This window comes from Rhodanobacter hydrolyticus (genome assembly GCF_044904645.1).
Genome location: NZ_JADIKK010000008.1, coordinates 400,641 through 458,311 on the forward strand (window position 1 = coordinate 400,641; position 57,671 = coordinate 458,311).

Below are 57,671 nucleotides of genomic sequence, written 5' to 3' on the forward strand. Positions count from 1 at the left end.
ATCTCGACGAGGTGGATCGCGTGTTCGCCAACCGTTGGCTGTGGTCGAACGGGCGCCGCAACCTCGCTGAATTCCGTCGCAGCGACTACCTCGGCGCGGCCTGGATGCCGCTGGCCGATGCGGTTCGCCAATGCGTGCAGCAGGCGGTGGGCCGTCGCCCGGCCGGGCCGATCCGCCTGCTCACGCATCTGCGCTACGGCGGTATCGTCTTCAACCCGGTGAGTTTCTACTACTGCTACGGCGAGGACGGTTGCACGCTGGAGTGCATCGTCGCCGAAATCACCAACACGCCATGGCGCGAACGCCATGCCTATGTGCTGCCGCGCGACACCGCACGAGACCACGGGAGCCTGCTGCGCTGGGATTTCCCCAAAACCTTCCACGTCTCGCCGTTCATGCCCATGGACCGCGAATACGACTGGCGCTTCAGCGTGCCCGGCGACGACCTGCAGGTGCATATGAACGTGCTGCGCGACGGCGAACCCCAGTTCTGCGCGCACCTGCGCATGCAGCGTCTGCCGCTCACCGGCGCTTCGCTGGCGCGCGTGCTGTGGCGCTACCCGCTGATGACGGCGCAGGTGGTGGGCGCGATCTACTGGAACGCGCTGCGCCTGTGGCTGAAACGAAACCCCTTCCACGACCATCCGCAACTTCCGCGAGGCGCGCCATGAATGCCGTCGTCCATCACGATTCCCGTGCCTCCATCGGCGGTCTCGACCGTTTCCTGCGCGAGCGCCTGCTCAGGCAATTGGCAGGTTTTGGCCATGGCCGGCTGACCTTGCGCGATGCGCTGGGCACCGTGCTCATCGGCACGCCGGCTGGCGAGCCCGCGGATCTGTCGGTGCCGATCGACGTGCTCGATCCGGGCTTCTATCGCACCGTTGCGACCAACGGCAGCGTGGGCGCCGGCGAGGCCTGGATGGACGGCCACTGGCACTGCAGCGACCTGGTCGGCCTGATCCGCCTGTTGCTGCGCAACCGCGACCTGCTCGACGGCATGGAAACCGGGTTGGCGCGCTTCGGCGGCATGGCGATGCGCGCGGTGCACGCCTTGCGGCGCAACACGCGCGACGGCAGCCGCCGCAATATTTCCGCGCATTACGACCTGGGCAACGACTTCTTCGGACTGTTCCTGTCGGGCGACCTGATGTACTCCTCCGCCTACTGGGCAGGCTCCGACGACACGCTGGAAGCCGCATCCGCTCGCAAGCTGGATCTGATCTGCCGCAAGCTCGACCTCAAGCCCGGCGATCGCGTGGTGGAGATCGGCACCGGCTGGGGCGGCTTCGCGTTGCATGCGGCGAAGCACTACGGTTGCCACGTCACCACCACCACGATCTCGCGGGAGCAACATGCGCTGGCGCGCGAACGGATTGCGGCGGCAGGCCTGAGCGACCAAGTCCACGTGCTGCTGCAGGATTACCGTGACCTCGACGGCCAGTTCGACAAATTGGTGTCCATCGAGATGATCGAGGCCATCGGGGCCGAATACCTGGACGCGTACTTCCATCAGCTCGGACGCCTTCTCAAGCCCGACGGCGTGGCCCTGCTGCAGGCAATCACCATCGAAGACCACCGCTACGCGCAGGCATTGAAGTCGGTGGACTTCATCAAACGCCACGTGTTTCCCGGCAGCTTTATCCCCTCGCTGAGTGCGATGCTCGCAGCCAAGGCACGCAGCAGCGACCTCGGCCTGATCGCGCAGGAGGATTTCGGCGACTCCTACGCGCGCACACTGCACGCCTGGCGCGAACGCTTCATGGCGAAATTGCCCGAGGTGCGCGCACAAGGCTTCGATGAACGCTTCATCCGGATGTGGGAGTTCTACCTCGCCTACTGCGAGGGCGGCTTCCGCGAACGGTCGATCGGCGTGTCGCACCTGCTCATGGCGCGTCCGCGCTGGCGGTGGGATGGCTCTTGCACGGAGCGCGGCGCGGCATGAGTTTCTGGCTCATCCTGATCGCCTACGAAGCGGTATGGTTCGTCGCCGTGATCGGCGCTGGGCACGGGCAATGGTGGCCGGGCGTGCTGGGTGCGCTCGCCTTCGCGGTTTGGCGGCTGCGGGCATCGGTGCACCGGCGCACGGAATGCCGGTTGGTTGCGACGGCACTCCTGCTCGGCCTGATCCTGGAAAACCTGTGGGTGCGTGCCGGGCTGGTGGGCTACGCCACGCCATGGCCGTGGGCCGAGTCACCGGCGTGGCTGATGTCGCTGTGGCTGGCCTTTGCACTGACCATTGTGCCGTTGTTCGGTTATCTGCATACGCGGCCCCTGCTGGCCGCCGTGTTCGGCGCAATCGGCGGACCGCTGGCCTACCTGGGTGCCGCACGCGGTTGGCATGCGGTGTTGCTGCCCGCGCCGATCTGGCCGAGCTTGCTGGCTCTTGCCTCGGGTTGGGCCGTCGCGTTGCCGTTGCTCACCACGCTCGCGCGACGCTGGCTGCAGGCTGACGTCGTACGGGACGCGGCATGAACGCGTGGCTGATCCTGCTGCTGGTGTGGGTGCTGGCCGCACCGATGATGGCGCTGGGCTGGCACTGGCAGCGGCGGCATACCAACACGGGCGTCGTCGACGTGTTGTGGGCCACCGGCCTATGCGGCGCCGCGGCGCTGCTGGCCTGGTTCGGTCCCGGTGCGACGGCGCCGCGTCTGCTGCTCGGCCTGCTGAGCGGCTTGTGGGGCTTGCGATTGGCGCTGCACCTGTGGCGGCGCGTGGGCCACGAACCGGAGGATGGCCGCTATCGCACCATGCGCGAGCATTGGCGCGGCGACCAGCGCATACTGTTCGCGTTCTTCCAGTTCCAGGCGATGCTGATTCCGCTGTTCGCCCTGCCCTTCGTGGCGGTGGCGACGAACGCAGCCGTCCGTCGCCCATGGCTGATCGCTGGCGTAGTGATCTGGATCGCCGGCGTGCTCGGCGAAGCCGTCGCCGATGCCCAGCTCGCGCGCTTTCGCGGCCAGCCGCAACATCGCGGCCGGACCTGTCGCTGCGGGCTATGGCGCTATTCGCGCCATCCGAACTACTTCTTCGAATGGCTGCACTGGTTCGCCTACGTCGCGCTCGCGGTCGGCTCGCCGCTGGCCTGGCTTGCGTGGAGCGGACCGGTGCTGATGTTTCTCTTCCTGCGCTTCATCAGCGGCATCCCGTTCACCGAGGCGCAGGCGTTGCGTACCCGCGGTGAGGACTACCGCGCCTACCAGCGCAGCACGCCGATGCTTTTCCCGTGGTTCCCAAAACGCTCCACCGGCCTGAGGACCGAATGATGCATACCGTTGCCCAGGACACCCTGGAACTGTCGGCCGAGCACGCGGCAGCCGGCGTGCTCGGCTTGGCCGAACGCGGTCTGTTGCCCGACGCGCTGCTGCGCCTCGGCATCCGTCGCATGTGCGCCGGGCGCCTGCGCGAGGAACGCGCCGGCGGCCTTTCCGCGCAGGCAGAGCGGCAGTCGCGGCTGATCGACATGCTCAAGCGCAGCCCGCTGGCCATCGAAACGGCGGCGGCCAATGCGCAGCACTACGAATTGCCGTCGGCGTTCTTCGAACGTTGCCTCGGCCCGCGCCTGAAGTACTCGTGCTGCTACTACCCGCGCGGCAACGAGACGCTGGCCGAGGCAGAGGATGCGATGCTGGCACTGTACGGCGAACGCGCCGAGCTGGCCGACGGGCAGCGCATCCTTGAGCTCGGCTGCGGCTGGGGCTCGTTCACCTTGTGGATGGCCGCACGCTATCCCAACGCGCACATCACCGCTGTCTCCAACTCGCACCGCCAGCGTCGCCACATCGAGATGCAATGCCGGCTGCGCGGCCTGAGCAACGTCCACGTATTGACCCAGGACGTGAACACGCTCGCCATGGCGGAGGAGCAGTTCGACCGCTGCGTCTCCATCGAGATGTTCGAGCACATGCGCAACTACCAGGTGCTGATGCAGCGCATCGCCAGCTGGCTGGTGCCCGGCGGCAAACTGTTCGTGCACATCTTCGCGCACCGTGAGCTGGCGTATCCGTTCGAGACGGCGGGTGCGGACAACTGGATGGGTCGGCACTTCTTCACCGGCGGCCTGATGCCCGCCGGCGACACCTTGCTGCATTTCCAGCAGGCGCTCGCCATCGAACAGCGCTGGTCGGTGGATGGCACGCACTACGAGAAGACCGCCAACCACTGGCTGCAGCGTCAGGATAGCCAGCGCGAGGCGGTGATGGCCGTGCTGCGCGAGGCCTACGGCGAACACGCTTCGTTGTGGTTCCAGCGCTGGCGCATGTTCTGGATGGCCTGCGCCGAATTGTTCGGCTATGCCAACGGCCAGGAATGGCTGGTAGCGCATTACCGCTTCATTCGGCCATGAGGCCTGGCTGCGTCGTGCGAACCTTCCGCGCGCTTGTACTAGGAATGGCTTTGTTTTCCAGCGTCGCCTCCGCGGGCACGCTGCCGCCGATCCAGCCCGTGCCGCACGTGGACCTTCCGCGTTTCATGGGCACCTGGTACATGATCGCCGCCATACCCACTGTATTCGAACGCAATGCGTGGAACGCGGTGGAAACCTACACGTTGCAGCCCGACGGCAATGTCATTACCACGCTCTGCTTCAACAAAGGCGCCGCCGACGGGCCGCTGAAACAGATCCATTCCACCGCCTACGTGCGGCCCAATACCGGCAGCAGCGTGTGGGGAGTTCAGGTGTTCTGGCCGATCAAGGCACAGTATGTCGTGGCGTGGCTCAAGCCCGATTACAGCGAAATGATCGTCGCACGCGATGCGCGCGACTACACATGGGTGTTCGCGCGCACGCCCACCGTGACGGCGGCGGACTGGGCATCGCTGCGGACGCAGGTCGCGGCGATGGGCTACGACACATCAGCGCTCCGAAGGATCCCCCAATCATGGGTGGCTACGCCTGACAGCGCGCTGCACTCTGGACAGAGCAGGCAAATCACCCTGCCCCAGCGATAACCCGGTTCAAACGGAAAGTGATTAACCGTCCTTGCACCGACTGATAGTAGCCACTGCAACTTTAGCCATGAGCAGACCGTTGCCGCGTTCCACATGCTCGTGCGCAAGGTAGACGTCGGGAATCATCGACCTGATCGAAAGCCTCTAGCTCGACCAGAGCCATGGCGCACAAATCACGGATCCTTGATCCATCGATCCACCCCTATGGGTTCCCTTCGAAGACCAGAAGTCCAAGCTGCCCTATTCAGATAACACGGACTAATCGCCCTGTCCGAGGCCCCTCTTTCGGCCAGAAGCAGACATCGCTGCGGCGATTCGCAACCATGAAGGCGTTTAGGGAGGAAGGGCACCAAAGCCCCTGCGAGGCGGGCATTCAAGCCTTCATTGGGCCAGGTAGAAATCCATCGGGATAAGCTCGACGGCCCAACCGCCTGCTTCGCCCAGCATGGCAGCCGGATGCATGGATGCGATACGCAGCGCCTCGTCGTGGCTGTCCGCCTCGATGATGAACAGGCCGCCAACCACTTCCTTCGATTCGGTGTAAGGCCCGTCACTGACGTGCGTCTTGCCGTTGCGCGGGCGAAGCGTCCTCCAGTTGTCCAGATCGCCCAGCGACGCGGAAACCAACACCTTGCCGGTAGCGCGCATCTTCTCGTCCAGTGCAGGGCATTGGCTTACCAGTTCCTTGACGTCGTCTGACGCCATTGCGGCGAATTTTTCGGGAGTGAAGTAGGCCAGGCCGAGGTATTTCATGGGAGATCCTTTGAGTGGAGGTGCCCTGGCGACGAAGCTGCTGATCGGAATTCGACAACGCTCGGAAAACTTGTAGCGGGTCTCTGCCTGCCCGTCTTGGGTCATGCAGGCTTCGGCCCATCCCCGGCAATCCCATCCGTTCGCATTGCCCGGATCACGGCGAATAAAGCGACGTGCACTTTCCGCAAAGACCGCTCCGCCTCCTGTGTGATGGTCATTCTGGCTCTCAAACGCCCACAAACGCACACAGGTCGGCGTGCAACTGCTCTGCATGCGTATACATGAGACCGTGCGGCGCGCCTTCGTAGACCTTGAACGTGCAGTGTGGGATCAAGGCCGCCGTGGGAGGCCCTGCCAGGTCAATCGGGATGGATACATCCTTAGTCCCGTGAATGAGCAAGGTCGGAACCTCGATCCTGGAAAGTTCTGCGCGAAAGTCCGTGCCCGTGACGGCGCGGTTGCACTCGATCGCCACGGGCAACGGCGTTTCCAGCAAGAGTTTCGCGCCCCATTCCATCATCTGCTCCGAGGTCTCGGGCGAGAAAAAAGCTGGCGTATTGTCGACGACCCATCGGGGAAAATCCGTCCGCCAAAGGGCCCGGACCATCTCGAATTTTTCTTCCGGAACGCCTGCAGGGTTGTCGGCGCTCTTCGTCAGGTACGGCAATACCGGCGCAAGGAGCACGATACGCTTTACCCGACTGCTGCCGTGGCGTGTGAGGTAGCGAATGATTTCCGAACCGCCCATCGAGTGACCGACCAGCGTCAGTTCCCGGAGATCCAACGCACTGATGACATCCGCCATATCGTCTGCAAGCGTGTCGTAATCGTATCCGCCGGGAGGGCAATCGGAGCGACCGTGCCCTCTGCGGTCGAAAGCGATGCACCTCATCCTGTCGCCGAGCGACGCGAACTGGTAATCCCACATCCGGCTCTGCAGCGCCCAGGAGTGCACGAAGAGCACGGGCGCTCCCTGCCCCCATTCCCGCCAATACAGGGAAACACCATCGCGCGTCTCGATCTGCGAACTCGGCTTGCTCATATCTTCTCCTTACCGTGGCATCAGGTGGTTGGCTGGATGGGAGTGAGGCTAGCAAGCGGTACTGACAGGTTCTGTCAGCAGAGTCGAGGCACATTTGGATGCACGGGTTCCGGCACGGCGTCGTCCTGTCGATGACTTGCCTGGGCATTGAATCCGCTGCGCTCCCTCACTAGTCACTAGCGAGATTCGCACACCTTGGCATCCGCCCCCGATCGCCCTGCACTACTGCCCGTTTCATCGTCCCTCGCAGCCACCCGATTTCCCGACCATGGCCAGCGATGCAGCTGAAACAAGCAACAGTTTCCATACCGTCTTCTTGCCGTGAATGCCCCCTGCAGCATGCGTGACTTTGAGCATTGGTGGCTTACTCTCAGCGGGGAATAAATTGGAGCAGGCGACCTGAAAATCGGATTCGACATCTCGATCGGCAAAGCGAATGTGACGATCCCGGCCGGAGCTGGCCACGCTTCGATCGCGAAACTCTACGGAACTATCCCGTGCCCCCCATTGAAACCGAGCGGCTCCGCATCGAACGATTCACCCTCGACGACGCTGGCTTCGTTCTCGAGCTGCTCAACGAGCCCGATTTCATCGAGAACATCGCCGACAAGGGAGTACGTGACATCGCCGGTGCCGAGGCGTATCTGCGCGACGGGCCTATGGCGATGTATGCCAGTCACGGGCATGGCCTCTGCATGGTGCGCTTGAAGCAAGACGGAGAACCGGTGGGGATGTGCGGCTTGATCCGCCGTGACACGCTCGACTATCCGGATATCGGCTACGCCTTCCTGAAACGCCACCATGGCCGTGGTTATGCCAGCGAATCCTGCGCCGCCGTGCTCGAACATGCGAGAAGGCAGTTGGATATGGCGCGCATCGTGGCGATTACCGCGCCACGGAATGCCGCATCGATCCGCGTGCTCGAAAAGCTCGGATTCCGCTTCGAAGCGGAGATGAGCATTCCCGGGTACAGCGAACCGAGCCGGTATTTCATCAGCGACCCATGAAAGCCGAGCCTGCCATGCAACTCGTCTCGAGGAAGCCGATGCCTGCCGGACAGACCGATGGCAAGCGACCGTCGGCGCAGCATGCTCCGCTGCGGCAGGTCGAGCACGGGGTCGAGGTACTCGACAATCTGCGACGAGCGCGTCATCGCCATCTGGACGCGTATGCGACCGTGGTCGTCAGCGGAACCTTCGAGGAATCCAGCTATGCCGGCCGCATCCGCGCGACCGCCGGCGACGTGCTCGTGCATCCGCAGCTCGACGCCCACGAAAACCACCACGTCTCATCCACCGTCAAGCTGATCCGGTTGCCGTGGATCGATCGCTGCGGAACCGGCGGGTTGTACAGGCTGAAGGACTTGGACGAATTGGCGCGCGTCGCCGAAACCGACGTGCCCGAAGCAAGCGAGCGCCTCGCCCATGCCGTTCTCCATGGACTCTCGATCCCCTGCGGACTGCGCAACGACTGGCCGGACCAGCTTGCTGCAGACCTGGCGAACGACGTGTCAATGTCGCTTGGCCATTGGGCGAGCAGGAACGGTTTGGCACCCGAAACGGTGTCGCGCGGCTTTTCAAAGGCCTACGGCACCACGCCCGAAGTGTTCCGGGCCGAATTGAAGGCAAAGGCGGCCTGGTTTCGCATCACGCATGCAGACGATCGTCTCGGCGAGATCGCCGCCGAAGCGGGGTTCGCCGACCAGGCACACATGACACGATGGATCCATCGGCTTACCGGCCTTTCGCCCACGACATGGCGCGGGCTCGCAACCGGGCGTCGCTACCTCAGTTGAGTCTTTTCCAGACAAGGTCTTCGTTGTTGCGACGCTCGACATAGGCAACCACCTTGCCCTGGCCGTCGTATTTGAAGAGCTCGCGGCCTTCCACACCTTTGCTGAAGAAAATGTCCGCCGCTTCGGGGATCAGTTGCCGTTTCTGCTTGCCGATTTCCTGCGCATAAAGACTGGACCCCTCCCGGGAGATCGTGAGAGTCACACCCGGACCAAGCTGGTATTGACCGACATAGCGCGGGTACCTGCCCATGTCCGGCACTCCCGGGTTCGGATCGGCGTAATAGCGAAACGTCTGCTCGGCGATGATCTGCCATTTCCCGTTGCGCCTTATCCACGTATCCGTCCCGTGATAGCGCGCCGTGTTGAGCTGGCCGAAGATGGTTTCCGTCTCGTTGAGGTCGTAGCCGAGCACGATGGTGTCCCCGACCGTGCGGCTGACCGGGTTCACCAGATCGAGTGTTCCGACATCCCCTTTCGACAGCGGCGTGATCTCCTTCAACAAGCGCGCCTTGTCCATGCTGCGCCCGCGCTCATCGAAGACCAGCGCATCGTCGGCGAACTGCTCGTCGAACGGCTTGGGGTTTCCGGCATCGACGGCATGCATGCGCTCCTGTGTCAGGCGCACCAACTCTTCCTGGGTCATCGTGCCCGAATCCTGTGCGTAACAGGCCAGGCATGCTGCCATCAGCAGCGGCATGGACATCAGCGAAAGCTTGGTCACGGGCGACGCTCCCTTGGCTTGGCAATGGAAAACACTTGAGATGACGATCGAGGCCGGACGACGCCGGTATGCCTTGCACTGGCGGTGGTCACTTCTTGTCCAGGCCCTCAAGCACGTGCTGCGCGTCCACGCGGTCGTCCATGATCACGGCCCTCCTGGCATCGCGCTCAACTTCCGGCCTGAACTGCCTGAGCCCGAAGGTGCCGACCAGCTGTACGCCGATTTCGTGTATCTCCAGGAAGGAGTCCTCGATGGCATCACCGACGAGCTGAGTCACCGCTTGCCTGTCGTCGGGAGGCAATGAGTCCTTCAACGTCTGCAGGTGCGTCAGAGCGACTAGGCGGACGCGTTTCGGAGGTCCAGGCTTCGCATAGGTGAAGACGACGTGCGTGGCCTGCGGCGTCTTCATCGCAGCCAGCCCGTTCAATGCACCGATCGTCACGTTGATATCCCGGGTGGAAGCCAACACTGCCCGCAGTGCATCAAACGCCCTGGGACTGCCGGAGCGGCCGATCTGCTCGGCCGCCGCGGCCTGCACCGCATAGCTTGGGTCGTCCCGCATCGCCTTCAGCAACGCCTGCCGCACGCCCGGGTCGCCGAGGAAATGGCCCATCGCGCCGACCACCGCGGTGCGCACCTGGCTATTGTCTTGTCCCAGTGCGGATAACAACGCCCGCTTTGCCTGTTCGGCATGGCTCTGCCCCAGGCTGGATGCTGCTTCGATGCGGACCCCGTAGAACGTGTCGTTGTTCAACACGCTGTCGATGGCCTGCACGCAACAGTCCTTGTCTGCCGCGGCATGCTCGCCCAACTGCTTGACCGCCCACAGGCGACTCATCATGTGCGGATCGTGCAACGCCTGTACGCCGAGCTCTTCGTCCGGCTTGGGAAATGCGACCGTCTTGAAGAGTACGTCGTCAGGATCGAAATCGACCCACTTGGGCTTGAAGACCAACGGAATGTCGAACTCCTGGTTCGCGGCATCATCTCGCACCTGCCTGTCGACCTGCCGGTTGTTGTCGCCGAAGAAGGCGAGATGGATCGGCATATCGAAGATCGGCGTGTTCGCATTCACCTCCCGTGTCTGCGCCACTTTCACGATTTCCATCCGACGTGCCGGGTCGTAGCTCGCCGAGACGCGATAGGCAGGGTGGCCACCCTTGAACACCCACTCGTAGAAGAACCAAGAGAGGTCCTGCCCGCTGCTGGACCGGATGCTGCTGATGAGATCAGCCGTATCGGCAGTCTGGGCATGATGCGCGGCAAGGTAATCGTTGAGCGCGTGGAACATGATTTCGTTCTGCGACGCCGGGATCGTCATGGCGCTCTCGCCGTCCAGCACGTAGCGCATCATGTCCAGCACGGAAGCGCCTTTCTCGTGGGTGATCTGCTCGAGCATGTCCATCGGATCGACATATTTGCGATAGACGATCGGACGGTTGTTCTCCGTCGCATCGGCATGAAGGGCGGCTTTCTGGTCGCCGTAGATTTCGTAGCGGTATGCGTCGTTGCTCTCGTGGTACTGCGTATACAGCGCGGTCAGGTACGTGGCGAAACCCTCGTTGAGCCAGATATTGGCCCAGTCCCGGCCTTGCACGTAATCACCGAACCAGTGCTGACCGAGCTCGTGCGCGACAAGGATGGTGCTGGGATAGTCTGCTTCGGCTCTCGCATCGTGCAGCGCCTCGTCGACCAGGGTCGTGGCGCTGACATTTTCCTGACCGCCGAAAATGAAGTCGTGCACGGTCACCTGATCGTATTTCTCGTAGGGATATCCAATGCCCGTGGCGCGCGAGAAGAATCCGATCATGTCGGGCGTGAGATGGAAGGTGCGTAACGCCGTCGCGTCGTCGACGCGCCGATCGACGAAGTAATCCACCGGCTTGCCGTCGTAGCTGTCATGCAATTGCTTCCATGGACCGATCGCCAGGGACAGCAGATATGCGCTATGCGGAACATGCTCCACCCAGTCGTACGTCACCTGGCCGCCTGCATGCTTCACGCTCTCCAGGGTGCCATTGGAAACGACGACTTGCCCTTCGGGTACGGTGGTGATCGTTTCGCTGGTGGCCATGTCGTTGGGATAGTCCCAGCACGGAAACCAGTGGTGGTTGAACTCGGGCTCCCCCTGCGTGTAGATCTGCGGCGGCACACCCGGGTCGTCCTTGCCAGGATTGACGAAGTAAAGTCCGGCGCTGGGAACGCCGTGATAGACGATGCGGATACCCAGTGAGTCCGACGGACCGTAAGCGCGCTGCAAGCTGATCCAGAGACAGCTGTTGTCCGTGTCGTGCGGCAGTGCCTCGACAGCACCGTCGGTGCGAACGAGCGCCACGGACTCGATCGTCATGTCTTCGCTGTTGATGCAAAACCGGTCGAACCCGGCAGCAAAGGGCCGGATGGTGACAATCTCGTCACCGAATACTTCCCGTCTGGCCTGGTCGAAGTGGAGCCGCAGCTTGTAGTTCTCGACGTGGTAGCTCCGGCTCGGTGCCCAACGCATGGCCGCAGGACTGTCCGCGTCCGGCGCGGCGTGGAGCACTCCGGTAAAAAGCAGCGCCAGGAGCAGACCCATGCGCCGGAATCCGGTGCGCCACCATGAACTGCGCACCACAGGTGTTCCCCGTACTCGGAAGTCGCAGCGCAACCGGGAGGGGCTCGGAGCAAGCGGCATGGCATCGTTGGCAAGGAAGGATATGTTCATTGCGCCGTAAGTTGCCTGCCGGAACCGTCGGTGTCTTGAACGCATTTGACGCTCACCGGCGAATGGCGCTTTCGCGGGCCGATGACCCATGCACGGCGGTACGAAAGCGAGGCGGTAAGCTTCGGCATCCCGCCCTGGCCGACCTCCGATGCGCAGACCGCGATGGCGTCCCGGATATCGCCCGGTCTTCCTCAACATTCTTCGGCCGGCGACAGCTTCCCATAGCAGGCGAGGCGCTCTTCCAGCGTCCCCGTATGCAGTTCAAAAAGATGGTTGTCGAAGTCGTAGAAATAAAGCGACTCCCCTTCCCCATCCTTCCTGGGTCGCGGAGGAAGGATGTCCAGGCCCATTGCCTCGATCTTCGGAATACAGGCTGCAAGATCCTCGCGGTTAACGCGGAAGGCAACATGCTCATAAGACCTGCGCTCGCGCGAATCGCCTTCCATCACGGCAATCCACAAGCCATTCAACAGGAAGAACTTCTCGCGCGAAAGAGAAAAATTGCGTTCGATGCTGTCGTAGATTTCGCGTGCCCCGAGCACCTCGCACAAGACCGCCTTCATGCGATCCAGGTCGCGCGCCATGAAGGTGATGTGGCTGATGGCATGCATGCATCTTACCCATGTCGAAGCTGGCAACCCCGCGGCATCCCCCCGACAAGGTCCAACGATCAGGCGCGAACAGTGTCGATGGCCAAGGCTACACGAGTTTCAACAACCAGAGTGGAAGCTAGATTTTTCAAGTGATAACAGCACAAGAATTTTTGAATATCTCAGTTGCCACAGGTTGGGTTCCAGAATTGAGCGGAAGGCTACTTTCTTGAGGGCGAGAGTTGGCGCTACGAGTGGCGAGGACAGCCGTTATGCGGCCGGAGGCTGGAAAGGTCTTTTTGTTGGCTTTGGTTCTGGCTTGGCTACTGGGACAATTAACGCATGACGAAACTGCAGACCGAGTGACGGATGCGATATTAAGCGCCACGGCCGTGTCAAATAATCTCCTTGGGATTGCGTTAGATCTAAATTCGGCTAACGCTACATTTAGCCATCAAGGCGCATCATTAACGAATGGACAATCTTCAAGAGTTGGTATAACCTACCAGCAATATATTACGTAAAAATAGTTGATTGCTTTCTATTCACTACAAGGATCGAAGATATGGTGTTTAAATTTTTGAATTTTCCATCCCTATCTCTCGGGGCTATTGTGATTTTTTTATATACACATGCGTGACGGTAGCGGTGACGGTGAGTGCTGGTTTTGGTCAGGGCGCCCTTGCCGTCTTAGGTCTATTTCCCCTTTTGGCCATTGTCTGGTATTCAGCGTTTATTATGGAATCAGATCTTGTTATCGATGATACTGGCATTTCCAAGGTATTTAAGGGTAAGACGCTCCAGTCGCTTGACTGGGAAAACATTAAATCATTTAAGAATTTAACCATTGTGGCGCCCGGTGGAAAGGTGAGCAGATTTTTTCATGTACACCCAATAAAAAAATCAAAGATTCACATCTTAAGCGGCGGGAGAGTGGTCTTCTCTAGTCGTATGTACAATTTTGAAGAATTTGTGAAATTAATAAACGGATATATTAAATTTTATAGAATAAGAGTTGACGTGGTTAATAATGGAGAATGCATTTCACGTAATGAAATATTTGTCTATAATTTGATATGACGCGGGTATATTGAATTACATTCAGAGGCAACATGACTTGCATGGGACACCGCGCCTTCCGACAGGGTGGGTACGATCCGCGCTCAGGCGGGGGCCTGCGCTGCGACCTGTTTGAAGTAGGCTGGCGGGCCCACTCTCTCCATGCGTCGGAAGGTGCTTAGCTTTTCCGATCCATGCTTGATGGGACCGGTAATGAATGGCATCCGACGACTCGGCGTCTGGATGCCACCCCTCCGATCTCATAGGGGCCGGGCATTCGCTTTCTGCCGCCTTATCCAACCATCAGGACATGCAGCCATGGGCAACACACAAACAGCACAAGGCATTGCGCAGATCCGTTCGGCACACGATGTGCCTACCACGCTCCGACGTCTGGAAGACATCTTCAAGGCCCATGGCCTCACCGTATTCGCGCGGATCGACTTCAGCGGCGATGCCACGCGTGCGGGACTGTCGATGCGGCAGGAAGAGATGCTCATCTTCGGCAACCCCAAGGCCGGCACTCCCCTATTGCAGGCATCGCCCTCGGTCGGCCTGGATCTCCCGCTCAAAGCCCTGGTCTGGCAGGACGAGCAGGATGCGGTGTGGATCGCCTATAACGACGCTGCTTATGTGCTCCAGCGGCATGGCCTATCCTCTTCCCTCGCAGCCAACATCGCAGGCGCAGCAGCGCTGTTGGCGCAGGCAGCCCAGTAAAAGTCACCCGCCTGAGCTTGGAGCGGCGCGCTGCCCATGTAGTGGGGCTGGTGCTGCGCCGGATACGGCGCGCCCGTATTCGCTGACCGTTTTCGTCTTGAGCTTCACGTTCAACGGAGCCAGTTTGACCGACCGCTTCCTCTCACTGTCGATGACTTGCCTGGTCACCTTCCGTATTCATGGCACTCTCGAGGCAGTACGCCCTCCAGTGGAACGCCCAGTTGTGCATAGGCATCCAGCACATCGGCCAGTCGCTGGCGCCGCTCATGCAGCGACAATGGAGATGCTTCGTCGCGCATCAGTTGGATGGTCCATTCGTAAAGCTTCTCGCGTTCAGCGCACAGCCGCGCCTGCCACCACGACCGTGCCGGCCGGTGCACGGTACGCCCTTCTCTCTCGTCGGTCTCAACTTGCGCGAGCACCATCTCGTAAGCGCCGCGATACCACTCCCTCTTGCCGGCAGCAGCCCGTGGCACCGTGATCGGCTGCATCGCGTTCCATTCGCGCAGCAGGCGATGCAGCGCCGTCTCGCGTGCCTGTGCCTGCTTGCGGGAATCGAACTCGACCAGCACGCTGCGCGAAAGGTCGAAGAACTCGTAGTAGCGGTGTGAGAACGCGAGCGCCCGCGCGAACGGATCGTGCGAGATCCCGACCTTGAGGATGTCCTCATAGGCCAGGGGCAGCACGTAGAGGTAGCAGATGCTCACCGCCGGTCCGGCTTCATGCGTCCCGCGAGATGGGCCAGGAGGCGTGCGCCACCGGTGCGGTCCTTACGCGGAAGGCCGCGCTGATCCGCGCCGGCTGTTCGCGCCGGGTCTTCGGGATGCCGTGCTCGTGGGTGAGCTGGGAGGCATGGCTCATGCACAGCAGGCTGCCTGGCGCGAGGTCGACCGCGAGCGTCTCGCGACGGCCGCCGATGGCACGGATCAGCATGCGGCGGGTCGACCCCAGCGACACCAGCGTGATCGGTTGGCCGACCGCCAATGAGTGCAACTTGTCGTGATGCATCGCCACGCTGTCGCGGCCATCGCGGTAGAAGTTCATGCCGACATGGCTGTACGGCGCGGGCACGAACGCTTGCACGCGCGCCAGCATGTCGGCCAAAGGCAGCGTGTCGGGCAGCGCGTCGAGTGGGTAAGCGGCGAGCAGTCGCGGCACGTCGACGACGCGGTCGTACATGGGGCGCTGCAGCGAAGACCACTCGGCATTCGCCCGTAGGCGTTCGAACCACAACGTGGCCGTGCCCATGTCGACAAAACGTGGCCAATAGCGGATGCCGCCTTCGGCATCCGATACCAGTGGCTGCATGGATGGCGCGAACAGGTCGTCCGTCAGGGCGGAGAGCGCGCGCATGGTCAGTGGAAATCACGCGAAGTGGTGCGCAGCTCGCCGAGCAGCTGACTCAGGTCGTGCAGGTCCCAGGCGATGAGATGCCGTACTCCGTCCACCTGCTCCCAGCGCCCGCGCACGAGCATCAGGCGCGCGCCCACCAGGGTCTTGCGCCGGCGCAGTGCCACGTCCGGCCAGACCACGATATTGACCATGCCGTGCTCGTCTTCCAGCGTGACGAAGACCGTGCCTTTGGCGGTGCCCGGGCGCTGCCGCTGGGTAACGATACCTGCCACCTGGACGATGCGGCCGTGTGGCAAGCCACGTAGCTGATTGGAATCGAGCACGCGCTGCTGGCGAAGCCGATGGCGCAACAGCGAAAGCGGATGCGCCTGCAGAGTCAGACCGGTGATGCGGTAGTCCGACAGCACATCCTCGCCCGTTGTCGGTGCGGACAAGATCACTTCGTCCTCGTCAGGGCTGCCTGGCAACAGCGGGCGACGCTGCTCGATGCCGGCCACCGCCCAGCGTGCTGCATGACGGTGCCCGGCCAGCGTCTGCAGCGCACCCGCCTCCGCCAGTACCCGGCGTGCCTTCTCGTCCAGTCCGGCGCGCTGGCACAGATCGCGCACATCGCGGAATGCTCCTTGCGCACGCGCCGCGACAATCGCCTGCGCCATCGTCTCCGACAGTCCTGCCACCTGCCGCATGCCCAGCCGCAACGCGGGCTGCCCATCGTCGTCCATGCCTTGTCGCGCGTGGCCGCCTTCCAGCGTGTTGTCCCAGGCGCTGCGGGTCACGTCGACCGGACGGATCTCCACGGGAGGTCGCGCCCCTGCGCTGCGGCGCGCGTCCTGCACGATCTGGCTGGGCGAGTAGAAACCCATCGGTTGCGCGTTGAGCAGTGCACACGCGAACGCGGCCGGCTCGTGCCGCTTCAGCCAGCAGCTGATGTAGACCAGCTTGGCAAACGAGGCCGCGTGCGACTGCGGGAAACCATAGGAACCGAAGCCCTTGATCTGCTCGAAGATCTGATCGATGAAGGCGGACGAATAGCCCTTGCCCTCCATCAGTTGACGGATACGCACGCGATGGGGCTCCATGTCGCCACCGTGCCCCCAGGCCGCCATCGAACGGCGCAGGCCATCGGCCTCTTCCGCCGAGTAGCCGGCGTGGATCACCAGCTCCATCACCTGTTCCTGGAACAGCGGCACGCCCAGGGTGGGCTTGAGGATGTCCTCGATCTCCGTGGAGGGGTATACCACCGGCTCCTTGCCTTGCCGGCGTCGCAAGTAGGGATGCACCATGCCGCCCTGGATCGGGCCGGGCCGCACGATGGCGACCTCGACCACCAGGTCGTAGAAGGTCTTTGGCTTCAGGCGCGGCAGCATGCTCATCTGCGCGCGCGATTCGATCTGGAACACGCCGATGGTGTCGGCGGCCTGGATCAGCGCGTAAGTCGCCGGATCGCCAGGCGGCAGCCGTGCCAGGTCGATGCGGTAGCCGCGATGCCGCTCGACCAGCTCGACTGCCTTGCGGATGCAGGTCAGCATGCCGAGCGCCAGGCAGTCGACCTTGAGCAGGCGCATCGTCTCCAGGTCGTCCTTGTCCCACTGGATGATGGTGCGCTCGGCCATTGCCGCGTTCTCCACCGGCACCACGGTCGACAGCGACGCATCGCTGATGATGAAGCCGCCCACGTGCTGCGACAGGTGCCGCGGATGACCGCGCAGTTGGGCCGTCACCGCCAGCACGCGCGCAATCAGCGGATTGTCCGGATCGAAGCCGGCATCGCGCAGGCGCTGCTCCATCGGTGTCTCACCGTTGCCCCAGCCATAGCATTCGGCGAGCAGTCCCAACTGGTCCGGCGGCAACCCGAAGGCCCTGGCAACGTCACGCACCGCGCTCTTGCCGCGGTAGCGAATCACGGTTGCAGCCAGCGCCGCACGCGCACGGCCGTACTTCGCATAGACGTACTGCAACACTTCCTCGCGCCGTTCGTGCTCGAAATCCACGTCGATGTCGGGCGGCTCGTTGCGCGCGCGCGACAGGAAGCGCGCCATCAGCAATCGGCTCTCGGCGGGGTTGACCACCGTGATGCCCAACGCATAGCACACCGCCGAATTGGCGGAGGAGCCGCGGCCCTGGCACAGGATGGCGCGCGAGCGGGCGAAGCGAACGATGTCCTCGACGGTGAGGAAGAACGCCTCGTACTTGAGTTCCGCGATCAGCGCCAGTTCGTCCTCGATCTGTGCCGCGACCGCGGGCGGCGCGCCTTCCGGCCAGCGCGCGCGCAGGCCCGCTTCGGTCAGGGCGCGCAGCCAGCTCGTCGGCGTGTGGCCGTCAGGCACCAGCTCGGCTGGATAGGCATAGCGCACCTCGTCCATGCGGAAGGTGCAACGTCGCGCCAGCTTCACGGCCGCATCGAGCAAGGCGTGTGGATAGATGTTGCACAGCGCACGCCGCGTGCGCAGATGGCGCTCGCCGTTGCGGAACAGATGCTCGCCGCAGTCCGCCAGCGACGTGTTGTGGCGAATCGCGGTCATCGTGTCCTGCAGTACGCGTCGGCGTCGCACGTCCATGTGCACGTCGCCGGCAGCCACCGGCGTCATGGCCAGCCGCGATGCCAGGCCGAGCAACTGGCGCAGGCGCGCGGCATCGTCCTGTTCGCGGTGCAGCTCCACGGCAAGGTGAGCGCGCTCGCCCAGCTGTTCCTGCAGCCAGCGTCCCTGCGCCTCGTCAGGTTCCGCCGCCGGCAGCCATAGCGCGAATAACCCGCAGCCGGCCCCGTCCTTCGGATTTGCCGCCAGGACACTCGCCACGTTCTCGCGCGTCAGCTGGTACTCGCCCTTGCGCGCCGCACGCCGCGCGAGGGTGATCAGCTCGCACAGTCGGGTGTAGCCGGCCAGCGTCTCGACCAGCAGCACGAAGCGGAGCCCGCAAGCCAGCGTGAACTCGCTGCCGACAATCAGCGTGAGTCCGGTGGCGCGTGCGGCCTCCAGCCCACGCACGATGCCGGCCAGCGAACACTCGTCGGTGATCGCCAGCGCCTCGTAGCCGCATTGCGTTGCGCGCGAAAACAGTTCTTCCGCGTTGGCCGCGCCACGCAGGAACGAGAAATCCGACAGGCAGTGCAATTCCGCGTAGGCCGGGAAGCTGTCCGCCTGCACATCGTCGTTGGCCGCCGTCCGATGCAGCCGCTGCGCCACCGTCCACGCGCGCGGTGGGCGGCCACCCGGCGTATCGGGTGCCACACCGTTCACCAGCTCGTCCCCGCTCACGCAAACCACCCGTGCAGCATCCAGCCGCCCTGCTCGCCCGGCGGTGCGAACGCCCAGGCCCGCTGCCCCTGCGAAGTCTCCAGGATGTAGTAGTCGCGGCGCGCCTCGTCGCCGTCCCACCAGCCGCTTTCCAGGCGTTCCGGGCCCGCAACGATGCGCAGGCGCGCATCGCGCAGCGGAATGGGCTTGGGTAGCAGCCATAGCGGCCGCGACGGGCGGACCGGCGCCTGGCCGATGCATGCCGCCGCTCCTTCCACGCGTCGCCAGGCGCGCTCCGGGCGCGGGTCGCTGGTCGGTGCCACACGGTGCACGGCCGTGTCGCCAAGGCGGGCACGCAGGCGCTCGCGCAGTTGCGGCCACGGCAGTGCCTGGTGCGTGCGCACCTCGAAGAGATCCCGTGTCGCCGGCACGAACGGCGGCAGTTCCCGCGCGAGCAGCCGCATCGCCACCACGGGGCGGCCGAGCTGCACCCGCTCCAGCCGACCGCGGGTCAGCTCGAACAGCATCGCCGGCTCGCGTTCGGCGGCCAGCAGGCCGACCTCCACGTCGGTGTGCGTTCCCTCGTGCTCCAACCGCAGTACGAAGCGCTGCACGCCACCGTCCCGGATCGACAGGCAGGTGCACAGGTCGCCGATCATCCGGCGCAGCGGGAACAGCAGCGCGGTGTGGCTCTCCACCTCACACTCCAGCTCGATCCGGCTGTCGAAGCGGTCGGGTGGCGCGTAGTAAGCCAGCGGATCATCCGCATTGCCGTACAACCGATCGAGGTGCTGGAGCAGGAGCAGGCCGAATCGGCGGCGCACACTATCGGCGGGCAGCGCCCGCACGGCGCGCAGCTCGCGCAGGCCCATCCGATGAAGCCGCTCGCCCGCGTCATCGGGCAAGAGCGCACGACGCACCGGCACGCGATCCAGCAAGTCATGCAGGGCGGCGGGATCGACAACCGCCAATCCATCGCGGAGGCCGGCCAGCACGCGCGCAGCACGTGGCGTCGGTGCCATGGCGATGCGATGCGTGAAACCCAGCGCGCCGAGTTCCTCGCGCAATCGCGCCTCGATCCGCGGCCAGGGTCCGAGCAGGCCGAAGCTCGCGCGCACCTCCAGCACGATGCAGCCCGGCCACTGCGCACTGACCTGCGAACTGTGGCGATAGGCCCAGGCGGCGAGGAATCGTTGCCAGCATGCCTCGGCCTGCGGATCGTAGTCGACCATCGCGACATCAGGCAGCAAGGCGTGGGCCGCAGTCAGACGCATGCCCGCGCGCAGGCCGGCCGCGGCCGCGGCCGGATTGACCGCGTGCAGCGTACGCAGCTGTGCCGGCCCACCGATCAGCGCCAGCGGCGCGGAAGGATCAGGCAGACGGCGAAGGACAGCGTCCAGCGCCAGCTGCGGCAACAGTATGCAGGCCCACAACATGCGCGCGCCTCACCACGCCCCCGCGGCGAAGGCCTGCGCCGGCACCGGGCCGCCGCGGCACTTGCGCACATGCCAGGCACCGGTGCGCTGACCGTCGCGGCTGTATTCCAGGCGCAGTGCCGCAGGCGACGGGTTGTCCGCATGCGAGCGATCGCGCAGTGCGAAGCCCACGCAGCCACCGCTGTCGGCCGCCACCTGCAGGCGGCGCAGCGCCGCGGCGTCGGCCTGCAGCGGCCAGCCGACGACCGCTGCACAAGCGCCACTGCGCAGGCATTGCTCGAACGCCCATAGCGCATCGCGCGGTGTCGCATCGATCACTTCCAGTTGCAGCAGGTCCACACCGGCGGCCTGCCAAGCCGGGGCATAGGGCAGATACGGCGGCGCGACCAGGACGACTGTGGCGCCGGCCCGGGTGAAGCGCGCCAGCGTGGGCAGCAGCAGCGACAGCTCGCCGACGCCGTCGGCCGGCAGCAGCAACTCGGTGAGCGCGCGCCGCGGCCACCCGCGTTGCGGCAACAGCACGTCGAGATTCGCATGGCCGGTAGACTCGCCACCCGCGGTGCCGGCCGTGGCGCGACCGGCATGCCACAGGGTCTGCGTGGCCAACAGGGATTCGAGCGCGGCAATACCCGCCATGTCAGCCCCGACGCACCAGGCCGCAGTAGATGCCTTCGATCGCGAAGTCCTGGCTGGGCGAGACCACGATGGGTGCATAGGCCGGGTTGCGCGGCAACAGCCGGATACCGTCGCGCTTGCGCTGCAGGCGCTTGATCGTCATTTCGCCATCGACGCGGGCGACGACGACCTGCCCGTCCCGGGCTTCCGGCGTGCGGTGCACGCCGACGAGGTCGCCATCGAAGATGCCATCGTCGATCATCGAATCACCCTGCACCCGAAGCAGGTAATCCGGGCGACGGGCGAACAGGCGTCCATCCAGCCAGAGTTCCTGGTCTTGGCCGAGGTCCGGTCCGATCGGGGCACCCGCGGCGACGCGGCCCAGGATCGGCAGTGCCACCACGTCCGGCCGCCCCGCCCCAGGCAGGCGGATACCGCGCTTCTGATTCGGCACCAGCTCGATCAATCCGGCTTCGGCCAGCGCCAGCACGTGTTTCTGCGCGGCGTTGCGCGAGGCGAATCCGAACGTTTCGGCGATCTCCGCGAGGCTGGGCGGCTGCCCGGCAGCGATCCGGCGCTGGATAAAGGCGAGGATCTGATGGCGTCTGGAGGGTTCGGGGGACATGGTGTACATTTGTACACCTCGCCGTGACGAATTGCGAGTCCCCTTCCGCCCACGTCCACCTCATTCCACGTCGACACCGGATGGTTACGGTATCCCGTTGACCTCCTTGATCCCGAGGTGGCGCTGTCGGACAAGAACGGATGACAGCTCGCCAGGCTGTTCCGCAAAAGGTATCCGTCCGTCCCGATTCTCTTCGTGACCGGACATGCGAATGCTCGTCCAGGATGGGTGACTTGGATGGGTGACTTGGCGTTTGGACGTCCATCCCATCGCCTGGCAAACGGCAGGCGCCCTATAACCAATGGCTATATGAACGACCCGAATCTTCATGCCATCCGGTCTTTAAACCGATTCAAAGATGCGATTACATCGACATCCAGCCCGGCACCTCGCGACGTGACGCGAGGCAAGCCGGCAGGCCGCCAGGAACGGCTCCCTCCCCTCTTCCTGGCATGGGGTCATGCATTGCCAATCCCAGCCTGCACCCTGCGCATGGATGCGCCGGGCGGCCCCCACGTCCCGTCCCCTCGAGAGAAATCAGCCCTTGAATCGCTCCAGCCTTCCCCGACTTCGTCTTGGCGCCCTTGCCGTGGCCACCCTGCTCGCGCTCAATGCCGCGCCCGTACTGGGCCAGTCCACCACCGGCAGCATCTTCGGCCAGGTGCCCGATGCCCGCGGCGACAGCGTCCTGATCAAGAGCAGCACCGGCATCAGCCGCACCGTGACGGTGGACAGCCATGGCCATTACAACGCGACGGAACTCCCCCTGGGCACCTATGCGGTGTCGCTGCTGCGTGGCGGCAACGTCGTGGACACGCGCAATGACATTTCACTGCGCGTGGGTGCAGGCACCGATGTTTCGTTCGAGGCGGCCAAGAACCTCGGCGCGGTCAACGTCACGGCCAATGCCACGCCCGCCATCGACGTGACCACCGTGGACTCGCGCACCGTCATCACATCGCAGGAACTGGCCAGCCTGCCGCTGGCCCGTTCGGCCGAGGCCATCGCCCTGCTGGCGCCCGGCGTGGTCAACAACAGCGGCGGCTACACCGGCCCCACCGGCCAGTCGCTGGCGACCTTCGGCGGCTCGTCGGCCAGCGAGAACGCGTATTACATCAACGGCTTCAACACCACCGAACCGCAACGCGGGCTGGGCGGCCTCACCCTGCCCTACGGCGCCATCGAACAACAGGAGATCTATACCGGCGGCTATAGCGCGCAGTACGGGCGGTCGGACGGCGGCGTGATCAACGTGGTCGGCAAGCGCGGCACCGACGAGTGGCATTTCGGCGCGCAGGTGCTGTGGCAGCCGGAGTTCGCCCAGGCCAATGGCACCAACACCTACTACACCAACGGCCTGCCCGCCTCGCCCATCGCCGGCAGCCTGTACGACCCGAACAGCAAGAACCGCGAATGGACCACCACCTACGACGCCTACCTCGGCGGCCCGTTGATCAAGGACAAGCTGTTCCTGTTCCTGGCCGCCGAAGCATCGAGGCAGGAAGGCGACACGGTGAACAACGTGAGCAGCGCCTCGCCCTACGTGAGCTACCACTACGATCTGCCGAAGTGGTACGCCAAGCTGGACTGGAACCTCACCGACAGCAACATCCTGGAAGTGACCGCCGCGTCCAACAAGGACGAGACCTCCGGCAGCATCTACAACTACGACTACAGCACGCTGGCGCGCGGCAGCTTCATCAACGACGCGGACAACACCAAGACCGGCGGCAACCTGTACACCGCCAAGTTCACCAGCTACGTCACCGACGACCTCACCTTTTCGGCGCTGTACGGCAAGATGAACCTGGCCAACTACGACGTGCCGGGCAACTACGACAGCGACCTCACCTACGTCACCGGCACGCAGAACCAGAACCCGGCCTACCTCGGCGGTGGATCGCCCATCGGCAACAGCCAGGTCACTTCCTCGCTGTACAACCCGAACCGCCACGACACCACCAATAACCTGCGCATCGACCTGAGCTACCAGTTGGGCCCGCATACGCTGTCGGTCGGCATCGACAACCAAAACTCGCGCGCCATCGACCAGGGCAGCCAGACCTCCGGGCCCGGCTATTACTGGGACTACGCCTACACCACGACACCCACCGTCGCGCTGATCCCCAATCTCGGCGTGGGCGCGCCGGCCAATTACCCGGGCGGTGCGTCGGGCTATTACGCCATCAAGTATGTCGACAGCTCCATCGCCAGCGTGCGCTCGGCACAGCGCGCGCAGTACATCGAGGACAAGTGGCAGCTCAACGACCGCTGGCTGCTCTCGCTGGGCCTGCGCAACGACCAGTTCACCGACTACAACGCCGATGGCCAGCCCTACATCCGCCAGCGCAGCGCGCAATGGGCGCCGCGCCTGGGCTTCAGCTGGGACGTGAACGGCGATGCCAGCTTCAAGGTCTACGGCAACGCCGGCCGCTACTACCTGGGGCTACCGCTCAATCCCGCGTTGAACGCCGCGGGCGCCTATGTGGCGACCCAGCAATACTTCACCTACAGCGGCATCGCCGCCGACGGAACGCCCACCGGCGTCACCGCGTTCTCCAATCCGGTGTCGCCCAACAACACCTACGGCGTGCTGCCCGACCCGAAGACGGTGACGGCGCAGAACATCAAGTCGGAGTACCAGGACGAATTCATCCTCGGCTTCAACAAGACCCTCGGCGAGGCGTGGACCTACGGTGCCAAGCTCACCCGGCGCGTGCTGCGCAACGGCATCGACGACTACTGCGACGTGGCCACCATCGAGGCCAAGGCCGCGGCGCTGGGCTACGACGTCAGCGCCACCAACAGCTGCTATCTGATCAACCCGGGGCGCGCCAATACCTTCACCGTGGTGGATACCAGCGGCGCCTATCGCAGCGTCACGCTGTCCAATGCCGAGTTCGGCTTCCCGCAGCTCAAGCGCCAGTACGACGCACTGGAAACCTTCCTGGAGCATCCGTTCGACGGCCACTGGTACGGCAAGATCGACTACGTGCTCTCGCACAGCTACGGCGACACCGAGGGCCAACTGCGCTCGGACATCCAGCAGACCGCGGCGTCCACCAGCATCGACTGGGATTTCCCGGAACTGATGTCCTACAGCAACGGCGCGCAGAGCAACGACCACAGGCACCAGATCAAGCTGTTCGGCTACTACCAGTTCACGCCGGAATGGCTGGTGTCGGGCAACCTGTCGCTGGTGTCGGGCAACCCGCGCAACTGCCTGGGCTTCTACGGCCCGAACCAGACCGACCCGGACGGCTACGGCAGCTATTACCACTGGTGCGGCGGCCAGCCCTCGCCGCCGGGTACGCACCGCCTGCCGTGGAACAAGCAGGTGGACGTGGGGGTCACGTATCGCCCGGCCTTCGCCGACCACAAGCTCAGCCTGTCGCTGAGCGTGTTCAACCTGTTCAATTCGCAGGCCATACTCAACGCCTATCCGTACTACCAGATTTCGCCGAACACCCCTGACCCGCTGTATGGTTCGGCCGTGGTACGCCAGCAGCCCCGCTTCGCACGCCTGAGCGCCACCTATGATTTCTGACGCCACCACCCGCAAGGCCATTCCCATGCGCTTCCCAAGCTTGCTCCGCCAGGCGACGCTGGCGTTCTCCTTCGTACTGCTGGCTCCGGTGCTGGCCCACGCGGCCGACGAACAAGCGCCCGCCACCGTCGCCGAGGCACTCAAGGAAGCCGCGCAGCAGCATCGTCCGGTCCTGGTCGATTTCTCCGCGGTGTGGTGCTACTCCTGCTACTACATGGCCAGTCACGTGCTGACCGGGCCGGAATGGAATGCGGTGAAGCACAAAGCCATCGTGGTGGAATCCGATGCCGATTCGCCTGATGCGCAACTCTGGATGAAGAAGCTCAACATCAGCTTCCTGCCCAGCTACGTGGTGCTCGATGCCAACGGCAACGAGCTTGGCCGCATCGCGGCAGAACAGCCGCGCGACAAGTTCTACGCACGCATCGACGCCATCCTTGCGCACGGCGATACGCTGCAGGACTTCGAGAAGCAGGCCAGGCAGGGTTCCGTCGATGACGTCGCCAACGCACTGGAGGCTTACCAGGCCCGCAACGACGGCGTGGCAGGCCTGGGCTGGTTCGCCAGCCTGCCGGCCGCCACGCAAAAAGCCGCGCGCAAGCAGCCCCGCGTCACGCTGGCGCTCGACCAGCTCACCCTGCTCAAGGCAAGCGACGCCAACAACGACCCGGCCGTGATACGCAGCGCGCAGAAAGTGCTGGCGCAGAATATCGGCTGCCAGCGTCCCTATGTGCTGGACAACCTGCTCGAAGCCAGCGCCAAGCTCCCCGAGGCCAGGCGCAAGGCGCTGTTGGCACCGCAGCGCGCGGCACTGGACGATTACGTCAACACCCAGGTGCTGGTCCCTTCACCCGCCTGCGCCGACCAGCGCAGCGCCGTGCTCACCAGCGCCGACGTCGACAAGCTGCTGGGCGACAGCGCCGCCGAAAAGGCCGTGCTCGACCGCGCCATCGCACTCACCCGCCAGCACCTCGGCACCAACCTCGCCAGCGATCGCAACCAGGCCGACAACCTGCGTGCCTATCTCGTTCGCGCCGGACGCAAGGACGAACTGGATGCCGTGCAGCGGCAGCTGATCGCCGCCTATCCCGACGATTACGTCTACGCCTACCGCTATGGCCGCAGCCTGCTGGATGGCGGCAACCCGGCGGAAGCGCTGCCCTATTTGAACAAGGCGGCGGACAAGTCCTACGGTGCCAACCGCCTGGCCGTAACCTTGCAGCAGGTACGCGCGCTCAAGGCACTGCACAAGGATGCCGAGGCCAGGAAGCTCGCCAGCGACGTGCTGGCTGCCAACGGCCCGTGGTACCCGAGGCAGGCAGCCGCACTGAAGGCGGAGCTCCAGTCGTAACGTGATGCCAACGGACAGCCACGTCGCATAGGCGTTTTCTCGTCTCCGCATGGGAGAGAAAGCGCCTTGGTCGTGGAAGCACCGGCCTCAGTTCTTGGGTGCGCGTAAGGCTGGCGCCAGGACCTTGAGTTCAGTCCATGACTGAGGCGTTCTCTCCGTCCATGCCGCCCCGCCCTTGTTCCAGGAGTCCGTTCAAAATCTTCTTTCCAACGTGCGGAAGAGGGCGTCGGGCCTTGCTAGCAGTGCGAAGTCCGTGACAGCCGTTGCGCCGATCTTGTTCTTGCACAGTACCCGCTTCCGAAGATCGACCATTCCGCGCAGAAACGCGCCGACGCCCGATTTTTCACGCAAAGTGCGCCTGCTGCCGACGTTGTCGCTCAACTTTCCGCGGGAGCCGGATTGAAGAAGATTTCCCGCACCTCGGCCACGCCAGGAATCACCTTGGCGCCTTTGCGCACCCACGCCAGCACGTCGTCCAGACTCTCGGTTTCCAGTATCGAAAGACCTCCCACGAACTCTTTCGCCTCCGCATACGGTCCATCGGTGACGACCACTTCACCGTCGGGCTGCGATCGGATTGTTACGGCCTTCGGGCTCAGGCCGCACGCGAACTTCCTGACGCCAGCCGCAATCATTTCCCGATTGAGCGCGTGGATGGCATCGATGGTCTCTTTGGTGACAAGCGACGGATCGAAGTCATCGGGAATGTAGGTAGAGATCAGATATTGCGGCATTTTCGTCTCCTGACAGGGCATCGACCGGACGGGTAACCAACCTTTGCCATAGCGACGAACGGCGCGGCCGGAATTCGACAAGCTGCCCGGAAAAATCTCGGCTATTTCGCATCAAAACGTGGATCGGCTGCCCAGCCATCTTTCCGATTGGCCATTGGGCTTCTCTGTCGCCTCTGGCGCCTTCAGGATTTCCCGTCGGCTCCTTGCAAGATTTCCGAACCGGGCGGTTGGATCTCACGCCCGGGACCTGCTCCGGAGAAGGCGCCTCGTCGCCGCTTCAAGCCACGTTTTGGACGCCGGTCTTCGTTGCGACCGGAAGAGCGTACTGCGCCGCCTCTTCCAGCAAACCGGTCACGGCATCGACATGCGGGCATTCGGACAAGTCGAGCGGGTTCGGGGCCAGCAACCCGGGGAGGCACAGGACAATGATGCGAGCCCCGGGCATGCGCTGGTGCAGTCTCGCGGCAAGCGCATCCACGCGCTCGCGCATCGCCTCGGTTCCGGTATCGACCAGATAGATCAACGCGACCGCACCGGGGGTGAGATCCGGGTGCGGCTCGTCGTCGAAGTTCTGCAGATCGTCGATTGCCAGATGGCGCGCATCGACACGCAATCCGCGCAACACGCGCGTCAGCAACTCCGTGGTCAGGTCGTCGTAAGCTGTTCCCATCCCCATGCAAATCGCGATCGAACCGGCGGGCACCGCCAGCGAGCCCTGCCAGCGCCCATGCGTCTCCTCGCGGCGTTGCCGGAGCTGGCGCCCGATATTCGCCTCGTTGAGGACACCCGGGCGACGCCGGCGCCATGACCGCGTCCGCCCTTCCCCGCTCAGCGTCTCGATCACCGCCACGATGGTTTCGCGCAGGATCCTCAGCTGCTCGGCGCGAATCACCCCGCGTTCGAGGTCCATGCGACCGAACTGCAGGGCCGGCAGCACGATGGCGTCGCAGTAGGCACCGAAGGTTCTGCTCCTGAGATAGCGGCGTGCCTCGTCCAGGATTTCCTGGGCGTCGCCGGAAAGCGCCCTCTGGTAGAGCCGCTGCGGCATCGTCAACGCAGGCGCGTCGCCCAGCAGGATGGTCAACAGATCCAGGGCTTTCACGTGCCGGCCTGCCGCCACCAGGCACAAGGTCAATGGCGTGGACATCACCAGACCGATCGGCCCCCACAACCAGCTCCAGAAAATCGCGGCGACCACCACCGCCAGCGGCGACAGTCCCGTGGTGTGTCCGTAGAGCAGCGGCTCGATCACTTGCGACACGATCAGTTCCACGACGGCGAACAGGATCGCCGTCATCGCCACCAGCGACCAGCCCGGCACCACGGCGGCGGCAAACAGCACCGTCAATCCGGCCACCAGCCACACGCCCACATAAGGCACAAACCGGAATATCGCCGCCAGCGCCCCCCAAAGCAGCGCATTGGGCAAGCCGATCCACCACAGGCCGGCCCCGATCGCCACGCCGACGGCCGTATTCACCGAGAACGTCGATATGAAGAAGCGGGAAAGGCGCTCCGCCGCATCGTTGATCGCCATGGTGGTGGCGCGCAGGTCGGCGCCCCCGGCCAGGCGGATGAAGCGGTCGCGCAAGGATTCGTGTTCCAGCAGGACGAACGCCAGAACCACCAGCACGATGCCGCCCGTCTGCAACGGCACCCATGCCACCGTCAGCAGGTGCGAAAGCATGGTCAGCGACGTACCCGGAATGGCGGCCGATGCATCGGAAGGGACGACCGCTGGACTGGGGACTGTCGCGACGGCAGCAGTCTGCTCCGGTCCGGCAGGCAAGGTCGCCGGCTCGATGACGCGGCCCAATTCGCCTTGCATGCTTTCGAAACGGTCTACCGTCAGGCCACGCAGGGTTTGCAACTTGGCGTGGATGGTGGACTGATACTGCGGCAGGCTTCGCGCCAGGTGCGTCGCCTGCGAACCGAGCACGAGAGCCATCCCGAGCGTGATGCCCAAGGTGACGAGCACCACCAGAAGGACGGAGAGGCCATGCCCGAGCCCAAGCCTCAAGCCAAGCCGCACCCAGGGGTTCAGCAGCGCGCCGAGAAACAAGGCAAGCATCACGGGAACCAGCACTTCGCGCCCGAAGTACAGCAGAGCAAGCATCGCGGCGGTGGCCAGTATCCCCATCGCCTGCAACCTGGGTGCGGCAACCTCGTTCGTTGACATCTTTACCCCTTTGGCCGGACACCGAGAGCAGCTTAGCCTCCGCCAGCGCCGTTTGCTTCAATCGCGCCTTTACGTCCCCCCGGTTCCCAGACACGGCGCAGCGCATCGTCTGTCGCACGGGCGAAAGCACTCCCCAAATCCGCGACACAACGCACCGGCAGTCCCGGCGGCTTGAGCCAGGCCGCTTCTCCGGCTTGCTTCTCTTTGGTCAGGGCATCCTGCTCTCGACCCATCGGCCAGCCTCGCCGTTCGCCATCGCGCCCGCGACGGCATGGGCCAGCAAAGAGAAGAAAACCTGACGCCGGTAGGCATCCGAAACCACCTTGTTCCTTGCAATGACACAAACGTCCGCGCCGCAAGCTCGAAAGAATGGACAGGAAAGGACGGTTGGATACGCACCCCATCGCGATGGCCCCACCGCAAGAAAATTCATCGTTGCCGCGCCTGCCATGAGGGAATATCTTCAGCGACTTGTGCTCGCTCGAGGTGCCTGCGACAAGCAGCGCCGGGAGCTTGCACCTCTTGATCCGGTCCTGAGCTTTCTGCCGCACGCAATGCATCCAAGCGATGTCCGCGCGGCGGCGGCGTCCAGAGTCGAAGCATGAGGGGACGCGGAGTTCGTCTTTCGCCAGGTTCAAGCGGCCATGCCGCTTGGCAGAACAATGCATGAGGAGAGTACGGGTTCGCCATGGTTGCCTTGCCGTTTGTCCGCATCCCCGTGGCGCAAGCCCTGCGATTCACCGTGCCGGCCGCCGCCATGCTGCTTGCGGCTTGCGCGGTGGGCCCGAATTTCAAGGCGCCTGCGCCACCTGCCGTCAGCAGCTACACCCCGCATCCCGTTGCGGCGACGGCTGCCACGCCAGGCGTGGCAGCCGGCTCGGCCCAGCATTTCGATTCGGGCGCGGACATTCCCGGCGACTGGTGGACGCTGTTCCATTGCGCGCCACTCGACGCGCTGATCAAGCAGGCGCTGGCGCACAACCCGGACCTGAAGGCCGCGCAGGCAGCCCTGCGCGTGGCGCACGAGAACATGCTGGCGCAACGCGGCGCATTCTTCCCCAGCGTGTCGGCGAACCTGTCGGCCAGCCGCCAGCGCCAGGCCGGTTCGCTGGCTCCCGTGCCGGATTCCAATGCCTTCCTGTACAACCTGTACACGCCGCAGCTCTCGATTTCCTACACGCCCGACGTGTTCGGCGCGAACCGGCGCTCGGTCGAGTCGCTCAAGGCGCAGGAGCAGTCCGCACGCTTCCAGATGATCGCGGCCTGGAACACGCTGGCCTCGAACGTAGCGGTGGCGGCGATCCAGTTGGCCGCACTGCAGGCGCAGATCGACGCCACGCGGCAATTGGTCGACGAGAACACGAAGATGCTCGACATCCTGCGCTACCAGTTCGCCAAGGGTTACGCGAGCCGGGTCGATCTGGCCGCGCAGGAATCCCAACTGGCGCAGACCGAGGCAACACTGCCGCCACTGGAGAAGCAACTGGCGCAACAACGCGACCTGCTTGCGGTGCTGGCGGGCCGCTTCCCGTCGCAGGCAGCCGGCGACCAGATCACGCTGGACAGCCTGCACCTGCCCGAGGCTCTGCCGCTCTCCCTGCCTTCGGCCCTGGTGGCGCAACGGCCGGACGTGCGCCAGGCGCAGGCCAACCTGCATGCCGCCAGCGCCGAGGTCGGCGTGGCCACGGCTGCGCGGTTGCCTAACCTCACGCTCACCGCCGACACCGGCAGCACCTCGCTGGAGTTTTCCAAACTGTTCACCGGGGGCACCGGCTTCTGGGACATGGCGGCAGGCATCACCGCACCGATCTTCGAGGGCGGCACCCTGTTGCACCAGCAGCGCGCGGCGAAGGCCGCCTTTGTCGAGGCCGACGAGCAATACCGCAGCACCGTGCTTGCGGCGTTCCAGAACGTCGCCGACACGCTGGTCGCACTCGATCAGGACGCGAAGGCGCTGCAATCCGCGGCAAAGGCCGAGCAGGCCGCGAAGCTGACGCTGGACCTCACCGAGCACCAACTCAAGGCCGGTTATGCCAGCAACCTGCAATGGCTGACCGCCGAACAAACCTGGCAGCAGGCACGAATCACCCTCGTGCAAGCCCAGGCCAATCGCTTCGCCGACACGGCCGCGCTGTACCAGGCGCTGGGTGGCGGCTGGTGGCACCACTCCGATCTGAGCACGCAGTGACGATGAATAAACCTGCCTCGCCCTTCCCTGCCTCCATGCGCCATGGCGCTGCGCTCGCGGTCCTGCTCGCGGCTGTCGCACTTGGCGCCTGCTCGTCCAATACGGGCGAACCGGAGTCCGCTGCGACGACGCCGCAGAACGTCACCCTGACCCAGGCGCAGCAGCAGAGCATCCATCTGTACACGGTCGAACCCTCGTCCTACCAGACCGTGATCAACACCACCGGCATGGTGGATTTCGACCACAACCGCTCGACCGACGTGCTCGCGCCGATCTCGGGGCCGGTCGCGAAACTGCTGGTGACGCTGGGCCAGACGGTGAAGCAGGGAGAGGCGCTGGCCCTCGTGGATTCGCCCGACTTCGCCGCCGCGATAGACACGTACCGCAAGAACCTGGCCGCGGCCAAGGCGGCCGACCAGATCGCCTCGACCGACCGCGACCTCTACGCACACCAGGCGGTGTCGCAGCGCGAATACGCGCAGGCGCAATCCGACGCGGCTGGTGCCGATTCCGACCGCGATGCGGCGTTGCAGGTGCTGGTCGGCTTGCACGTCGACCCGAAAACCATCGCCGACATCCAGGCCGGCCGGCCGGTCACAGGCGGCTCCGGCGTGATCCGCGCCCCGATCGCTGGCACCGTCGTCGTCAAGTCGATCACGCCTGGGCAATTGCTGTCGGCGGGAACCACCGACTGCTTCACCATCGCCGATACCTCGAAGATGTGGGTGATGGGCCAACTGTTCGACCGCGAATTCGGTGCGGTGAAGGTAGGTGATCCCGCCGAGGTCGAAATCGGCGACGGCGACAAACCCGTCGCCGGCAAGGTCACCAACGTCGGCTCGGTGATCGACCCGAATACGCGTTCGGCGACCGCCCGCGTCGCGGTCGACAATGCGGACGGTGTATTGAAGCAGCAGATGTACGTCTCGGTGCGGATCCGGTCGCGCGACGCACGGACGGGCATCCTGGTCCCCGTATCGGCGGTATTGCGCGACGACGAGAACCTGCCCTTCGTCTACGTGGTCGCGCAGGACGGCGGCTATGCACGCATGCCCGTTACGCTGGGCGAGCGGATCGACGACCGTTACGTGATCCCGCAAGGCCTCCATACCGGCGACAAGGTGGTCATGGACGGCGCGATCTTCCTCAATTTCATCCAGACCCAATGATCGCCGCCCCGCCCCCCGACGCATCGAAGCGCGACGCTTCGATCATCAACCGCATCGTCGCCTTCGCGTTGCAGCAGCGCTTGCTCATCGTGCTGCTGTCGTGCGCGCTCACGGTCGCCGGCATCTGGGCCTACAACTCCCTGCCGATGGATGCGTATCCGGATCTGTCGCCACCCATGGCGGAAATCATTACCCAGTGGCCCGGCCATTCGGCGGAGGAAGTCGAACGCCTGATTTCGGTGCCGGTGGAACTGGGAATGAACGCGATCCCGGGCCTGGTGACCAAGCGCTCGATCTCGCTCTACGGGCTGTCGGACGTCACGCTCACCTATGCCAACGGCGTCGACGACTATTTCGCGCAACAGCAGGTGTACAACCGCCTGCCTGGCATCACCCTGCCCAGCGGCGTCACGCCATCGCTCTCGCCGATGTCGCCGCCGTCCGGCCTGGTCTACCGCTACGTGCTGCAGAGCTCCGACCGCTCGCCGATGGAGCTGAAGACCCTGGAAGACTGGGTGATCGCGCCGCAGTACCGGTCGGTGCCTGGCGTCGCCGACGATTCCGCGTTCGGCGGCGGCAACATGCAATACCAGGTGCTGCTCGACCCGGTGAAGGTCGCTGCGCTGGGCCTCAGCGTGACGCAGATCGAAGCCTCGCTCACCGCGAACAACAGCAACGCCGGCGGCGGCTTCTACCAGCAAGGCGGCCAGTTCTTCTACGTGCGCGGACTCGGGCGGATGGTGACGCTGGAGGACATCGGCAACGTGGTGCTGGCCGTGCACAACGGCACACCCGTGCTGGTGAAGGACGTGGGCAAGGTCGAGATCGGCATTGCACCGCGCCTGGGCGAGTTCGGCTACATGGGCCAGGACGACGCGGTCGAGGGTGTGATCCTGACGCTGACCGGGGCCAAGACCCAGAACGTGCTGCAGCGTGTCGAGGCCAAGACCAAGGAACTCAACGACGAGATCCTGCCGAAAGACGTCAAGATCCATCCGTTCTACGACCTCACCGACCTGATCCAGCAGACCAAGGAAGTGGTGCGGCACAACCTGCTGGTCGGGATGCTGCTGGTGATCGCGGTGCTAGTGTTCTTCCTGTACGACTTGCGCGCCGGCCTGATCGTCGCGGTCACGATCCCGCTGGCCCTGATGTTCGCGTTCTGCGGGCTGCACCTGCAGAACGCCTCGGCGAACCTGCTCTCGATCGGTGCGGTGGACTTCGGCATCCTGGTGGATGCCGCGGTGGTGATGGTGGAAAACATCTACCGCCAACTCGCTCTGCGCCAGGGCACTTCGCTGGACATCGGCGGCGTCATCCGCGACGCGGCGGCCGAGGTCGATCGCCCGCTGTTCTACGCGGTGGGCGTCATCGTGGCCGGCTTCCTGCCGATCTACGTGTTGAGCGGGCCGTCCGGCACGCTGTTCAAGCCGATGGCCGACACCATGATCTTCGCGATCGTCGGCTCCCTGATCGTCACGCTGACCCTGCTGCCGGTGCTCTGCGCGTGGTTCATGCGCAAGGGCGTGCGCGAACGCCGCAACACGATCTTCGAGTCCATCAAGACGCGCTATGCGAAATGGCTGGATACGTGCCTGGCGCATCCGTGGCGCATCACGATCGCCACGCTCGCGCTGCTCGGTCTGTCTCTGCTGCTGGTGCCTTTCATGGGCGCGGAATTCATGCCGCAGCTCGATGAAGGCGCCTTGTGGGTGCGCGCGACGATGCCCTACACGATCTCGTTCGACGAGGCCGCGAAAATCTCGCCGCAGATCCGCGAAGTTCTGCGCTCCTTCCCGGTCGTCACCACGGTGGCATCGGAACTGGCGCGTCCCGATGACGGCACCGATTCCACCGGCTTCTTCAACGACGAATTCTTCGTCGGCCTGAAGCCGTATTCGGAATGGCATGGTGCCTACCGCGACAAGCAGGCGCTGATCGCCGCGATCGACGCCAAGCTGCAGAAATTCCCTGGCATCCAGTTCAACTACACCCAGCCCGCCGAAGATGCGGTGGACGAGGCCGAGACCGGGCTGAAGAGCGCGCTGGCGGTGAAGGTGTACGGGTCGGACCTGCGCACGCTGCAGGCCAAGGGCAAGCAGATCAAGGCGGTGATGGAGAAAGTGCGCGGCATCACCGACGTGACGCTGGTGCACGAGCTGGGCCAGCCCAATCTCGCGATCAAGATCGACCGCGCCAAGACCGCGCGCTACGGCATCAACGTCGACGACATCAACAATCTGATCAATACCGCGGTCGGCGGCGACGTCGCCACCGAGGTGGTACAGGGCGAGAAGCAGTTCGACCTGGTGGTGCGCCTGCTCCCGCAGTACCGCAACAACCCGCAGCAGATCGGCGACATCCCGGTCGCGACACCGGGCGGCCAGCAGATCCCGTTGAAGGAATTCGCCGACATCACGGTCGAGAACGGCGCCTCCTTCATCTACCGCGAGAACGATTCGCGCTATATCGGCGTGCAGTTCTCGGTGCAGGGCCGCGACCTCGCCGGCGCGGTGGAGGATGCGATGGCGCAGGTCACGAAGCAGGTGAAACTGCCCCAGGGCTATCGTCTCGACTGGGGCGGCGAATACAAGGAATACACGGCCTCGCACCGGCAACTCAACATCGTGTTGCCGCTCACGCTGGCCGTCATCTTCCTGCTGCTGTTCGCGCTGTACGGCAACTTCAAGTTCCCGCTGATCACCGTGCTCGGCGTGCTGCTGTCGGCGCCGGTCGGTGGCATCGTCGCTCTATGGCTCACGCACACGCCGTTTTCCGTGTCATCCGGCATCGGCTTCCTGGCGCTGTTCGGCGTGTCGGTGCAGACCGCAGTGGTCTATATCTCCTACGTCAACGAGTTGCGCCTGGGCGGCACGCCGATCGACGAGGCCATACGCGAGGGAGCGATCCTGCGCCTGCGCCCGATCATGATGACCGCGCTCGTGGCCGCGCTGGGCCTGTTGCCGGCCGCCATCGCGGTCGGCGTCGGCACCGACACGCAAAAGCCGTTCGCGCTGGTGATCGTCAGCGGCCTGTTCACGCGGCTGGCAATCAGCATCTTCCTGATGCCCGCCCTGTACAGCCTCGTCGCGCGCAAGGACGACCGCCTGCAGGTGTGATCCTTCGTCCGAGGCGGGCTGCGCCGGCATCGGCGAGCCGGCCTGCAGGCTTAGGTTCGGCAGTCGGCGCGACGTGGCATCCGCTTTGGAGAAGCCTATCGACACGGAACGGTACGCACGCGTACCGTCCGCGGTCGAGCGTTCCGCGCTCAAGCTTCCCTCGCAACGACCGATACGCATGGCAGCAACGCGCGCGCTATTCGGAGTCATACATGCTGGTTCTCGTCGGATCGTTGGTCGTCATCGGTTGCGTGCTGGGCGGCTACGTGCTGTCGCATGGCCATCTGTTGGCACTGTGGCAACCTTACGAACTGCTGATCATCTTCGGTGGCTCGATCGGCGCCTTTCTCACCGCCAACTCCAGCAAGGTGGTGAAGGCCGCGCTGCACGACATGGCGGCCCTGTTCAAGGGGCCGGCCTACCGCCGGCAGGATTTCGTGGACCTGCTTTCGCTGCTGTACGACATCTTCAGCGCCATGCGCAAGGAAGGCCTGCTCGGCATGGAGGCGCACATCGAGGACCCGCAATCGAGCCCGCTGTTTGCGGCCTACCCGCGGCTGCTCGGCGAACGGCACATGGTTGAATTCATCACCGACTGCCTGCGCCTGATCGTTGGCGGAAACATGGAGGCGATCGAGCTGGAGTCGCTGCTCGACGCCGAGGTGGAGACCCACCACATGGAGGCCGAGGTACCCGCGATGGCCGTTTCGAAGATGGCCGACGCGCTGCCGGGCTTCGGCATCGTGGCGGCCGTGCTCGGCATCGTCACCACCATGTCCAATCTCTCTGGCGATACCTCCAAGATCGGCGAGCACATCGCCGGCGCGCTGGTCGGCACCTTTCTGGGCATCCTGCTGTGCTACGGCTTCATCGGCCCGTTGGCAGCAGCCATGGAGGCTCGCGTGCGCGAGGACGGCAAGGCCTTCGAATGCGTGAAGGTGGGCCTGATGGCCAACCTGCGCGGCTACAACCCCAAGGTCTCCGTCGAGTTCGCCCGCAAGGTGCTCTCCGCGCACGCTCGCCCGAACTTCCAGGACCTGGAGGAGCATCTCGGCAAGGTGCATTCCGGAGCCGGCGCGTGAGCGACGCCGCCCCGCCAATCATCATCAAGCGGGTGAAGAAGCGCGGCCACGGTCACCATGGCGGTGCCTGGAAGGTCGCCTACGCCGACTTCGTCACCGCGATGATGGCGTTCTTTCTGGTGATGTGGATCATCGGCGTCGGCACGCGCGAGCAGAAAGCCGCGATCTCCGAATATTTCCGCAACCCCAGCGCCACGCCAGGCACTGCCACGGTGGCGCCACCCGGCAAGGCCGGGCCCGGCGGCGCCAGCGACTCCCTGATCCAACTGGGCGGAGCGATGGATCTCTCGCACGGCCCAGGCAAGGATAGACACAACGGTCCGGTTGGCGCTCCCTCGAAGGACGAGATCGAAAAGCGCGCCCGCGAACTCGATCGTGCCCACCTGGAAGAACTGAAAGACGAACTGAACGCAGCGATCCAGAAGAGCCAGGCACTGGCGCCGTTCAAGGACCAGTTGCTGCTGGACATCACATCCGAGGGACTGCGCATCCAGATCGTGGACAAGCTCAACCGGCCGATGTTCGACCTGGGTAGCGCGCGGCTGCGGGACTACACGCAAACGCTGCTGGCGGAACTGGCCAAGTTCATCAACCGCGTGCCCAACCACATCAGCATCACCGGCCACACCGACGACGCCTCCTACGACAACAACAATGGCTACAGCAACTGGGAACTGTCCACCGACCGCGCCAACGCCGCGCGTCGGGCCCTGATCGCCGGCGGCATGCTGGACGACAAGGTGACCCGGGTGGTGGGCCTGGCCGCCTCGGTACCGCTGGACAAGGCCAACCCCAGTGATCCGATCAACCGGCGCATCAGCATCATCGTGATGACCAAGGAAGCCGAGGCCGAGGCGCTTTCACGCGGCATGGTGGACAACGCTCCGCAGTCCAACCGCGATACTCCGGCTTCGCCGACACCGGCGCCTTCTGTTCCGCCCGTGTCAGCAAATGATGCACATGTGCCGCTGGCGTCGCCCGGACCACCGTCCGCGGCCATCGCCACGTTGCCTGAACCGCCAACCTTGCACGCCGCGGGAAGCAAGCAAGGCGCCGGTTGAACGGGACCCGTCGCGGGCCGCCGCTTCCGCGGGCTGACATGCGCATCCTGGTCAGCTGGTTTGCCGCTGGAAGAACGACTGCCGGAGCTTCTTCAGTGCAGGGTGATCGTGGGCCAATTCACCGTCGTGCAGAAGTCCAACGACGGCTCGGCCCTGACCATCGAGGCGCAACGGCTCAGCGCCGGGCTTTGAAGAATTCCCGCAACATGGCCGACGACTCTTCGGCCAGCAGGCCACCCTGCACGGAGAGGCGGTGGTTGTGGCGCGGATCGATCAGGGTGTCGAACACGCTGCCGGCGGCACCGGTCTTGGGGTCGGTAGCCGCGTAGACCACACGGCCGATGCGGGCGTGTATCAAGGCCATCGCGCACATCGCGCATGGCTCCAGCGTGACATAGAGCGTGGCGCCGACAACGCGGTGGTTGGCGAGTCTTTCGCCGGCCGCGCGCAAAGCCATCACCTCTGCATGGGCAGTGGGATCGTGCAAGGTGATGTTGCGGTTCCAGCCCAGCCCGACAATTTCGCCGCCCAGCACCAGCACCGCACCTACCGGCACCTCGCCCTCGGCGTCACGGGCATGCGCGGCGAGCTGCAGCGCGCGGCGCATGTGGGCCTCGTCTTCGGCGGTGAAAGGCTGGCGGGTTTCTTCGGTCATGTGGGCAAACGGTAAACGATCACGAGAAAGCCGGCACTGCGCCGGCTTTCGGGGGCAAGCCAGAACCTATAAATAGACTCACTCCCACTCGATGGTCGCCGGCGGCTTGCCGCTGATGTCGTAGACCACGCGGGAAACGCCGCGCAGTTCGTTGATGATGCGGTTGGAGACCTTGCCGAGGAAGTCGTACGGCAGGTGCGCCCAGTGCGCGGTCATGAAGTCGATGGTTTCCACGGCGCGCAGTGCGATCACCCATTCGTAGGCGCGCGCGTCGCCCACCACGCCCACCGATTTCACCGGCAGGAACACGGCAAAGGCCTGGCTGGTCTTGTCGTAGAGATCCCAGGCGCGCAGCTCTTCGATGAAGATGGCGTCGGCGCGCGCCAGCAGTTCGGCGTACTCCGGCTTCACTTCGCCGAGGATGCGCACGCCCAGGCCCGGGCCGGGGAACGGATGGCGATAGACCATCGCGCGCGGCAGGCCGAGTTCCACGCCGATGCGGCGCACCTCGTCCTTGAACAGTTCGCGCAGCGGCTCGATCAGCTTGAGCTTCATGTGCTCGGGCAGGCCGCCCACGTTGTGGTGGCTCTTGATGACGTGGGCCTTGCCGGTCTTGCTGCCGGCCGACTCGATCACGTCGGGATAGATGGTGCCTTGTGCCAGCCACTTCACCTGGCCGTGGCCGGCGGCGGTGACTTTGGCGGATTCCTCGTCGAAGATCTCCACGAACAGGCGGCCGATGATCTTGCGCTTGGCTTCCGGGTCGGCCACGCCTTCCAGCGCCTTGAAATAGCGCTCGACGGCATTGACGCGGATGACCTTGACGCCCATGTGCTCGGCCATCGTGGCCATCACCTGGTCGCCCTCCTGCCAACGCAACAGGCCGGTGTCCACGAACACGCAGGTCAACTGCTCGCCGATCGCGCGGTGCAGCAGCGCGGCGACCACCGAGGAATCCACGCCACCGGAAAGGCCGAGCAACACGTGGTCGCTGCCCACCTGCGCGCGCACGCGGGCGATCTGGTCTTCGATGATGTTGGCCGCGGTCCACAGCGTGGCGCAGCCGCAAATGTCGGTGACGAAGCGCTTGAGCAGCGCGCTGCCCTGCTTCGTGTGTGTCACTTCGGGATGGAACTGCACGCCGTACCAGCGACGGGCCTCGTCCTCCATCACCGCGACGGGAATGCGGTCGGTGCTGCCGGTGATGGCAAAACCCGGCGGCGCCTTGCTGACGTGGTCGCCATGGCTCATCCAGACGTCGAGGCGGTGCGCATCGCCGTGATCGGAGAGACCGTCGAACAGCCGGCTTTTCGCCACGATGTCCACTTCCGCGTGGCCGAACTCGCGCTGGTCGGCGGCTTCCGTGGCGCCGCCCAACTGCGCGGCCAAAGTCTGCATGCCGTAGCAGATGCCGAGGATGGGCAGACCGGAGTCGAACACTTCCTGCGGCGCGCTTGGTGCATCTGGCAGCGTGGTGGATTCCGGGCCGCCGGAAAGGATGATGCCCTTGGCGCCGAACGCGGCGATCTCGGCCGGGTCGTGATCCCACGCCCAGATTTCGCAGTACACGCCAAGCTCGCGCACGCGACGCGCGATCAGCTGCGTGTACTGCGCACCGAAGTCGAGGATGAGGATTTTGTCGCTATGGATGTTGGTCATGGCGGCGTTGATCGGAAATCGAGAGAGAAAGGCCGGAACGCCGCAACGCTCTGACCTGCGAAAGTCTTCATGACCGTCATCCCGGCGAGGGCCGGGATCCAGTGACTTTTTTCGTGGCACCTGAGGCACTGGACTCCGGCCTGCGCCGGAACGACAAGAGGGAGCGCAAGCGCCCCCGCATTCGTCAGGAATTCAGCCGGTAGTTCGGCGCTTCCTTGGTGATCTGGATGTCGTGCGGATGCGCTTCGGTCACGCCGGCCGAAGTCACCTTCACGAACTGCGCCTTGTTGCGCACGTCGTCGATGGTGGCAGCGCCGAGGTAGCCCATCGAGGCACGCAAGCCGCCGATCAGCTGGTGGATAATGTTGCGCAGCGAACCGCGGTACGGCACGCGGCCTTCGATGCCTTCGGGCACCAGCTTGTCGGCGTCGGCTTCGTTGTCCTGGAAGTAGCGGTCCTTGGAGCCCAGCTGCATCGCGCCGATGGAGCCCATGCCGCGGTAGCTCTTGTACGAACGCCCCTGGAACAGCTCCACCTCGCCCGGCGATTCCTCGGTGCCGGCGAACATCGAGCCGAGCATGACCGAGCTTGCGCCCGCAGCCAGCGCCTTGGGGACGTCGCCGGAATAGCGGATGCCGCCGTCGGCGATCAACGGAATGGAATCCTTCAGCGCCGTGGCCACCATGTCGATGGCCGTGATCTGCGGCACGCCCACGCCTGCCACCACGCGGGTGGTGCAGATCGAACCGGGGCCCACGCCCACCTTCACCGCATCGGCGCCGGCGTCGCGCAACATCAGCGCGGCGTCGCCGGTGACGATGTTGCCGGCCACCACCTGCACCTGCGGGAACTGCTTCTTCACCCAGGCCACGCGATCGATCACGCCCTGCGAATGGCCGTGGGCGGTATCCACCACCAGCACGTCCACGCCGGCCTCGACCAGCGCCTCCACCCGGCGCTCGGTGTCGCCGCCCACGCCCACCGCGGCGCCGACCAGCAGCGCCTCGTTGCGGTCCTTGACCGAATTCGGGTTGTCACGCGCCTTCTGGATGTCCTTCACGGTGATCAGGCCGCGCAGTTGGAAGTCGTCGTTGACCACCAGCACCTTCTCGATGCGGTGCTTGTGCAGCAGCTGCAGCACCTCGTCCTGGCTGGCGCCTTCCTTCACCGTCACCAGGCGCTCCTGGCGGGTCATGATGTTGCGCACCGGGTCGTTGGGCTTGCGCTCGAAACGCATGTCGCGGCTGGTGACGATGCCGACCAGCTTCTCGCCTTCCACCACCGGCACGCCGGAGATGTTGTGCGCACGGGTGAGCTTGAGCACCTCGCTGATCGAGGTGTCCGGGCTCACGCTGAAGGGGTTGCGGATCACGCCCGCCTCGAACTTCTTCACCAGGCGCACTTCGGCGGCCTGCTGCTCGAGCGTCATGTTCTTGTGGATGATGCCTATGCCGCCCTGCTGCGCCATGGTGATGGCGAGGCGCGCTTCGGTCACGGTGTCCATCGCCGCGGAGACGATCGGGATGTTCAGGCGCAGATTGCGGGTGAACCGGGTGGAGGTGTCCACGTCGCGCGGCAGCACGGTGGAATGGCCCGGAACGAGGAAGACGTCGTCGTAGGTGAGAGCCTCGGCGAGAATGCGCATGGTATGCCCCGCTGCAAAGAGAGGATTATACGCGGCACTGCAGCATGCCGCCAGCGCGGCAGCTGAATCTCAACGCGCTTCGGCGGCTTCCAGCGTGTTTTCCATCAGCGTGGCCACGGTCATCGGGCCGACGCCGCCGGGTACCGGCGTGATCCAGCTGGCACGTTCGGCGGCCGGTGCGAATTCCACGTCGCCCACCAGCCGACCGTCGTCGAGGCGGTTGATGCCGACGTCGACCACCACGGCGCCAGGCTTGATCCATTCGCCCTTCACCAGCCCCGGACGGCCCACGGCGACGATCACGATGTCGGCCTGGCGCACATGGCCTTCCAGGTCGCGGGTGAACTTGTGGCAGCAGGTGGTGGTGCAGCCGGCAATCAGCAGCTCCAGCGCCAGCGGACGGCCCACGTGGTTGGAGACGCCAACAACCACGGCATGCTGTCCGCGCACCGGTCGGTCGGTGTGGCCAAGCAGGGTCATCACACCCTTGGGCGTGCACGGACGCAGGCCGAAGCGACGCAGCGCGAGGCGCCCCACGTTCACCGCCTGGAAGCCGTCCACGTCCTTGGCCGGATCGATGCGGTCGACCAGCGCATCCTCGTCGATGTGCTCCGGCAACGGCGACTGCACCAGGATGCCGTGCACCTCCGGATCGGCGTTGAGCCGATCGATCAGCGCGAACAGTTCTTCCTGGGTCGTGCTGGCCGGAAGGTCGTAGTCGAACGAGCGGAAACCCACCTGATGGCAGGCCTTGCGCTTGTTGCGCACATACACCGAGGACGCCGCGTCGTCGCCCACGAGCACCACGGCCAGCCCGGGTGCAGGACGGCCCTGGGCCTTGCGCTCGGCGACGCGCCTGCCGATCCGATCCAGCAGTTCCTGCGCGATGCGTTTGCCGTCGAGGATGCGTGCGCTCATGGGGCTTTTCTGTTTGCAAAGCGCAACATTATCCTGACTGTCCGCCACCCGCACAAACCTACTTTGCCCATGCCCTTACAAAATCCCCCCGGACCCGCGGAGCTCGCTATCCCGCCACTCGCCTTGCGTCCCTGGCGGGACGATGACGCGCAAGCCTTGCACGAGGCCATCCGGGAGTCGCTGGACAGCGTGGGGCGATGGCTGCAGTGGTGCCACGTGAACTATGACCTGGACGCCGCGCGCCAGCGCATCGCCGCCTGCAAGCAGGGCTGGGATGCAGGCGGCCAGTACGCCTTCGCGGTATTCGACGCGACCGGGCGGCTGGCGGGTGGTGTTGGCCTCAACCAGTTGGACGAACGCAATATGCGCGGCAATCTCGGCTACTGGATGCGCACTTCCGTCAACGGTCGTGGGTATGCCGCGCACGCTGCACGCGCTGTTGCGGTATTCGGCTTTGAAACGCTGGGATTGCAGCGGATCGAGATTGTCGCGGCCACAGGCAACCTCGCCAGCCAGCGCTGTGCCGAGCGCATCGGCGCCAGGCGCGAAGGTATTGCAAGAAGCCGCGTGTTGATGCACGGGCAATCCGAAGATGCCGTGGTCTACGGGTTGGTGCCGACCGACCTCGATCAGCCGGCCGCGGCGCAGAATGCGGCGATGTCTTCGTAACCCGTGAAACATGCGCCCACTCCGCAGCCCGGGCAAGCCGGATCACGCGGCAGGCGCGTCTCGCGGAAACGCATGCCCAGCGCGTCGAAGGACAGCAGGCGGCCGACCAGGGAGTCGCCCAACCCGAGGATCAGCTTGAGCGCCTCGGTGGCCTGCAGCAGGCCCACGATGCCGGGCAGCACGCCGAGCACGCCGGCTTCGCTGCAGTTCGGCGCATCGGCCGCCGCCGGCGGCTCGGGAAACAGGCAGCGGTAGCACGGCGAATCCGCCCGGCGCGGATCGAACACGCTGACCTGGCCGGTGAAGCGCTCCACCGCGCCGTAGACCATCGGCAGCTTCAGTCGCTGCGAAGCCGCGGCGAGCAGGTAACGTGCGGGGAAATTGTCGGCGCCATCGATCAGCACATCGTGGCCTTCGAGCAGACGTTCCACGTTGCCGACATGCAGGCGTTCGTTGCATGTCCGGATGCGCACGCGCGGGTTCAATGCACTCAGCGCGATACGTGCCGATTCGGTCTTGGCCATGCCCACGCGCGCGTCGGCGTGGATCACCTGCCGGTGCAGGTTGGAACGCTCCACGCGGTCGTCGTCGATCAGCGTGAGTTGCCCCACGCCAGCCGCGGCGAGATACAGCGACGCCGGCGCACCCAGGCCGCCGGCGCCGAGCAGCACGACCTTCGCTTCCGCGAGCCTTGCCTGCCCCGCTTCGCCCACTTGCGGCAGGCGCAACTGGCGCGCATACCGCTCGGCCGCATCGGCATCCAGTGCCCCGGTAACGATGGGCAAGCCCTCACTTTTCCAGCGCTCAAAGCCGCCGGCCACAGAACGCACGTCGCGATAGCCCATGCGTTGCAGGGTTTCCGCTGCCAGCAACGAACGCACGCCGCTGCCGCACAAAGTGAGGATGGGACGTGCGCGATCCGGCTCGGCCTGCTCGATGCGCAGTTCCAGGAAGCCACGCGACAAGCCCAGCGCATCCGCCGGCGTGCCGGCGGCGCGTTCGCCGTCCTCGCGCACGTCGACCAGCAAGGCGCCTTGCGTCTGGCACGCGAGCGCATCGGCAGGAGACAGCTCGGGAATGCGACCGCGGAGCTCGGCCAGCAAGGTGTCGCGATGGGTATGGGGAGGCATGTGCGAAGTGTAGCGCGCCGTCCCCCTCTCCCCAGCGGGGAGAGGGTCGGGGTGAGGAGACGGGCTGGCGATGAAGGAGCTACGAAGCGTGCTTCGATGGTGTGCTTTTGCGAGCACCCACCCCTCACCTCAATCCTCACCCCGGCGGGGAGAGGAAGCAAACGGGCCAAGCGGGTTCGTGCTTTCCGCGAAGTGGCGACCTGCAACCGGCGCGGGTGCCATGGATGCCGGTTCGATTGAAGTGGCCTATTTCTTGCGCTTCTTCATCTCACGGATCATGCGCTGGCGCTTGCGCATCTGGCCTTCAGTGAGCACGTTCTTCTTGCCGGCATAGGGATTCTCGCCCTCGCGGAACACGATGCGGATCGAGGTGCCTTCGAGCTTGTAGCGCTTGCGGAAGAAGTTTTCGAGGTAGCGCTGGTAGGCCGGCGCGATGTGCTTGGTGCGGCTGCCATGGATCACGATAGTCGGCGGATTGCTGCCGCCGGGATGGGCGAAGCGCAGCTTGGGTGCATGCCCGCGCACCAACGGCGGCTGGTAGTTCTGGTAGGCCTTTTCCAGCGAACGGGTGAGGTCGGACGAATTCAGTTCCTTGGTCGCGGAAGCATGCGCGCGCACGACGGCCCGCATCAGCTCGCGCAGACCGGAGCCGTGCAAGGCGGAGATGTAGACGTGCTTCGCCCACTCCACGAACTGCAGGCGGCGCGCCAGCGCTTCCTGGCAGCGTTCGCGCTGGTAGGCATCGAGGCCATCCCACTTGTTCACCGCGATCACCAGTGCCCTGCCCTCGTCCAGCGCGTGGCCGATCAGGGTGAGGTCCTGGTCCGCGAGGTTTTCGCGCGCGTCGATCAACATCACCACGACCTGCGCGGCGGCCATCGACTGCAGGGTCTTGATGACGCTGAACTTCTCCACCGCTTCCTCGACGCGCGCGCGGCGACGGACGCCGGCGGTGTCGATCAGGGTGTACTTGCGGCCGTCGCGCTCCAGCGGCACGCGGATCGGGTCGCGCGTGGTGCCGGCGACGTCGGAGACGATCAGCCGGTCTTCGCCGAGCAGGCGATTGATCAGGGTGGACTTGCCCGCGTTCGGTCGGCCGACGATGGCGACGCGGATGCTGTCGCTCTCGTCCGGCGCAAGTTCCCCGTCCGTGTCCTCCGGCAACAGCGGCTGCAGCGTGGCGAGCAGGCGATCGGTGCCGCGGTTGTGCGCGGCGGACAACGGCAGCGTGGCGGCGATGCCGAAGGCGGCGAACTCGGCCAGCGCGGCCTGCTCGTCGAGGCCGTCGGTCTTGTTGACCGCGGCGATGATGGGCTTGCCGCTACGGCGCAGCTCGTCGAGGATGGTGCGATCCTGCGGCAGCAGGCCGTCGCGCGCGTCCAGCACGAACACCAGCGCCTGCGCTTCGTCGATGGCGAGGCGCACCTGCTGCGCAGTGAGCGCATCGAGGCCTTCTTCCACGCCGGAAAGACCGCCGGTATCGACCACCACAAATGGTCGCTCTTCTACGAGATGGCAGATACCGTAATGGCGATCGCGCGTGACGCCCGGCAGGTCGGCCACCAGGGCGTCGCGGCTGCGCGTCAGCGCGTTGAAAAGGGTCGATTTACCGACATTGGGGCGACCGACCAGGGCGACGACGGGCAGCATGACAGCGCATGGTTCCCGGCGATCAGTGCGCAGCGAGGCGGTAAGCGCCGATATGGCCCTTCACATCCTCGACGTACACAGTGTCGCCCACTACCAGCGGCTGGGCCTGGATCGGCTTCTTGGACAGGCGGATGCGCGCGGCCAGTGCGCCGTCGCTGGTCTGCAACCAATGCACGAAACCGTAGGCGTCAGCGACCACCACATAGTTGCCCTGCACCGCGGGGCCAGTGAGCCAGCGGTACTTGAGCTTGGCGTCCTTCCACATGTCGGAGCCGCTGCTGCGGTCGAATGCCCACACTTCGCCCTGGTCGTCCACGCCATAGAGGGCACTGCCTCCCAGGCTCAGCGAGGTGTAGGTGGAGAACGGGTGCGACCACAGCGGGCGGCCGCTGGGGCCGTCGATCGCGGTGAGGTCGCCATGATAGGCGGAACCATACAGCGTGCTGCCATCGAGCAGGATCGTGCCGTCCGCGTCGTCGAGACGCTCGATATCGGTACGACCGTCGCCATTGGCCAGCCGCTGTTCCCACAGCTTCTCGCCGTTGTCCTGGCGCAGCGCGACCAGCTTGCCGTCGTCGCTACCGATGAATACCACGCCGTTCGCCGCCAGCGGCGTACCGTAGCCGCGGAGGCTGAGCGAGGGCACGGTACCCTGGTCGTAAACCCAGCGGCGCTTGCCGGTGGCGGCGTCGAGGCCGTACACGCGGCCGTCCTGGGTGCGCGCGATCACCAGATCCCCGCTGATCGCCGGTGCGGCGGTCACTTCGGAATCCAGCTCGGACGACCACAACGGGCTGCCGTCCTTCGGGTTCATGCCGTAGACATACCCGTCCAGTGTTCCCACCGCGAGCAGGTTGCCGGCCACGGCAGGGCTGCCGGCATAGGAGCCGTCGGGAATCGCCTTCCCTTTCTTGCCGCCGAAGCCGAACCAGCCCTTCTTGACCTTGGTGGTCTTTTCCCACAGCTGCTTGCCGCTGGCGGCGTCGAACGCGGCAATCTTGCCGTCGGTGCTCACCGCATACAGCACGCCGTCAACCACGGTCGGACGCAGGCGCACACCGCTGATGCCGGCGCCATCGCCAATGCGCGCCGTCCAGACCTTGCTGACCTGTACGGTGGGCGTGAAGTGCTTGTCCAGCGGGGTCGGCGGCTCGATGTTCTTCTTCTTGAACGAATTACAGCCAGCCAGCAGCGCCAGCGAACCCAAAGCAAGCAGCCATGCGCTCTTCTTCACCACGTCTTTCATGCACCCTGCTTCCCGGCCACGGCCAGATCGTCGATTTTCATCTGCAGGACGGCGTGTTGCGGCGCGTCCTCACCCAATGCCGCCATCGCCGCCTGGTATGCCCTGCGTGCGTCGTCGGCGCGTCCCAACTTGACCAGTGCGTCGCCGCGGAGTTCCTGATTCAGGCCGGTGTAATCGCCGGCCGGCATGGCTTCCAGCGTGGCCAAAGCGGCCTGACCGTCGCCCTTGGCCAATTGCACGCGAGCCATGCGCAACTGCACCAACGACTTCAGCGCCGGACTGGCGGCATGCGCCGCAGCCCACTGCAGCGAAACGATGGCTTTGTCGAACTGCTTGTCCTGCACTTGCTGCTTCGCACGGTCGCTGACCGCAAACAGTGCATAGGGCGACTTGGCGTAGTCCTTCATCAACTCGTCGACGAAGGCCGTTGCAGCATCCGGCTTGCCGCTGGCGATCGCCACATCGGCCTGCTGGTACAGCGTGGCCGCAGCGGCCTCGCTATTGGCCTGGTGCTTGCGCCACTGCTGCAGACCGAAAATGCCGACCAGGCCGATCGCGATGCCAACGGCGATGGAGAGACCGTTTTCGCGCAGCCATTTCTGGACACGTTCGCTTTGTTCGTAATCGTCGTATGCGTCGAATGCCATGCTTCACCGTTCGTGGGTGCCGCGCGCTATGCGCACGCCGGCCGGAGGCGAGAAAACGGCTCGCCTTCACCCTTCGCCCGAAGTCGGACGAAGAATGGGCAAGCATAACCGAAATGAATGGTTCGCAGGCGCGGCAGCGCGCGTCAGAGAACGGCTGCAGTAGCCTTGCCGGCAGCAATCTGCATGCGGAAATGCGCCACGTTGGCATGGCGCAACGCATCGAGTGCCACGGGTTGGCCGTCGATGCTCATCTGCGCACCATCGGCATTGCCGATGCGCACATCCAGCGGTTGGTCGCTGCGCCATGTCTTGCTGGTTCCGGCGGGCAGCAGACCGTATTCCAGCCGCGAGCCATCCTGCCCGACCACCTCGACCCAACTGGCAGCAGTCAGGCTCAGCGTGATGCTGTGGCCACCCGTACCGACGGTAGCCGCCGTGGCGCCTGCACTCTCCGCTGGCGCCGGTACGCTGGCCTTCGGCGATGCCAAGCTGCCATTGTCCATGCTCGGGAACGGCGCCATCGAAGCCATCAGCGGCTGGTCGTCCGAAGGTTGCGCATCAGGGGCTTTTGCCACCAGGGTCGGCGCAGTCGACTTGGCTGGCGCCGCAACCTGTTGCGTGTCCTGCTGGGCCACCGGCGAGGCGTCCAGCGGAGTCAGGTGGCTGAGGTCGCGATCCAGCGTGCTGCGCACACCAAACCAGACCGTGGGTACCGCGATGACCAGGGTCAGCACCACATAGGTGGCAGCGGTGGCATAACGGTCGAACAGGAAACGCGAGTGCGAAATGCCGCCGGTGGCGACAAGTGCCGGCTCGACATGGTGGGCACGCGCCAGTTCGGCCTGGATCGCCGTATCGTCGATGCCCAGGTACTGGCTGTACTTGCCGATATAGCTGGCCAGGTAGACCCGCGAATCGATGCCGTCGTGCTCGCCATGCTCCAGCTTGCGGAGGATGCGCAGCGGCAACCTCAAGGCATGCGCGCAAGCCCCCAGCTCAAGCCCGCGAGCTTCGCGCGCCGCGCGCAGGCGATTGCCGAAGGCGACATCGGGGTCGGCTTGCACAACCATTGCAAAGCTGGCTTCCGTGTTTCCATCCTGCTGGGCGAACAGATCGGGCGCGGCCGGATCTTGGCCGGACTGGGAAGGCTGCATGTTGTTCATGGACGACTGGCGGTGGCTTTCAGGGCGCGGGCCTGTTCCGAGTCCGGGAACTGGCCCTGCAAACGCCCGAGATAAGACTGGGCTGCATCCGTATTGCCCAAGCGCGATTCGATATCGTAACCAAGCTTGAGGGAGGCCGCAGTCGGCTTGCCCAACGCATCGAAGCGCTGGATGAAAGCCCTGGCACGAAATGCATCCCCTTGCGTATAGAGTACTTCGGCAAGGTGGAAAAGTGCATCGCCATTGCCCGGATTTCGCGCGATTGCGTCACGAAAACTCGCTTCTGCGCCGGCCTGATCACCCATCTTCAACTGGCAGATACCGGCGTTGGTAAGTGCCATATCCGGCGTGGCGTAGAACGGGTCGGCCACGGCCTTCCTGAAATAGCCGAGGGACTCCTGCTCCTTGCCGGTGCTGCACAAGAACTGGCCCAGATTGTTGTTCACATCGCCCTTGTCCGGGGCGAGCGCAACCGCTTGGCGGTAATTGGTCTCCGCCTCGGGGAGCTTGTTGATCTTCTCGTAGACGAACGCGATCACGGTGTGAGCAGGGATGTAGTTCGGGTCGAACTGCAACGCCAGCTTCAGTTTGTCCAGCGCCCCTTCCAGATTGCCCGCGGCCAGGTAGTGCTGGGCCAGGTCGGTATGGATACGGGCTGCATCCTCGCGCTGATCGGCTTTGCTGGCCTTGGGGATATGGTCGGTCGGCCCGGGGCCGTTGCCGTCGTTGTGCACTGTCACGCAGCCGGCCAGCGCCAGCATGAGGCTGAGTCCAACCAGCGATTTACAGCGCATGCGCCTCCCCTTGTTCCACGCGTTGGCGAATCCCCGCACTGCGGCGGGTGCGATCGTTCACTTGCCCGGCCAGCTGGCCGCAGGCGGCGTCGATGTCGTCGCCGCGGGTGCGACGCAGCATGGTGAGAATGCCGGCATTGAGCAACTGGGTCTGGAACGCTCGGATGGTTTCGGCATCGGAGCGCTCGAAGCGCGTGCCCGGGAAGGGATTGAACGGGATCAGGTTGACCTTGCAGGTCGGCAGCTTGCGCATGAAGCGGATCAGCTGCTTCGCATGCTCCGGCTGATCGTTCACGCCCTTCATCAAGGTATATTCGAAGGTGATCGAGGTGCGTGGCTTGCGCGCGATCCAGCGCTGGCAGGCCGCAGTGAGCTCGGCCAGCGGATAGCGCTTGTTGAGCGGCACCAGCTCGGTGCGCAGCTCGTCATTGGCCGCGTGCAGCGACACCGCCAGCGACACGTCGATGACTTCCGACAGCTTGTCGATCATCGGCACCATGCCGGCGGTGGACAGCGTGACACGCTTGGATGCAAGGCCGAAGCCCAGGTCATCGCGCATCAGGCTCATCGCCCGCACCACGTTGTCGAAGTTCGCCAGCGGCTCACCCATGCCCATCATCACCACATTGGTGATGCGACGGTTCTGGTGGGTGACGTTGCCCAGCTGCTTCGCCGCCACCCACATCTGGCCGATGATCTCGGCGGTGGCGAGGTTGCGGTTGAAACCCTGCGCGCCGGTGGAGCAGAACTGGCAGTTCAGCGCGCAACCGATCTGCGAGGAGACGCACAGCGTGCCGCGGGTGGGTTCGGGGATGTACACCGCCTCCACCGCGTTGCGGCCGTCCATGCCCAGCAACCACTTGTGCGTGCCGTCGGCAGCAGCCTTGTCCACCAGGGTCTGCGGAGGGCCGACGTGGCAGCTCGCCTCGAGCTTGGCGCGCAGCGCCTTGCCCACGTCGGTCATGTTGCCGAAATCGGACTCGAGGTGGTGGTAGATCCACTTCATCACCTGCTCGGCGCGATACGGCTTCTCGCCAAGCTGCGCGAAGAAATCGCGCAGACCCTGACGATCGAAGTCGAGCAGGTTGACCTTGCCGGCGGCGCCGGGCTGATCGGATGGAATGGCGGCTACCTGGTTCATGTCCTTGTTTCAGAGTGCGGCCATGGATGGCCGCTTTTTGATTTTCGCGTTCACGGATGAACGCTTTGGTTTAACTCGTGCGGCCGTGGACGGCCGCTTCTTGATCTTTGCGTTCTAAAGGTGAACGCATTACCTCGCGTGCACTTCGGTAGAAGCGAAGAAGTAGGCGATCTCGACTGCAGCCGTCTCGGCAGCGTCGGAACCGTGCACGGCGTTCGCGTCGATGGAGTCGGCGAAGTCGGCGCGGATCGTGCCGGGCGCGGCTTCCTTCGGATTGGTGGCGCCCATCAGCTCGCGGTTCTTGAGGACGGCGTTCTCGCCCTGCAGCACCTGGATCATCACCGGGCCGGAGATCATGAAATCCACCAGCGCCTTGAAGAACGGACGCTCCTTGTGCACGGCATAGAAACCTTCGGCTTCGGCGCGCGACAGCTGCTTCTGCTTGGCGGCGACAACCTTGAGACCGGCCTTTTCGAAACGGGCGTAGATCTCGCCGATCACGTTCTTGGCGACGGCGTCAGGCTTGATGATGGAAAGGGTGCGCTCCAGCGCCATGGGTGTGCTCCGGTAAAGGGGATCGAAATGTGAAGCCGGCATCGCGCCAGGAATGGCCAAAACCGACTTGGAATGCGGGTTTAGAACGCGAAGTTTGACAGATTCTATTCCATTCGCAAGCCGAAGTAGGGCCGGCGCCCCTCATGGTTTGACGCCGACCAATCCGCACGCGTATGCTCAAACGATCGTTTGAATCCTTCCCTTGGCCACGTGGATTGACCCGACCCGTGAACCGCACCGGCTCCACCAAGGAACGCATACTCGGCGCCGCCGAGACCCTGTTCGCTCAACGTGGCTTCGATGGGGCCTCGCTGCGCCAGTTGACCAGTGCCGCCGGGGTCAACCTCGCGGCGGTCAACTACCACTTCGGCTCCAAGGAAAAACTGGTCGAGCAGGTGTTCCGGCGCCGGCTGGACGCGCTGAACGCCCAGCGCCTCGCCGCACTGGCCAAGGTCGCAGGCAAACCCGACACACGGTTGGAAGATGTGCTCGATGCCTTCATCCGCCCCGCCCTGGAGCTGTCGCACGAGGACGAAGGCTCGCTGTTCATGCGCGTGCTGGCGCGAGCCTTCGCGGAGCACGACGACGGCCTGCGCAAATTCCTGTCCGAGAACTATGGGCATGTGATGCGCCAGTTCACCGCCGAGTTCGCCCGCCTGCTGCCGCGACTGAGCAAGGAGGAACTGTACTGGCGCATCGACCTGGCGACCGGCGCGTTGACTCATGCCATGTCCGGCTTCGGCATCATCCAGCGCAAGAGCGACGTCAGCGAACGCGCCCATCGCGAGCAGACCGTGCAGCACCTGATCCGCTTCGCTGCCGCCGGACTCAACGCCACCTGACTTATCGCGCCGCCACGACCGCGCCACCGCTTCGATCAACTTCGTTTCGCATGCTGTCCTTCATCCGGAGACTTCCATGACCGCTTCATCCACCACCACCCCGACGCTGCGCATCCGCAAGGCGGCCGTGCTCGGCGCCGGCGTCATGGGTGCGCAGATCGCCGCGCATCTGACCAACGCTGGCGTCGAAACCGTGCTTTTCGACCTTGCCGCGAAGGAAGGCCCCAAGAGCGGCATCGCGCTGAAGGCCATCGAACACCTGAAGAAGCTCTCCCCCGCCCCACTGGCCGACGCCAACCTCGCCACCGCCATCATCCCTGCCAACTACGACCAGCATCTCGCCCTCCTGGAAGGCTGCGACCTGATCGTGGAAGCCATCGCCGAGCGGATGGACTGGAAGCTGGATCTCTACAAAAAGATCGCCCCACACGTCTCGCCCACCGCGGTGCTGGCGTCAAACACCTCGGGCCTGTCAATCAACGGTCTCGCCGAGGCACTGCCGGAGGAGATACGCCACTGTTTCTGCGGCGTGCATTTCTTCAACCCGCCGCGCTACATGCACCTGGTCGAAGTGATCCCGACCCGCCTCACCGACCCGAAGGTGGTCGAAGGCCTCGAGGCCTTCCTGGTCACTACCGTGGGCAAGGGCGTGGTGATCGCCCGCGACACGCCCAACTTCATCGGCAACCGCATCGGCGTGTTCTCGATGCTGGCCACCATGCACCATACCGAACAGTTCGGCCTGGGCTTCGACGTGGTGGACGCGCTCACCGGCCCCGCCGTGGGCCGCCCGAAGAGCGCCACCTACCGAACCGCCGACGTGGTGGGCCTGGACACCATGGCGCATGTCATCAAGACCATGGCCGACACCCTGCCCGACGACCCGTGGCATGCCTACTTCAAGGCGCCCGCATGGCTCTCCGCGCTGATCGAAAAGGGTGCGCTGGGCCAGAAGAACGGCGCCGGCTTCTACCGCAAGGCCGGCAAGGACATCGTGGTGCTCGACGTCGCCAAACAGGATTACCGCGCCTCCGAGCAGAAGGCTTCGGACGAAGTCACCGCCATCCTGGCGATCAAGAACCCCGCCGAGAAATTCGCCAAGCTGCGCGCCTCGCAGGACAAGCAGGCGCAGTTCCTGTGGGCCACCTTCCGCGACCTGTTCCACTACACCGCCTACCATCTCGCCAACATTGCCGACACCGCGCGCGACGTGGACTTCGCCATTCGCTGGGGCTACGGCTGGAAGCTTGGCCCGTTCGAGACCTGGCAGGCCGCCGGCTGGCAGCAGGTGGCGCAGTGGGTGCAGGAAGACATTGCCGCCGGCAAGGCCATGAGCAGCGCGCCTCTGCCCGCATGGGTGCTGGACGGCCGCGACGGCGTGCACGGCAAGGACGGCTCCTGGTCGGCTGCCAACGGCAAGTACAAGCCGCGTTCCGCGCACCCGATCTACCAGCGCCAGCTGTTCCCCGATCCCATCCTCGGCGAGAAGCTCGACCAGGGCAGCACGGTGTGGGAGAACGACGGCGTGCGCCTGTGGACGCTGGGCGACGACGGCGTCGGCATCATCTCGTTCAAGACCAAGATGCACACGGTCAACGACCAGGTGCTCGACGGCATCCAGCACGCCATCGGCGTCGCCGAGGAAAAGCTCAGGGCCGTGGTGATCTGGCAGAACGGCGAGCCGTTCTCCGCCGGCGCGGACCTGAAGGGTGCACTGTGCCTGCTGCAGGCGGGCAAGTTCGACGACTTCGAGCAGATGGTCGCCAACTTTCAGCGCACCAGCATGCGCATCAAGCATGCGCTGGTGCCGGTGGTCTCCGCCGTGCGCGGGCTCGCACTGGGCGGCGGCTGCGAGTTCCAGATGCACTCCGCGCGCACTGTGGCCGCGCTGGAAAGCTACATCGGCCTGGTCGAGGCCGGCGTGGGCCTGCTGCCTGCCGGCGGCGGCCTGCATGAGCTGGCCGTACGCGCGGCCAAGGCCAATCCGGCCGATCCGTTCGAGTCGCTGAAGAAGGTGTTCGAAACCGTGGCGATGGCCAAGGTCTCGCCCAGTGCCATCGAGGCGAAGAACATGGGCCTGCTGCGCGACAGCGACGTCATCGTGTTCAACGCCTACGAACTGCTCTACGTGGCGAAGAGGATCGCACTGTCCCTGGCCGAATCCGGTTACCGACCGCCGCTGTATCAGCGTTCCGTACCGGTCGCCGGCGACGTGGGCACCGCCACCTTCAAGGCCTCGCTGGCCAACCTGCAGGCCGGCTACTTCGCCTCCGAGCACGACATCGCCATCGCTACCCGCATCGCCGACTGCCTGTGCGGCGGCAACGTGGAGCGCGGTTCGCTGGTGGACGAGGAGTGGCTGCTGGAACTGGAGCGCAAGCACTTCGTGGAGTTGGCCAAGACCGAGAAGACCCAGGCCCGCATCGCGCACACCATGACCACCGGCAAGCCGCTCAGGAACTGACCGGACTTCACAAGCACGTCATCCCGGCGCAGGCCGGGATCCAGTGGCGGAAACCGATCGCTGTCGAAACTGGATTCCGGCCTACGCCGGAATGACGAACAAAACAAACCAAGGCGCGTCGCCGCACCTCTGCGCGACGCCACGGAGCAAGAACCATGAGCAAGCAAGTGCAAGACGCCTACATCGTCGCCGCTACCCGTACCCCGGTCGGCAAGGCGCCGCGCGGCGTATTCCGCAATACCCGCCCCGACGACATGCTGGCCCACGTCATCAAGGCTGTGATGGCACAGGCGCCAGGCATCGATCCACACCGCATCGGCGACGCCATCATCGGCTGCGCCATGCCGGAAGCCGAGCAAGGCATGAACGTGGCACGCATCGGCGTGCTGCTGGCCGGCCTGCCCGACACCGTGCCCGGCGTCACCATCAACCGCTTCTGCTCATCAGGCCTGCAGGCCGTGGCGATGGCCGCCGACCGCATCCGCCTCGGCGAAGACGACCTGATGCTCGCCGGCGGCACCGAGAGCATGAGCATGGTGCCGATGATGGGCCACAAGATCGCGATGAACCCCGCGATCTTCAGCAACGAGCACATCGGCATCGCCTACGGCATGGGCATCACCGCCGAGAACGTGGCCAAGCAGTGGAAGGTCAGTCGCGAGGCGCAGGACGCCTTCGCCGTGGAAAGCCACCGCCGCGCGCTGGCCGCGCAGGCAGCCGGCGAGTTCAACGACGAGATCAGTCCCTTCCAACTCGACGACCGCTACCCCGACCTCGCCACCCGCGGCATCGCCACCGACAGCCGTACCATCGCCGCCGACGAAGGCCCGCGTGCCGGGACCACGGCCGAGGTGCTGGGCAAGCTCAAGACCGTGTTCCGCAACGGCCAGTTCGGAGGCACCGTCACCGCGGGCAATTCCTCGCAGATGTCCGATGGCGCCGGCGCCGTGCTGCTGGCCAGTGAGAGGGCGATCAAGGAATACAACCTGCAGCCGCTGGCCCGCTTCGTGGGCTTCTCCGTGGCCGGCGTCAAGCCCGAGATCATGGGCATCGGCCCCAAGGAAGCGATCCCGAAGGCGCTCAAGCAGACCGGCATCACGCAGGACCAGCTCGACTGGATCGAACTCAACGAAGCCTTCGCCGCGCAGGCCCTGGCCGTGATGGGCGACCTCAAGCTCGACCCCGCCAAGGTCAATCCGCTGGGCGGCGCCATCGCTCTGGGCCACCCGCTCGGCGCCACCGGCGCGGTACGCATCGCCACCCTTCTGCACGGCCTGCGCCGCCGCAAGCAGAAGTACGGCATGGTGACCATGTGCATCGGCACCGGCATGGGCGCGGCAGGCATCTTCGAAGCGGTTTGACGGGTGCCATTGAGCTTGGCGATCTTCGTCAGGCTGCAAAAGTCAAAGAAGGCCACGCTTGGCTGCACTCTTCGAAAGCGAAAACGGCGCCCATCATCGGGCGCCGTTTTCGTGTCGGGAAGATCAGTTCCGCAGCTTATCCACCATCCGTTTCCAGAACGAAGGTTTGGTCTGCAGCGACTGACTATCGGAGGGCTTCGGGGGTATATATCCAGGCTGCATGGCCTGGCAATCCGACAAGAAGGGTTGTGTGAGTTTTTGGACTTGTGCCGGGGCAACCCAGAAACCCACGCGAATCGGACTACCGGTGATCTCGAACCATATGCCCAGTGACATCGCCTGTAACACCGGCGTGAGCTGGGTGAACGGCATCTGGCGCGAGAACACCAATGCGTCGCCATCCGCATGGGGGCGGTCACCCTGATGCTGTTGCCACGCCTGGTCGCCCACCTGGAAGTAGGCATACATGGCGCGCGCAGCCAGCAGCTCCGTGCGCTCGGAACCCACGACGTAGCGGGCAGTCAGCGTGACCTGCCCGGGCGAGCATTGCAGCGTCACCTGATTCTGCCTGCCGTGCACCATCTGTGACAGCAGCAACGAGGGCGGCGCGCCCGGTGCATTTTGATAGGACGCCTCCAACGGCAAGCGACCGTTGTTGGCCACCTGTGTGGCAACCAGCTTTTCCGTGTTCCACCATGCAACGCCATTCACCACCAGACCGGCCACCTGTGCGAAATCGGCCGGACGCACGCCCATCGACTCTACATAGCTGTCCGTGTCCGCCGCTTGCGAAGAAGGATCGGTGGCGCGGTTCGCCTGCAGGTTGTCGTGCAGACCAATGCGGTCGGAGCCACTGGGCGACCAACGGTACACGCCGCCCAGGTAGGCATAGGCGCAGGCGTCAAGACAGGTTGCCGGAAGCGCTGGCGAATTGCCGGTATGCCAGGTTCCCAAATGCGTGTTGAAGCGCGAAGTGCGGAACAGCTTGCCTAGCTCCATGCCAGCCGCGATGTCGCCTGCAGACGAATCCAGATACACGTCCGAGCCAGGCATCAGCTTCCCCGCGTCCAGCAGTTGCCGCACCTGCGCCACGGCCGCGTCGTTGATGG

49 protein-coding genes (2 of these 49 cut by a window edge) are annotated in these 57,671 nt (G+C 64.7%); 21 read left to right on the forward strand and 28 right to left on the reverse strand.

Going from position 1 to position 57,671, the window contains the following annotated elements:
* The 6 genes in view from ISP25_RS04255 to ISP25_RS04280 are tightly spaced (at most 44 nt apart) and all read left to right on the forward strand, a layout consistent with a single transcriptional unit that may run on beyond the window.
* A protein-coding gene (locus ISP25_RS04255) for a DUF1365 domain-containing protein (RefSeq protein ID WP_192157343.1) crosses the window boundary here: on the forward strand, positions 1 to 671 show its 3' portion. 106 nt of this gene lie to the left of the window's left edge; the window shows 671 of its 777 coding nt (coding positions 107–777); its start codon lies beyond the left edge, outside the window; its stop codon occupies positions 669 to 671.
* Complete coding sequence (locus ISP25_RS04260) at positions 668 to 1,942, forward strand: class I SAM-dependent methyltransferase (protein ID WP_404611912.1); 1,275 nt, start codon at positions 668 to 670, stop codon at positions 1,940 to 1,942. Before ISP25_RS04255 ends, ISP25_RS04260 begins: the two co-directional genes overlap by 4 nt.
* The gene (locus ISP25_RS04265) at positions 1,939 to 2,472 is read left to right on the forward strand and encodes a DUF2878 domain-containing protein (protein ID WP_404611913.1); all 534 of its coding nucleotides are present in this window, start codon (positions 1,939 to 1,941) and stop codon (positions 2,470 to 2,472) included. Before ISP25_RS04260 ends, ISP25_RS04265 begins: the two co-directional genes overlap by 4 nt.
* Before the next feature lie 11 nt (positions 2,473 to 2,483).
* On the forward strand, positions 2,484 to 3,263 hold the full coding sequence (locus ISP25_RS04270; protein WP_404612082.1) for a DUF1295 domain-containing protein: 780 nt from the start codon (positions 2,484 to 2,486) through the stop codon (positions 3,261 to 3,263).
* The gene (locus tag ISP25_RS04275) at positions 3,263 to 4,342 is read left to right on the forward strand and encodes an SAM-dependent methyltransferase (protein WP_404611915.1); all 1,080 of its coding nucleotides are present in this window, start codon (positions 3,263 to 3,265) and stop codon (positions 4,340 to 4,342) included. The genes ISP25_RS04270 and ISP25_RS04275 overlap by 1 nt, the downstream gene beginning before the upstream one ends.
* Before the next feature lie 44 nt (positions 4,343 to 4,386).
* Positions 4,387 to 4,947: a lipocalin family protein gene (locus ISP25_RS04280; protein WP_404611917.1), complete on the forward strand. Its 561-nt coding sequence runs from the start codon at positions 4,387 to 4,389 to the stop codon at positions 4,945 to 4,947.
* A 381-nt stretch (positions 4,948 to 5,328) separates the two neighbouring features.
* Here the strand turns inward: ISP25_RS04280 and ISP25_RS04285 are convergent, their stop codons facing one another.
* The 3 genes from ISP25_RS04285 to ISP25_RS04295 all read right to left on the reverse strand — a co-directional run bounded on the left by ISP25_RS04285 (position 5,329) and on the right by ISP25_RS04295 (position 7,207).
* Positions 5,329 to 5,700, reverse strand: coding sequence for a YciI family protein (locus ISP25_RS04285; RefSeq protein WP_404611919.1), 372 nt, complete (start codon positions 5,698 to 5,700; stop codon positions 5,329 to 5,331).
* Positions 5,701 to 5,926: 226 nt separating this feature from the next.
* Complete coding sequence (locus ISP25_RS04290) at positions 5,927 to 6,742, reverse strand: alpha/beta fold hydrolase (RefSeq protein WP_404611921.1); 816 nt, start codon at positions 6,740 to 6,742, stop codon at positions 5,927 to 5,929.
* A 234-nt stretch (positions 6,743 to 6,976) separates the two neighbouring features.
* Positions 6,977 to 7,207, reverse strand: coding sequence for a hypothetical protein (locus ISP25_RS04295; RefSeq protein WP_192157326.1), 231 nt, complete (start codon positions 7,205 to 7,207; stop codon positions 6,977 to 6,979).
* A gap of 32 nt (positions 7,208 to 7,239) precedes the next feature.
* Here ISP25_RS04295 and ISP25_RS04300 point away from each other — a divergent pair, with 32 nt between their 5' ends.
* Together ISP25_RS04300 and ISP25_RS04305 are read left to right on the forward strand one after the other, a co-directional pair.
* Positions 7,240 to 7,749 carry a GNAT family N-acetyltransferase gene (locus ISP25_RS04300; protein ID WP_192157324.1) on the forward strand — a complete coding sequence of 170 codons (510 nt, stop codon included), beginning with the start codon at positions 7,240 to 7,242 and terminating at the stop codon, positions 7,747 to 7,749.
* 14 nt (positions 7,750 to 7,763) lie between these two features.
* The gene (locus tag ISP25_RS04305) at positions 7,764 to 8,537 is read left to right on the forward strand and encodes a helix-turn-helix domain-containing protein (protein WP_404611923.1); all 774 of its coding nucleotides are present in this window, start codon (positions 7,764 to 7,766) and stop codon (positions 8,535 to 8,537) included.
* Here the strand turns inward: ISP25_RS04305 and ISP25_RS04310 are convergent.
* The 3 genes from ISP25_RS04310 to fosX form a co-directional block, all read right to left on the reverse strand.
* Positions 8,530 to 9,258 carry a nuclear transport factor 2 family protein gene (locus tag ISP25_RS04310; protein ID WP_404611925.1) on the reverse strand — a complete coding sequence of 243 codons (729 nt, stop codon included), beginning with the start codon at positions 9,256 to 9,258 and terminating at the stop codon, positions 8,530 to 8,532. The two genes, ISP25_RS04305 and ISP25_RS04310, sit on opposite strands and share 8 nt — an antisense overlap.
* 88 nt (positions 9,259 to 9,346) lie before the next feature.
* Complete coding sequence (locus ISP25_RS04315; protein ID WP_404611927.1) at positions 9,347 to 11,833, reverse strand: M1 family aminopeptidase; 2,487 nt, start codon at positions 11,831 to 11,833, stop codon at positions 9,347 to 9,349.
* A gap of 320 nt (positions 11,834 to 12,153) precedes the next feature.
* Positions 12,154 to 12,573 (reverse strand): FosX/FosE/FosI family fosfomycin resistance hydrolase, encoded by a 420-nt coding sequence (gene fosX / locus ISP25_RS04320; RefSeq protein WP_404611929.1) that lies wholly within the window; start codon positions 12,571 to 12,573, stop codon positions 12,154 to 12,156.
* Positions 12,574 to 13,188: 615 nt separating this feature from the next.
* Between fosX and ISP25_RS04325 the strand changes: the two genes are divergently transcribed.
* Complete coding sequence (locus tag ISP25_RS04325) at positions 13,189 to 13,632, forward strand: hypothetical protein (RefSeq protein WP_404611931.1); 444 nt, start codon at positions 13,189 to 13,191, stop codon at positions 13,630 to 13,632.
* A gap of 297 nt (positions 13,633 to 13,929) precedes the next feature.
* Positions 13,930 to 14,328 carry a DUF302 domain-containing protein gene (locus ISP25_RS04330; protein ID WP_404611933.1) on the forward strand — a complete coding sequence of 133 codons (399 nt, stop codon included), beginning with the start codon at positions 13,930 to 13,932 and terminating at the stop codon, positions 14,326 to 14,328.
* Between the two features lie 164 nt (positions 14,329 to 14,492).
* Here ISP25_RS04330 and ISP25_RS04335 read toward each other — a convergent pair whose 3' ends face one another.
* The 6 genes from ISP25_RS04335 to lexA are packed head-to-tail and all read right to left on the reverse strand — an operon-like array spanning position 14,493 to position 21,593.
* The gene (locus tag ISP25_RS04335; protein ID WP_404611935.1) at positions 14,493 to 15,035 is read right to left on the reverse strand and encodes a GIY-YIG nuclease family protein; all 543 of its coding nucleotides are present in this window, start codon (positions 15,033 to 15,035) and stop codon (positions 14,493 to 14,495) included.
* 13 nt (positions 15,036 to 15,048) lie between these two features.
* Positions 15,049 to 15,681: an alpha-ketoglutarate-dependent dioxygenase AlkB gene (locus ISP25_RS04340; protein ID WP_404611937.1), complete on the reverse strand. Its 633-nt coding sequence runs from the start codon at positions 15,679 to 15,681 to the stop codon at positions 15,049 to 15,051.
* A 2-nt stretch (positions 15,682 to 15,683) separates the two neighbouring features.
* Positions 15,684 to 18,938: an error-prone DNA polymerase gene (locus ISP25_RS04345; RefSeq protein ID WP_404611939.1), complete on the reverse strand. Its 3,255-nt coding sequence runs from the start codon at positions 18,936 to 18,938 to the stop codon at positions 15,684 to 15,686.
* Entirely contained in the window at positions 18,935 to 20,353 is a 1,419-nt protein-coding gene (locus tag ISP25_RS04350; RefSeq protein WP_404611941.1) for a Y-family DNA polymerase, read from the reverse strand. Before ISP25_RS04350 ends, ISP25_RS04345 begins: the two co-directional genes overlap by 4 nt.
* A gap of 9 nt (positions 20,354 to 20,362) precedes the next feature.
* Positions 20,363 to 20,989: a translesion DNA synthesis-associated protein ImuA gene (gene imuA, locus ISP25_RS04355; RefSeq protein ID WP_404611943.1), complete on the reverse strand. Its 627-nt coding sequence runs from the start codon at positions 20,987 to 20,989 to the stop codon at positions 20,363 to 20,365.
* Between the two features lies 1 nt (position 20,990).
* Positions 20,991 to 21,593, reverse strand: a complete 603-nt coding sequence (lexA, locus tag ISP25_RS04360; RefSeq protein ID WP_404611945.1) for a transcriptional repressor LexA — start codon at positions 21,591 to 21,593, stop codon at positions 20,991 to 20,993.
* Between the two features lie 496 nt (positions 21,594 to 22,089).
* On the opposite strand from lexA, the gene ISP25_RS04365 reads away from it, so the two are divergent.
* Both ISP25_RS04365 and ISP25_RS04370 read left to right on the forward strand, forming a co-directional pair.
* Positions 22,090 to 25,140 carry a TonB-dependent receptor gene (locus tag ISP25_RS04365; protein WP_404612084.1) on the forward strand — a complete coding sequence of 1,017 codons (3,051 nt, stop codon included), beginning with the start codon at positions 22,090 to 22,092 and terminating at the stop codon, positions 25,138 to 25,140.
* Positions 25,130 to 26,491: a thioredoxin family protein gene (locus ISP25_RS04370; RefSeq protein ID WP_404611947.1), complete on the forward strand. Its 1,362-nt coding sequence runs from the start codon at positions 25,130 to 25,132 to the stop codon at positions 26,489 to 26,491. The genes ISP25_RS04365 and ISP25_RS04370 overlap by 11 nt, the downstream gene beginning before the upstream one ends.
* 192 nt (positions 26,492 to 26,683) lie before the next feature.
* Here ISP25_RS04370 and ISP25_RS04375 read toward each other — a convergent pair whose 3' ends face one another.
* The 3 genes from ISP25_RS04375 to ISP25_RS04385 all read right to left on the reverse strand — a co-directional run bounded on the left by ISP25_RS04375 (position 26,684) and on the right by ISP25_RS04385 (position 29,404).
* A complete protein-coding gene (locus tag ISP25_RS04375; RefSeq protein WP_404611949.1) occupies positions 26,684 to 26,872 on the reverse strand; it encodes a hypothetical protein in 189 nt (62 codons plus the stop codon).
* Positions 26,869 to 27,225, reverse strand: coding sequence for a YciI family protein (locus ISP25_RS04380; protein ID WP_192157296.1), 357 nt, complete (start codon positions 27,223 to 27,225; stop codon positions 26,869 to 26,871). The genes ISP25_RS04375 and ISP25_RS04380 overlap by 4 nt, the downstream gene beginning before the upstream one ends.
* Before the next feature lie 277 nt (positions 27,226 to 27,502).
* Positions 27,503 to 29,404: an AI-2E family transporter gene (locus ISP25_RS04385; RefSeq protein ID WP_404611951.1), complete on the reverse strand. Its 1,902-nt coding sequence runs from the start codon at positions 29,402 to 29,404 to the stop codon at positions 27,503 to 27,505.
* Between the two features lie 688 nt (positions 29,405 to 30,092).
* Between ISP25_RS04385 and ISP25_RS04390 the strand changes: the two genes are divergently transcribed.
* The 5 genes from ISP25_RS04390 (at position 30,093) to motB (ending at position 38,023) form a co-directional block, all read left to right on the forward strand.
* Positions 30,093 to 31,592 (forward strand): efflux transporter outer membrane subunit, encoded by a 1,500-nt coding sequence (locus tag ISP25_RS04390; protein WP_404611953.1) that lies wholly within the window; start codon positions 30,093 to 30,095, stop codon positions 31,590 to 31,592.
* 2 nt (positions 31,593 to 31,594) lie between these two features.
* Positions 31,595 to 32,761 carry an efflux RND transporter periplasmic adaptor subunit gene (locus tag ISP25_RS04395; protein WP_404611955.1) on the forward strand — a complete coding sequence of 389 codons (1,167 nt, stop codon included), beginning with the start codon at positions 31,595 to 31,597 and terminating at the stop codon, positions 32,759 to 32,761.
* Entirely contained in the window at positions 32,758 to 35,880 is a 3,123-nt protein-coding gene (locus tag ISP25_RS04400) for an efflux RND transporter permease subunit (RefSeq protein ID WP_404611957.1), read from the forward strand. Before ISP25_RS04395 ends, ISP25_RS04400 begins: the two co-directional genes overlap by 4 nt.
* A 212-nt stretch (positions 35,881 to 36,092) precedes the next feature.
* Positions 36,093 to 36,962 (forward strand): flagellar motor stator protein MotA, encoded by an 870-nt coding sequence (motA, locus tag ISP25_RS04405; protein ID WP_192157288.1) that lies wholly within the window; start codon positions 36,093 to 36,095, stop codon positions 36,960 to 36,962.
* The gene (gene motB, locus ISP25_RS04410) at positions 36,959 to 38,023 is read left to right on the forward strand and encodes a flagellar motor protein MotB (protein WP_192157286.1); all 1,065 of its coding nucleotides are present in this window, start codon (positions 36,959 to 36,961) and stop codon (positions 38,021 to 38,023) included. The genes motA and motB overlap by 4 nt, the downstream gene beginning before the upstream one ends.
* A gap of 175 nt (positions 38,024 to 38,198) precedes the next feature.
* Here motB and tadA read toward each other — a convergent pair whose 3' ends face one another.
* The 4 genes from tadA to folD all read right to left on the reverse strand — a co-directional run bounded on the left by tadA (position 38,199) and on the right by folD (position 42,900).
* On the reverse strand, positions 38,199 to 38,678 hold the full coding sequence (gene tadA, locus ISP25_RS04415) for a tRNA adenosine(34) deaminase TadA (RefSeq protein WP_404611960.1): 480 nt from the start codon (positions 38,676 to 38,678) through the stop codon (positions 38,199 to 38,201).
* A gap of 78 nt (positions 38,679 to 38,756) precedes the next feature.
* Positions 38,757 to 40,337 (reverse strand): glutamine-hydrolyzing GMP synthase, encoded by a 1,581-nt coding sequence (gene guaA, locus ISP25_RS04420; RefSeq protein WP_404611962.1) that lies wholly within the window; start codon positions 40,335 to 40,337, stop codon positions 38,757 to 38,759.
* Between the two features lie 184 nt (positions 40,338 to 40,521).
* Complete coding sequence (guaB, locus tag ISP25_RS04425; protein WP_192157280.1) at positions 40,522 to 41,982, reverse strand: IMP dehydrogenase; 1,461 nt, start codon at positions 41,980 to 41,982, stop codon at positions 40,522 to 40,524.
* Between the two features lie 69 nt (positions 41,983 to 42,051).
* Entirely contained in the window at positions 42,052 to 42,900 is an 849-nt protein-coding gene (folD, locus tag ISP25_RS04430; protein ID WP_192157278.1) for a bifunctional methylenetetrahydrofolate dehydrogenase/methenyltetrahydrofolate cyclohydrolase FolD, read from the reverse strand.
* 69 nt (positions 42,901 to 42,969) lie between these two features.
* On the opposite strand from folD, the gene ISP25_RS04435 reads away from it, so the two are divergent.
* Complete coding sequence (locus ISP25_RS04435) at positions 42,970 to 43,569, forward strand: GNAT family N-acetyltransferase (RefSeq protein ID WP_404611965.1); 600 nt, start codon at positions 42,970 to 42,972, stop codon at positions 43,567 to 43,569.
* Here ISP25_RS04435 and moeB read toward each other — a convergent pair.
* From moeB to ndk, 8 genes are all read right to left on the reverse strand, one after another.
* Complete coding sequence (gene moeB, locus ISP25_RS04440) at positions 43,530 to 44,699, reverse strand: molybdopterin-synthase adenylyltransferase MoeB (protein ID WP_404611966.1); 1,170 nt, start codon at positions 44,697 to 44,699, stop codon at positions 43,530 to 43,532. The two genes, ISP25_RS04435 and moeB, sit on opposite strands and share 40 nt — an antisense overlap.
* A 246-nt stretch (positions 44,700 to 44,945) precedes the next feature.
* Complete coding sequence (gene der / locus ISP25_RS04445) at positions 44,946 to 46,349, reverse strand: ribosome biogenesis GTPase Der (protein WP_192157273.1); 1,404 nt, start codon at positions 46,347 to 46,349, stop codon at positions 44,946 to 44,948.
* A gap of 22 nt (positions 46,350 to 46,371) precedes the next feature.
* The gene (bamB, locus tag ISP25_RS04450) at positions 46,372 to 47,595 is read right to left on the reverse strand and encodes an outer membrane protein assembly factor BamB (protein ID WP_192157271.1); all 1,224 of its coding nucleotides are present in this window, start codon (positions 47,593 to 47,595) and stop codon (positions 46,372 to 46,374) included.
* Positions 47,592 to 48,242 carry a YfgM family protein gene (locus ISP25_RS04455; protein WP_192157269.1) on the reverse strand — a complete coding sequence of 217 codons (651 nt, stop codon included), beginning with the start codon at positions 48,240 to 48,242 and terminating at the stop codon, positions 47,592 to 47,594. Before ISP25_RS04455 ends, bamB begins: the two co-directional genes overlap by 4 nt.
* Positions 48,243 to 48,385: 143 nt before the next feature.
* Entirely contained in the window at positions 48,386 to 49,405 is a 1,020-nt protein-coding gene (locus tag ISP25_RS04460; RefSeq protein WP_404611969.1) for a helix-turn-helix domain-containing protein, read from the reverse strand.
* Positions 49,402 to 50,166 (reverse strand): type IV pilus biogenesis/stability protein PilW, encoded by a 765-nt coding sequence (gene pilW / locus ISP25_RS04465; protein ID WP_225578327.1) that lies wholly within the window; start codon positions 50,164 to 50,166, stop codon positions 49,402 to 49,404. The genes ISP25_RS04460 and pilW overlap by 4 nt, the downstream gene beginning before the upstream one ends.
* Positions 50,167 to 50,188: 22 nt before the next feature.
* The gene (rlmN, locus tag ISP25_RS04470; protein WP_192157263.1) at positions 50,189 to 51,340 is read right to left on the reverse strand and encodes a 23S rRNA (adenine(2503)-C(2))-methyltransferase RlmN; all 1,152 of its coding nucleotides are present in this window, start codon (positions 51,338 to 51,340) and stop codon (positions 50,189 to 50,191) included.
* A 129-nt stretch (positions 51,341 to 51,469) separates the two neighbouring features.
* Positions 51,470 to 51,895, reverse strand: coding sequence for a nucleoside-diphosphate kinase (ndk, locus tag ISP25_RS04475; RefSeq protein WP_192157261.1), 426 nt, complete (start codon positions 51,893 to 51,895; stop codon positions 51,470 to 51,472).
* A 173-nt stretch (positions 51,896 to 52,068) separates the two neighbouring features.
* Here ndk and ISP25_RS04480 point away from each other — a divergent pair, with 173 nt between their 5' ends.
* The 3 genes from ISP25_RS04480 (at position 52,069) to ISP25_RS04490 (ending at position 56,562) form a co-directional block, all read left to right on the forward strand.
* Positions 52,069 to 52,737 (forward strand): TetR/AcrR family transcriptional regulator, encoded by a 669-nt coding sequence (locus ISP25_RS04480; RefSeq protein WP_192157259.1) that lies wholly within the window; start codon positions 52,069 to 52,071, stop codon positions 52,735 to 52,737.
* A gap of 76 nt (positions 52,738 to 52,813) precedes the next feature.
* Positions 52,814 to 55,201, forward strand: a complete 2,388-nt coding sequence (locus tag ISP25_RS04485; RefSeq protein WP_404611972.1) for a 3-hydroxyacyl-CoA dehydrogenase/enoyl-CoA hydratase family protein — start codon at positions 52,814 to 52,816, stop codon at positions 55,199 to 55,201.
* Between the two features lie 155 nt (positions 55,202 to 55,356).
* On the forward strand, positions 55,357 to 56,562 hold the full coding sequence (locus tag ISP25_RS04490; protein WP_404611974.1) for an acetyl-CoA C-acyltransferase: 1,206 nt from the start codon (positions 55,357 to 55,359) through the stop codon (positions 56,560 to 56,562).
* Between the two features lie 123 nt (positions 56,563 to 56,685).
* Here ISP25_RS04490 and ISP25_RS04495 read toward each other — a convergent pair whose 3' ends face one another.
* On the reverse strand, positions 56,686 to 57,671 hold the 3' portion of the coding sequence (locus ISP25_RS04495) for a hypothetical protein (protein WP_404611976.1). The gene runs 118 nt beyond the window's last position; 986 of the gene's 1,104 nt are visible here — the last part of the coding sequence; its start codon lies off the right edge, out of view; the stop codon is at positions 56,686 to 56,688.

Coding starts and splice junctions, on each gene's coding strand:
- ISP25_RS04260 (WP_404611912.1), top strand. CDS start 668: ATGAATGCCGTCGTCCATCACGATTCCCGTGCCTCCATCGGCGGTCTC.
- ISP25_RS04265 (WP_404611913.1), top strand. CDS start 1,939: ATGAGTTTCTGGCTCATCCTGATCGCCTACGAAGCGGTATGGTTCGTC.
- ISP25_RS04275 (WP_404611915.1), top strand. CDS start 3,263: ATGCATACCGTTGCCCAGGACACCCTGGAACTGTCGGCCGAGCACGCG.
- ISP25_RS04280 (WP_404611917.1), top strand. CDS start 4,387: ATGGCTTTGTTTTCCAGCGTCGCCTCCGCGGGCACGCTGCCGCCGATC.
- ISP25_RS04285 (WP_404611919.1), bottom strand. CDS start 5,700: ATGAAATACCTCGGCCTGGCCTACTTCACTCCCGAAAAATTCGCCGCA.
- ISP25_RS04290 (WP_404611921.1), bottom strand. CDS start 6,742: ATGAGCAAGCCGAGTTCGCAGATCGAGACGCGCGATGGTGTTTCCCTG.
- ISP25_RS04305 (WP_404611923.1), top strand. CDS start 7,764: ATGCAACTCGTCTCGAGGAAGCCGATGCCTGCCGGACAGACCGATGGC.
- ISP25_RS04315 (WP_404611927.1), bottom strand. CDS start 11,833: ATGGGTCTGCTCCTGGCGCTGCTTTTTACCGGAGTGCTCCACGCCGCG.
- fosX (WP_404611929.1), bottom strand. CDS start 12,573: ATGCATGCCATCAGCCACATCACCTTCATGGCGCGCGACCTGGATCGC.
- ISP25_RS04330 (WP_404611933.1), top strand. CDS start 13,930: ATGGGCAACACACAAACAGCACAAGGCATTGCGCAGATCCGTTCGGCA.
- ISP25_RS04340 (WP_404611937.1), bottom strand. CDS start 15,681: ATGCGCGCGCTCTCCGCCCTGACGGACGACCTGTTCGCGCCATCCATG.
- ISP25_RS04350 (WP_404611941.1), bottom strand. CDS start 20,353: ATGTTGTGGGCCTGCATACTGTTGCCGCAGCTGGCGCTGGACGCTGTC.
- imuA (WP_404611943.1), bottom strand. CDS start 20,989: ATGGCGGGTATTGCCGCGCTCGAATCCCTGTTGGCCACGCAGACCCTG.
- lexA (WP_404611945.1), bottom strand. CDS start 21,593: ATGTCCCCCGAACCCTCCAGACGCCATCAGATCCTCGCCTTTATCCAG.
- ISP25_RS04365 (WP_404612084.1), top strand. CDS start 22,090: ATGCGCCGGGCGGCCCCCACGTCCCGTCCCCTCGAGAGAAATCAGCCC.
- ISP25_RS04370 (WP_404611947.1), top strand. CDS start 25,130: ATGATTTCTGACGCCACCACCCGCAAGGCCATTCCCATGCGCTTCCCA.
- ISP25_RS04380 (WP_192157296.1), bottom strand. CDS start 27,225: ATGCCGCAATATCTGATCTCTACCTACATTCCCGATGACTTCGATCCG.
- ISP25_RS04385 (WP_404611951.1), bottom strand. CDS start 29,404: ATGTCAACGAACGAGGTTGCCGCACCCAGGTTGCAGGCGATGGGGATA.
- ISP25_RS04390 (WP_404611953.1), top strand. CDS start 30,093: ATGGTTGCCTTGCCGTTTGTCCGCATCCCCGTGGCGCAAGCCCTGCGA.
- ISP25_RS04395 (WP_404611955.1), top strand. CDS start 31,595: ATGAATAAACCTGCCTCGCCCTTCCCTGCCTCCATGCGCCATGGCGCT.
- ISP25_RS04400 (WP_404611957.1), top strand. CDS start 32,758: ATGATCGCCGCCCCGCCCCCCGACGCATCGAAGCGCGACGCTTCGATC.
- motA (WP_192157288.1), top strand. CDS start 36,093: ATGCTGGTTCTCGTCGGATCGTTGGTCGTCATCGGTTGCGTGCTGGGC.
- tadA (WP_404611960.1), bottom strand. CDS start 38,678: ATGACCGAAGAAACCCGCCAGCCTTTCACCGCCGAAGACGAGGCCCAC.
- guaA (WP_404611962.1), bottom strand. CDS start 40,337: ATGACCAACATCCATAGCGACAAAATCCTCATCCTCGACTTCGGTGCG.
- guaB (WP_192157280.1), bottom strand. CDS start 41,982: ATGCGCATTCTCGCCGAGGCTCTCACCTACGACGACGTCTTCCTCGTT.
- folD (WP_192157278.1), bottom strand. CDS start 42,900: ATGAGCGCACGCATCCTCGACGGCAAACGCATCGCGCAGGAACTGCTG.
- ISP25_RS04435 (WP_404611965.1), top strand. CDS start 42,970: ATGCCCTTACAAAATCCCCCCGGACCCGCGGAGCTCGCTATCCCGCCA.
- moeB (WP_404611966.1), bottom strand. CDS start 44,699: ATGCCTCCCCATACCCATCGCGACACCTTGCTGGCCGAGCTCCGCGGT.
- der (WP_192157273.1), bottom strand. CDS start 46,349: ATGCTGCCCGTCGTCGCCCTGGTCGGTCGCCCCAATGTCGGTAAATCG.
- bamB (WP_192157271.1), bottom strand. CDS start 47,595: ATGAAAGACGTGGTGAAGAAGAGCGCATGGCTGCTTGCTTTGGGTTCG.
- ISP25_RS04455 (WP_192157269.1), bottom strand. CDS start 48,242: ATGGCATTCGACGCATACGACGATTACGAACAAAGCGAACGTGTCCAG.
- ISP25_RS04460 (WP_404611969.1), bottom strand. CDS start 49,405: ATGAACAACATGCAGCCTTCCCAGTCCGGCCAAGATCCGGCCGCGCCC.
- pilW (WP_225578327.1), bottom strand. CDS start 50,166: ATGCTGGCGCTGGCCGGCTGCGTGACAGTGCACAACGACGGCAACGGC.
- rlmN (WP_192157263.1), bottom strand. CDS start 51,340: ATGAACCAGGTAGCCGCCATTCCATCCGATCAGCCCGGCGCCGCCGGC.
- ndk (WP_192157261.1), bottom strand. CDS start 51,895: ATGGCGCTGGAGCGCACCCTTTCCATCATCAAGCCTGACGCCGTCGCC.
- ISP25_RS04480 (WP_192157259.1), top strand. CDS start 52,069: ATGCTCAAACGATCGTTTGAATCCTTCCCTTGGCCACGTGGATTGACC.
- ISP25_RS04485 (WP_404611972.1), top strand. CDS start 52,814: ATGACCGCTTCATCCACCACCACCCCGACGCTGCGCATCCGCAAGGCG.
- ISP25_RS04490 (WP_404611974.1), top strand. CDS start 55,357: ATGAGCAAGCAAGTGCAAGACGCCTACATCGTCGCCGCTACCCGTACC.